General features: G+C 70.8%; 50 protein-coding genes (2 of these 50 only partly in view). 27 read left to right on the top strand and 23 right to left on the bottom strand.

Going from position 1 to position 57,069, the window contains the following annotated elements:
- Together DEI96_RS13255 and DEI96_RS13260 are read right to left on the bottom strand one after the other, a co-directional pair.
- On the bottom strand, positions 1-632 hold the beginning of the coding sequence (locus DEI96_RS13255; protein WP_111022146.1) for an alpha-galactosidase. The gene continues 1,480 nt to the left of window position 1, outside the view; only the first 632 of its 2,112 coding nucleotides appear in the window; its start codon is at positions 630-632; the stop codon falls past the left edge of the window.
- 91 nt (positions 633-723) lie between these two features.
- Positions 724-1,707, bottom strand: coding sequence for a magnesium and cobalt transport protein CorA (locus DEI96_RS13260; RefSeq protein WP_111022145.1), 984 nt, complete (start codon positions 1,705-1,707; stop codon positions 724-726).
- Between the two features lie 153 nt (positions 1,708-1,860).
- On the opposite strand from DEI96_RS13260, the gene DEI96_RS13265 reads away from it, so the two are divergent.
- Positions 1,861-2,670, top strand: a complete 810-nt coding sequence (locus tag DEI96_RS13265) for a TspO-related membrane protein (RefSeq protein WP_027466234.1) — start codon at positions 1,861-1,863, stop codon at positions 2,668-2,670.
- Positions 2,671-2,753: 83 nt separating this feature from the next.
- Here the strand turns inward: DEI96_RS13265 and ald are convergent, their stop codons facing one another.
- The 3 genes from ald to DEI96_RS13280 form a co-directional block, all read right to left on the bottom strand.
- The gene (ald, locus tag DEI96_RS13270; RefSeq protein ID WP_111022144.1) at positions 2,754-3,854 is read right to left on the bottom strand and encodes an alanine dehydrogenase; all 1,101 of its coding nucleotides are present in this window, start codon (positions 3,852-3,854) and stop codon (positions 2,754-2,756) included.
- A 141-nt stretch (positions 3,855-3,995) separates the two neighbouring features.
- A complete protein-coding gene (locus tag DEI96_RS13275; protein ID WP_111022143.1) occupies positions 3,996-4,955 on the bottom strand; it encodes an AraC family transcriptional regulator in 960 nt (319 codons plus the stop codon).
- Between the two features lie 48 nt (positions 4,956-5,003).
- Positions 5,004-5,966, bottom strand: a complete 963-nt coding sequence (locus DEI96_RS13280) for a sugar-binding transcriptional regulator (RefSeq protein WP_027466231.1) — start codon at positions 5,964-5,966, stop codon at positions 5,004-5,006.
- Between the two features lie 192 nt (positions 5,967-6,158).
- On the opposite strand from DEI96_RS13280, the gene DEI96_RS13285 reads away from it, so the two are divergent.
- On the top strand, positions 6,159-7,892 hold the full coding sequence (locus tag DEI96_RS13285) for a glycerol-3-phosphate dehydrogenase/oxidase (protein WP_111022142.1): 1,734 nt from the start codon (positions 6,159-6,161) through the stop codon (positions 7,890-7,892).
- 112 nt (positions 7,893-8,004) lie between these two features.
- Here DEI96_RS13285 and DEI96_RS13290 read toward each other — a convergent pair whose 3' ends face one another.
- Together DEI96_RS13290 and ykgO are read right to left on the bottom strand one after the other, a co-directional pair.
- Positions 8,005-8,661: a histidine phosphatase family protein gene (locus DEI96_RS13290; protein WP_111022141.1), complete on the bottom strand. Its 657-nt coding sequence runs from the start codon at positions 8,659-8,661 to the stop codon at positions 8,005-8,007.
- A 28-nt stretch (positions 8,662-8,689) separates the two neighbouring features.
- Complete coding sequence (gene ykgO, locus DEI96_RS13295; RefSeq protein ID WP_017888460.1) at positions 8,690-8,812, bottom strand: type B 50S ribosomal protein L36; 123 nt, start codon at positions 8,810-8,812, stop codon at positions 8,690-8,692.
- Between the two features lie 45 nt (positions 8,813-8,857).
- Here ykgO and DEI96_RS13300 point away from each other — a divergent pair, with 45 nt between their 5' ends.
- Complete coding sequence (locus DEI96_RS13300; RefSeq protein ID WP_111022140.1) at positions 8,858-9,886, top strand: GTP-binding protein; 1,029 nt, start codon at positions 8,858-8,860, stop codon at positions 9,884-9,886.
- Positions 9,887-10,122: 236 nt separating this feature from the next.
- On the opposite strand, the gene DEI96_RS13305 is transcribed toward DEI96_RS13300, so the two are convergent.
- A complete protein-coding gene (locus tag DEI96_RS13305; protein WP_111022139.1) occupies positions 10,123-11,655 on the bottom strand; it encodes an MFS transporter in 1,533 nt (510 codons plus the stop codon).
- A gap of 191 nt (positions 11,656-11,846) precedes the next feature.
- Between DEI96_RS13305 and DEI96_RS13310 the strand changes: the two genes are divergently transcribed.
- Positions 11,847-12,371 carry a DinB family protein gene (locus DEI96_RS13310; RefSeq protein WP_111022138.1) on the top strand — a complete coding sequence of 175 codons (525 nt, stop codon included), beginning with the start codon at positions 11,847-11,849 and terminating at the stop codon, positions 12,369-12,371.
- Positions 12,372-12,636: 265 nt separating this feature from the next.
- On the opposite strand, the gene DEI96_RS13315 is transcribed toward DEI96_RS13310, so the two are convergent.
- Both DEI96_RS13315 and DEI96_RS13320 read right to left on the bottom strand, forming a co-directional pair.
- Positions 12,637-13,614, bottom strand: a complete 978-nt coding sequence (locus DEI96_RS13315; RefSeq protein WP_111022137.1) for a sugar-binding transcriptional regulator — start codon at positions 13,612-13,614, stop codon at positions 12,637-12,639.
- 53 nt (positions 13,615-13,667) lie between these two features.
- The gene (locus tag DEI96_RS13320) at positions 13,668-14,525 is read right to left on the bottom strand and encodes a GolD/DthD family dehydrogenase (RefSeq protein WP_111022136.1); all 858 of its coding nucleotides are present in this window, start codon (positions 14,523-14,525) and stop codon (positions 13,668-13,670) included.
- Positions 14,526-14,632: 107 nt separating this feature from the next.
- On the opposite strand from DEI96_RS13320, the gene DEI96_RS13325 reads away from it, so the two are divergent.
- The 4 genes from DEI96_RS13325 (at position 14,633) to DEI96_RS13340 (ending at position 19,448) form a co-directional block, all read left to right on the top strand.
- The gene (locus tag DEI96_RS13325; RefSeq protein ID WP_111022135.1) at positions 14,633-15,811 is read left to right on the top strand and encodes a zinc-binding dehydrogenase; all 1,179 of its coding nucleotides are present in this window, start codon (positions 14,633-14,635) and stop codon (positions 15,809-15,811) included.
- Between the two features lie 29 nt (positions 15,812-15,840).
- Positions 15,841-17,157, top strand: coding sequence for an MFS transporter (locus DEI96_RS13330; RefSeq protein WP_209049827.1), 1,317 nt, complete (start codon positions 15,841-15,843; stop codon positions 17,155-17,157).
- A 72-nt stretch (positions 17,158-17,229) separates the two neighbouring features.
- Positions 17,230-18,969, top strand: a complete 1,740-nt coding sequence (locus DEI96_RS13335; RefSeq protein ID WP_111022133.1) for a dihydroxyacetone kinase family protein — start codon at positions 17,230-17,232, stop codon at positions 18,967-18,969.
- A complete protein-coding gene (locus DEI96_RS13340; protein ID WP_111022132.1) occupies positions 18,966-19,448 on the top strand; it encodes a ribose-5-phosphate isomerase in 483 nt (160 codons plus the stop codon). The genes DEI96_RS13335 and DEI96_RS13340 overlap by 4 nt, the downstream gene beginning before the upstream one ends.
- A 96-nt stretch (positions 19,449-19,544) precedes the next feature.
- Here the strand turns inward: DEI96_RS13340 and DEI96_RS13345 are convergent, their stop codons facing one another.
- Positions 19,545-21,026: an FGGY-family carbohydrate kinase gene (locus DEI96_RS13345; RefSeq protein WP_111022131.1), complete on the bottom strand. Its 1,482-nt coding sequence runs from the start codon at positions 21,024-21,026 to the stop codon at positions 19,545-19,547.
- A gap of 125 nt (positions 21,027-21,151) precedes the next feature.
- On the opposite strand from DEI96_RS13345, the gene DEI96_RS13350 reads away from it, so the two are divergent.
- Genes DEI96_RS13350 through DEI96_RS13360 form a run of 3 tightly spaced genes read left to right on the top strand, consistent with a single transcriptional unit; the run spans position 21,152 to position 24,091 of the window.
- On the top strand, positions 21,152-22,228 hold the full coding sequence (locus tag DEI96_RS13350; RefSeq protein ID WP_181440422.1) for a LolA family protein: 1,077 nt from the start codon (positions 21,152-21,154) through the stop codon (positions 22,226-22,228).
- A gap of 17 nt (positions 22,229-22,245) precedes the next feature.
- Complete coding sequence (locus DEI96_RS13355) at positions 22,246-23,244, top strand: ABC transporter ATP-binding protein (protein WP_502866283.1); 999 nt, start codon at positions 22,246-22,248, stop codon at positions 23,242-23,244.
- Positions 23,231-24,091, top strand: coding sequence for an ABC transporter permease (locus tag DEI96_RS13360; RefSeq protein WP_111022129.1), 861 nt, complete (start codon positions 23,231-23,233; stop codon positions 24,089-24,091). The genes DEI96_RS13355 and DEI96_RS13360 overlap by 14 nt, the downstream gene beginning before the upstream one ends.
- A 61-nt stretch (positions 24,092-24,152) precedes the next feature.
- Here DEI96_RS13360 and DEI96_RS13365 read toward each other — a convergent pair whose 3' ends face one another.
- The 4 genes from DEI96_RS13365 to DEI96_RS13380 form a co-directional block, all read right to left on the bottom strand.
- Positions 24,153-25,214, bottom strand: coding sequence for an NADP-dependent oxidoreductase (locus tag DEI96_RS13365; RefSeq protein WP_051596869.1), 1,062 nt, complete (start codon positions 25,212-25,214; stop codon positions 24,153-24,155).
- Positions 25,215-25,391: 177 nt separating this feature from the next.
- Positions 25,392-26,312 (bottom strand): metallophosphoesterase, encoded by a 921-nt coding sequence (locus tag DEI96_RS13370; protein WP_111022351.1) that lies wholly within the window; start codon positions 26,310-26,312, stop codon positions 25,392-25,394.
- Positions 26,313-26,445: 133 nt separating this feature from the next.
- A complete protein-coding gene (locus DEI96_RS13375; protein WP_111022127.1) occupies positions 26,446-26,787 on the bottom strand; it encodes an L-rhamnose mutarotase in 342 nt (113 codons plus the stop codon).
- A complete protein-coding gene (locus DEI96_RS13380) occupies positions 26,784-28,139 on the bottom strand; it encodes an MFS transporter (protein WP_220039094.1) in 1,356 nt (451 codons plus the stop codon). The genes DEI96_RS13375 and DEI96_RS13380 overlap by 4 nt, the downstream gene beginning before the upstream one ends.
- A gap of 408 nt (positions 28,140-28,547) precedes the next feature.
- Between DEI96_RS13380 and DEI96_RS13385 the strand changes: the two genes are divergently transcribed.
- The 11 genes from DEI96_RS13385 (at position 28,548) to DEI96_RS13435 (ending at position 44,382) form a co-directional block, all read left to right on the top strand.
- Positions 28,548-29,558, top strand: a complete 1,011-nt coding sequence (locus tag DEI96_RS13385; protein WP_111022126.1) for a LacI family DNA-binding transcriptional regulator — start codon at positions 28,548-28,550, stop codon at positions 29,556-29,558.
- Between the two features lie 43 nt (positions 29,559-29,601).
- The gene (locus tag DEI96_RS13390; RefSeq protein ID WP_111022125.1) at positions 29,602-30,705 is read left to right on the top strand and encodes a LacI family DNA-binding transcriptional regulator; all 1,104 of its coding nucleotides are present in this window, start codon (positions 29,602-29,604) and stop codon (positions 30,703-30,705) included.
- Positions 30,706-31,271: 566 nt separating this feature from the next.
- Positions 31,272-32,591 carry an ABC transporter substrate-binding protein gene (locus DEI96_RS13395; RefSeq protein WP_071405038.1) on the top strand — a complete coding sequence of 440 codons (1,320 nt, stop codon included), beginning with the start codon at positions 31,272-31,274 and terminating at the stop codon, positions 32,589-32,591.
- 5 nt (positions 32,592-32,596) lie between these two features.
- On the top strand, positions 32,597-33,529 hold the full coding sequence (locus DEI96_RS13400; protein WP_241660435.1) for a carbohydrate ABC transporter permease: 933 nt from the start codon (positions 32,597-32,599) through the stop codon (positions 33,527-33,529).
- Entirely contained in the window at positions 33,526-34,404 is an 879-nt protein-coding gene (locus DEI96_RS13405; protein WP_111022124.1) for a carbohydrate ABC transporter permease, read from the top strand. Before DEI96_RS13400 ends, DEI96_RS13405 begins: the two co-directional genes overlap by 4 nt.
- A gap of 118 nt (positions 34,405-34,522) precedes the next feature.
- Positions 34,523-36,841, top strand: a complete 2,319-nt coding sequence (locus DEI96_RS13410; protein WP_111022123.1) for a family 78 glycoside hydrolase catalytic domain — start codon at positions 34,523-34,525, stop codon at positions 36,839-36,841.
- Between the two features lie 167 nt (positions 36,842-37,008).
- A complete protein-coding gene (gene rhaI / locus DEI96_RS13415) occupies positions 37,009-38,181 on the top strand; it encodes an L-rhamnose isomerase (RefSeq protein WP_111022122.1) in 1,173 nt (390 codons plus the stop codon).
- Between the two features lie 4 nt (positions 38,182-38,185).
- Positions 38,186-40,285, top strand: a complete 2,100-nt coding sequence (locus DEI96_RS13420; RefSeq protein ID WP_111022121.1) for a bifunctional aldolase/short-chain dehydrogenase — start codon at positions 38,186-38,188, stop codon at positions 40,283-40,285.
- 45 nt (positions 40,286-40,330) lie between these two features.
- Complete coding sequence (locus DEI96_RS13425) at positions 40,331-41,818, top strand: rhamnulokinase (protein WP_111022120.1); 1,488 nt, start codon at positions 40,331-40,333, stop codon at positions 41,816-41,818.
- Positions 41,815-43,140 (top strand): alpha-hydroxy acid oxidase, encoded by a 1,326-nt coding sequence (locus DEI96_RS13430; RefSeq protein ID WP_181436732.1) that lies wholly within the window; start codon positions 41,815-41,817, stop codon positions 43,138-43,140. Before DEI96_RS13425 ends, DEI96_RS13430 begins: the two co-directional genes overlap by 4 nt.
- A 291-nt stretch (positions 43,141-43,431) precedes the next feature.
- Positions 43,432-44,382, top strand: a complete 951-nt coding sequence (locus DEI96_RS13435; RefSeq protein ID WP_258372668.1) for a family 16 glycosylhydrolase — start codon at positions 43,432-43,434, stop codon at positions 44,380-44,382.
- A 101-nt stretch (positions 44,383-44,483) separates the two neighbouring features.
- Here DEI96_RS13435 and DEI96_RS13440 read toward each other — a convergent pair whose 3' ends face one another.
- The 3 genes from DEI96_RS13440 to DEI96_RS13450 all read right to left on the bottom strand — a co-directional run bounded on the left by DEI96_RS13440 (position 44,484) and on the right by DEI96_RS13450 (position 46,541).
- Positions 44,484-45,290, bottom strand: coding sequence for an isocitrate lyase/PEP mutase family protein (locus DEI96_RS13440; RefSeq protein ID WP_111022119.1), 807 nt, complete (start codon positions 45,288-45,290; stop codon positions 44,484-44,486).
- Positions 45,291-45,357: 67 nt separating this feature from the next.
- Positions 45,358-46,167 (bottom strand): hypothetical protein, encoded by an 810-nt coding sequence (locus DEI96_RS13445; RefSeq protein WP_111022118.1) that lies wholly within the window; start codon positions 46,165-46,167, stop codon positions 45,358-45,360.
- Between the two features lie 11 nt (positions 46,168-46,178).
- On the bottom strand, positions 46,179-46,541 hold the full coding sequence (locus DEI96_RS13450) for a hypothetical protein (protein ID WP_111022117.1): 363 nt from the start codon (positions 46,539-46,541) through the stop codon (positions 46,179-46,181).
- A 195-nt stretch (positions 46,542-46,736) separates the two neighbouring features.
- On the opposite strand from DEI96_RS13450, the gene DEI96_RS13455 reads away from it, so the two are divergent.
- Together DEI96_RS13455 and DEI96_RS13460 are read left to right on the top strand one after the other, a co-directional pair.
- Positions 46,737-48,278: an MFS transporter gene (locus DEI96_RS13455; RefSeq protein ID WP_349814983.1), complete on the top strand. Its 1,542-nt coding sequence runs from the start codon at positions 46,737-46,739 to the stop codon at positions 48,276-48,278.
- Positions 48,271-49,251, top strand: a complete 981-nt coding sequence (locus DEI96_RS13460) for an alpha/beta hydrolase (protein ID WP_111022115.1) — start codon at positions 48,271-48,273, stop codon at positions 49,249-49,251. Before DEI96_RS13455 ends, DEI96_RS13460 begins: the two co-directional genes overlap by 8 nt.
- 65 nt (positions 49,252-49,316) lie before the next feature.
- On the opposite strand, the gene DEI96_RS13465 is transcribed toward DEI96_RS13460, so the two are convergent.
- Both DEI96_RS13465 and DEI96_RS13470 read right to left on the bottom strand, forming a co-directional pair.
- Positions 49,317-49,619, bottom strand: a complete 303-nt coding sequence (locus DEI96_RS13465; protein ID WP_146246834.1) for a hypothetical protein — start codon at positions 49,617-49,619, stop codon at positions 49,317-49,319.
- 495 nt (positions 49,620-50,114) lie between these two features.
- On the bottom strand, positions 50,115-50,633 hold the full coding sequence (locus DEI96_RS13470; RefSeq protein ID WP_111022113.1) for a hypothetical protein: 519 nt from the start codon (positions 50,631-50,633) through the stop codon (positions 50,115-50,117).
- A 170-nt stretch (positions 50,634-50,803) separates the two neighbouring features.
- Here DEI96_RS13470 and DEI96_RS13475 point away from each other — a divergent pair, with 170 nt between their 5' ends.
- From DEI96_RS13475 to DEI96_RS13485, 3 genes are all read left to right on the top strand, one after another.
- Entirely contained in the window at positions 50,804-51,409 is a 606-nt protein-coding gene (locus DEI96_RS13475) for a TetR/AcrR family transcriptional regulator (RefSeq protein ID WP_111022112.1), read from the top strand.
- 38 nt (positions 51,410-51,447) lie between these two features.
- Positions 51,448-53,013 (top strand): FAD-dependent monooxygenase, encoded by a 1,566-nt coding sequence (locus DEI96_RS13480; RefSeq protein WP_111022111.1) that lies wholly within the window; start codon positions 51,448-51,450, stop codon positions 53,011-53,013.
- 108 nt (positions 53,014-53,121) lie between these two features.
- A complete protein-coding gene (locus tag DEI96_RS13485; RefSeq protein ID WP_146246833.1) occupies positions 53,122-53,373 on the top strand; it encodes a hypothetical protein in 252 nt (83 codons plus the stop codon).
- 93 nt (positions 53,374-53,466) lie between these two features.
- On the opposite strand, the gene DEI96_RS13490 is transcribed toward DEI96_RS13485, so the two are convergent.
- From DEI96_RS13490 to DEI96_RS13500, 3 genes are all read right to left on the bottom strand, one after another.
- A complete protein-coding gene (locus DEI96_RS13490; RefSeq protein WP_111022109.1) occupies positions 53,467-54,276 on the bottom strand; it encodes a hypothetical protein in 810 nt (269 codons plus the stop codon).
- A 401-nt stretch (positions 54,277-54,677) separates the two neighbouring features.
- Positions 54,678-55,265, bottom strand: coding sequence for a hypothetical protein (locus DEI96_RS13495; protein WP_111022108.1), 588 nt, complete (start codon positions 55,263-55,265; stop codon positions 54,678-54,680).
- A gap of 990 nt (positions 55,266-56,255) precedes the next feature.
- Positions 56,256-57,069, bottom strand: the 3' portion of a protein-coding gene (locus DEI96_RS13500; protein ID WP_111022107.1) for an SMODS domain-containing nucleotidyltransferase. The gene runs 17 nt beyond the window's last position; the window shows 814 of its 831 coding nt (coding positions 18-831); its start codon lies beyond the right edge, outside the window; its stop codon occupies positions 56,256-56,258.

Below are 57,069 nucleotides of genomic sequence, written 5' to 3' on the forward strand. Positions count from 1 at the left end.
AAGCCGAAGCCCGGCTCCCCCACCGTCAGCACGGTCGCGGCGTCGGTGCCGGTACGACCCTTCCGTCCCTCGCGCTGGTGGGTTCCCACGACGAGTTCGCGGCGCTGCGGGGTCCGCTCCTTGCCCCAGCGGCCGGCGAAGTCCAGGATCTCGCGGGCCCCGGACGGGATCGGCATCGCGAGCGTCAGGTCGTCAACGGTGTAGACGCCGTCGGCGGTGTTCGTCACGCTCGCGCGGGCCCGCACGAGCCCGGAGCCGAGCATCTCGATGGTCACCCGGACGGTGAGTCCGGCGGTGGTGTCCTCGGCGTCGGCGGTGACCGTGGTGTCGGTGACCGCGAGCGACGTCACCGTGAACGCGGGCGACCAGTCGGCGCCGTCACGGTGCCCGGCGAGCCCCGGACGACCGCTCCAGCCCCGGTGCGGCTCGGGCAGCACCGACAGGCGGACCGGGTCGTCCATCTCGTTCGGGGACACCGGGGTGACGTCGGCGTCGGCGAGGGCCGTCAGCGCGTCGGTGTCGAGCGGTCCGAGTGCCGCTCCCCAGTGCACGACGGCGGGGAGCGCGTCGTCGCGGCAGTCCAGGACGAGCGAGACGCCACCGGCGGTCAGGTGGACGAGTTCGTGCGGCATGCGGGCTCCAGTCGGCGTCGTTGCACGTCAGAGCTTTCCGGTCCGGGGCCGTCCGCTGCAAATCCTGCTGCGGCGCGGCTCCGGTTGCGGCTCAGAACCAGCGCTTGACCTTGAACACCACGTACAGGATCGCGGCGAACAGGACCATCGCGACGATCGACAGCGGGTACCCCCACGTCCAGCCGAGTTCGGGCATGTGCGAGAAGTTCATCCCGTAGATCGCGGCGATGAGCGTCGGCGCGAACAGGATCGCCGCCCAGCCGGAGATCTTCTTCGTGTCGTCGTTCTGCTTCTGCGCCGCCAGGGTCGAGTCGACGGTCAGGGCGTTCTGCAACAGCTGCCGGAACGTGTCGAGGCGTTCCACCACCCGGATCGCGTGGTCGAGGACGTCACGGAACCGCCGCTGCATCTCGATCGGCAGGTGGTACTTCTCGGCGCCGCGGTGCAGGTTCTCGATCATGTAGACCAGGGGACGCGCCGCTCGCTGGAAGTCGACGACCTCGCCGAACAGCTCGTACACGCGCCGGGACACCCCGGCCTCGCCCGAGAACAGCTGGTCCTCGATCTGGTTGATGTCCTCCTCGAGTCCGTCGATCACCGGCACGTAGCCGTCGACAATGGAGTCCATGAGCGCCCAGAGCTGCGCCTGCGGGCCGACGGTCACCAGCCCCGGCTTGCCGCTCAACCGCTGCAGCGCCTTGGGAACGGTCTGCTTGCCACGGGGGTCGGCCTTCACGACGGCGAGGAAGAAGGTCTCACCGACGAAGGCGTGCACCTCGCCGAACGCCACCTCTTCCTGCTGGTCGTTGTACAGCGCGGGCTTGAGCACCACGAACAGCGTCGAGCCGTAGCGCTCGAGCTTCGGTCGCTGGTGCCCCTCGGCGGAGTCCTCGACGGCGAGTTCGTGCAGACCGAGGGCGACCGCGACGTCGCCGAGTTCCTCGGCGTCGGGCTGGTGCAGGACGATGCACGCGCTGGCACCCTGCTCGTCGAGCATCCGGAAGGTGTCGTCGAGGGACGGACTCGCGATCGGTGCGATCCGGTCGATGTAGACGGTGTTCAGTTCGACGCTCACGCGCCCACCGTACGCAGGGTGGCCGGTCTCCGGCCTGGAGGCCCGTGGCGGCCCCGCCACACGCCCCGCGTCCTGCCTGAACGTGCGCTGCACGACCGCCGCCACCGGCCGCCTAGCGTGCAGGTCATCAGCATGCTGACGAAAGGGACTGTCATGAAGAGGATCTGGAAGCGCATCGCGGTGGCCGTGAGCGCGGTCGTCGCAGTCATCGGCGCGTACGTGGGGTCGGGCGCTGCCGGCGGCACGCCCATCCAGGACGCCGCCGGTGGCGCCCTGTCGGCGTCCTCGACCGCGATCGCCCCGGACGGCCCGGCCTTCTCGATCTGGAGTGTCGTCTACGCCGGGCTCATCGGCTACGCCGTGCTGCAGCTCTTCCGCACCGCGAACGACGAGCGGCACGAGCGGCTGGTGGTGCCGGCGGTGCTCTCCCTGCTGCTCAACGCCGCGTGGATCCTGTCGGTGCAGTTCGGGTTCCTGTGGGCGAGCGAGCCGATCATCGTCGCCCTGCTCGTGGTGCTGATCTGGACGTTCACGATCCTGCGCCGGACCCCGTCCCGCGGCGTCGTCGAGGCGATCCTGACCGACGGCACGTTCGGGCTGTACCTCGGGTGGGTCTGCGTCGCGACGGCTGCGAACACCGCTGCGGTGCTGACGGCGGCGGGCTTCCGGGGCTTCGGACTCGGGCAGGACCCGTGGGGTGTGGTCGTCGCCGCGGTGGCCGGGCTCGTCGGGGTCCTCATCGCCCTGTGGGGCCGGGGACGCCTGGCGCCGATGGCTTCGGTCGCGTGGGGTCTGGCGTGGGTCGCCGTGGCCCGGTTCGAGGGGCCGCTCGTCTCCGTGCCGACGGCGGTCGCGGCCGTGGTGGCTGCGGCGGCCGTGGTCGTCGTGACCGTGGTGGTGCGTGCCCGCGCCGGCTGGGTCGGCGGCCGTGCCGGTCGGGCGGCGGCCCCGGTCGCGGCCTGACGCGCGGCTACCTGCGCGTCGTTTCGTGCTGAGCGACACCTCACGCGGCCGCTGGCCCGTGAGGGGTCGCTCAGCGCGAAGAATCAGCGCGCGGACGCGACCAGGCCGTGCGCGGCGGCGACCGCGGCGTTCGTGACCCGGCCGTCGTGCACGTTCAGGCCGGCGGCGAGTGCGGCGTCGGCCTCGAGCGCGGCTTCCCAGCCACGGTCGGCGATCGCGACGGCGTACGGCAGCGTGGCGTTCGTCAGCGAGATCGTGCTCGTGCGCGGGACGGCACCGGGCATGTTCGCCACGCAGTAGTACACGGTGTCGTGCACGGCGAAGGTGGGGTCGTCGTGGGTGGTCGGGTGGGAGCCCTCGAAGCAGCCGCCCTGGTCGATCGCGATGTCGACCAGCACCGAGCCCGGCCGCATGTCGGCGACCATCGCGTCGGTGACGAGCTTCGGCGCGGACGCCCCGGGGATGAGCACGGAGCCGATCACCAGGTCAGCGTCGCGCAGGGCCTCGGCGATGGCGTGCGCCGACGAGCGCAGGGTCGTGACGCGGCCGTCGAACCGGGCGTCGAGTGCCCGGAGGCGCGGCAGGCTGATGTCGAACACGGTGACGTCGGCACCCATGCCGAGCGCCATCGTCGCGGCGTGCTCCCCCGCGACGCCGCCGCCGATGACGACCACGCGGCCCTTCGGCGTGCCGGGGACCCCGCCGAGCAGCAGCCCGCGCCCGCCGTTCGTGCGCATCAGGTGGAAGGCGCCGACCTGGGCGGACAGTCGCCCGGCGACCTCGGACATCGGCGACAGCAGGGGCAGCGAGCGGTCCGGCAGCTGCACGGTCTCGTAGGCGATCGCCGTCGCGCCCGAGTCGATGAGGGCATCGGTCAGCGGCCGGTCGGCGGCGAGGTGCAGGTACGTGAAGAGCACCTGGCCCGGCCGGATCATCGGGTACTCCGACGCGACCGGTTCCTTCACCTTGAGGATCAGCTCGGCGCGCTCCCACACCTCGGCCGCGGTGTCGACGATCGTGGCGCCGGCGGTGCGGTACTCGTCGTCGGTGAAGGCCGAACCGGACCCGGCACCGGCCTGCACCAGCACCTGGTGGCCGTGCGACCCGAGCTCGGCGACACCGGCGGGCGTGGCCGCGACGCGGTACTCGTTGTTCTTGATCTCGGTGGGGACGCCGATGCGCATGCTGACTCCTTCGTGGGCGGTGCGTTCGTCCCGTCCATTGAGCACCGGATTCGCCCACAGCAGCGCTGAGCCGAACATCCGGACAGCCGCAGCGCGATCCGTGTCACGAGATTCGGCGGAGCGGTTCGCAGCAGCAGTGAGTCAGTGCCCGCGCAGCGACTCGCTCGGCAGCTCCCCGAAACGGCTGCGGTAGGTCGCCGAGAAGCGTCCGAGGTGCCCGAAGCCCCAGGTCCGCGCGATCTCGGCCACCGTCGTCTCGTCCAGCGCACCGCCGACCAGGTCGGTCCGGGCACCGTCGAGTCGGACGCCGCGCAGGAGCTCCCCCGGCGTCTGGTCGAGGTGCCGACGGAGGGACTGCTGCAGCCCGCGCGGGCTGAGCCCCGCCGCCGCCGCGATGTCCGGCGTGCCGATCGCTTCGCGCGCGTGCTCGTGCACGAACTCGAGCGCTCGGCGCAGGCGGTCGTGCTCCGGGCCGCTGCCGGACACCGTCGCCCGCCACTTGTTGCGCTGCGGGAACGCCCGGATCGCCGCGGTCGCGAACGCCTCGGCGATGTCGTACTGCACCATCGGACTCATCGACCGGTCGACGTCGAGCCAGACGGCCGAGTACTTCCGCACCACCGACCGCCACAGCGCGATGCCGTCGGCGGTCGGGCGGCGCATCGGTTCGAAGGCGAAGTCGTCGTCACCGGCGACGGCACGGACGAAGTCGCGGTCGAGCTGCACCAGGTTCAGGGCGATGTCGTGGTGGTGCAGCGCGTACGGCTCGGCGAAGGGCAGCACGACCGGCACCCCGGCCTCGAGCTCGAACGTCTCGCCGCCCGTGGTGATCCGGCTCGAACCGCTGCGCAGCCACGCGACCAGGAACTCGTCGTCGACCTGGCTCTCGCTCCGCAGGTCGACCATGAACCGTGACGAGCGCAGGGACATCCGCTCGTCACCGACGCCGGCGAAGTCCCAGTGGGCGTTCTCGTGGGTGCGACGGACCAGTGGCGCACGGAAGTCGTAGTCGCCCGTGAAGAACGCGAGCGCCTGGTCGACGTCGCTGCCGACCATCCGCCGGAAGTACCGCTGACCGGGCTGTTCGAGAGAAAGCACCATGCACCAGAACCTAGGACGGACCACCGACAAACTGCGTCAGATCCCGACTCAGGGCTGCAGGATCGCCTGCCCCACGCTCTCGTCCAGGATCAGGTCCGTGATGAGCCCGGCGGCCAGTGCACCGCGCAACGAAGCCGCCTTCGACCGCCCGGCGACGACGCAGACCCGCCGCGGCGCGCGCTTGATCGTGTCGAGGTCCGGAGCGCCGGCCCGGGCGTTCACCCCGATGTCCTTCCACGAGCCGTCGGCCCGGTAGAACACCGTCGAGACGTCACCGACGACCCCGGCCTGCGTGAGCTCGTCACGGTCCTCGGGGTCGAGGTACCCGCCGGAGTACACGTGCGAGGGCACCGGGGCCTGCGGGGCACCGACACCGAACACGACGAGGTCCATCCGCTCGTGCAGGTCGAGCACACGTCGGATCGAACGCTCCCGGAACAGCGCCTCCTTCGTCGCGGGGTCGTCGAAGAACGCCGGCACCGGGAACTGCTGCACGAACGCCCCGTAGGCCTCGCCGAACCGGCGGAGGATCTCGGACGCGTAGACGATGCCGGTGGTGCGGGTGTTCGCGGCGCCGTTGATCTGCACGATCGTCGAGCCGTGGGTGGTCTTCGGCACCAGGTAGCGGCTGACCGCGCTCACGGTCGAGCCCCACGAGATCCCGATCACCATGTTCGACTCGACGTACTGCGTCAGGATCCGGGCGGCGGACAGGGCCACCCGCTCGAGCCGGTCGACGTCGCTCGTGTGGTCCGGCACCGGGACGACGTGCGCGTGCACCCCGAAGCGGGAGCGGATGCTCCGGCTCAGCGCAGCGGCCTGGTCGAGGGGCGAACGGATCTGGATGTCGACGAGCCCGGTGTCCCTGGCGTACTTCAGCAGCCGCGACACCGACGAGCGCGACGTGCCGAGTTCGTCGGCGATCGCGTCCATCGTCAGGTCCTGCAGGTAGTACAGGTGGGCGGCGCGCAGCGCCTGCTGCGTGCGCATGGGCTGAGCCGCATCGCTCATGGTGCTCCGATCTGTCGAACGCAACCATGCACGGACGTGCAGGGCCTCTGCAACCCCTGCCGCGCCTCCTGACCGCCGTATCGGGCCTGGACGACACGTGTGCTGCACGTTCGTGCACGCGAGTTGCCCGCCCTGTCGAACGAGCGCACGATCGATCCTGACCCCACGAACAGACGAAGGAAGCGACGAACCATGTCGAAGAAGACACAGCCCCGGAACACGGTGACCGCCCTCACCGAGCGCCCGAACGCGCAGGTCCTCGTCGTCGGCGGCGGCATCAACGGCATCGCGACGTTCCGCGACCTGGCGCTCCAGGGCGTCGACGTCGCCCTGGTCGAGCGTGGCGACTACGCCTCCGGCGCCTCCGCGGCCTCGAGCCACATGATCCACGGCGGCATCCGCTACCTGGAGAACGGCGAGTTCCGCCTGGTGCGCGAGAGCGTGCAGGAGCGCAACGGCCTGATCCGCATCGCCCCGCACTACGTCAAGCCGCTGCAGACGACCATGCCGATCTTCTCGACGTTCTCCGGCATCATGAACGCCCCGCTGCGCATGCTGACCCACAAGCAGCGCTCCACCAAGGAGCGCGGCGCGATGCTCATCAAGATCGGCATGACGATCTACGACTCCTTCTCGCGTGACGGCGGCTCCGTCCCGAAGCACGTCTTCCGCACCAAGAAGGCCGCGCTCGAGGACATGCCCGCCCTCAACAAGGACCTGAAGTACACGGGCACGTACTACGACGCGAGCGTGCACGAGCCCGAGCGCCTGGCCCTCGACGTCCTGAAGGACGGCCTGGCTGCCGGAGCCGACAAGGCACGCGCCGTCAACTACGTCGAGGCAGCCGGCACCCGCGACGGCGGCGTCCTGCTGCGTGACCGCGAGACCGGCGACGAGTTCGTCTTCACGGCCGACGTCGTGATCAACGCCTCCGGCCCCTGGACCGACCTGACGAACGAGGCGTTCGGCGGCGAGACGAAGTTCATGGGCGGCACGAAGGGCTCGCACATCGTCGTCCACAACGACGAGCTGCTCGAGGCCACCAAGGGCCGCGAGCTGTTCTTCGAGAACGACGACGGCCGCATCGTCCTCATCTACCCGCTCAAGGGCCGGGTGCTCATCGGCACGACCGACATCGACGCCGACCCCTCGAAGCCGGTCACGACGACCGACGAGGAGATCGACTACTTCTTCGGGCTCGTCAAGCACGTGTTCCCGCAGATCGACGTCACCCGCGACCACATCGTCTACAGCTACTCCGGCATCCGCCCGCTCCCCCGCCACGAGGACACCGCCCCCGGCTTCGTGTCCCGCGACTACCGGATCGTGGACACCCAGATCGCCGGGCTGCCGAAGTCGACCGTGCTGTCGCTCGTCGGCGGCAAGTGGACGACCTTCCGCGCCCTCGCTGCACACCTGTCCACCGAGGCGACGACCAATCTCGGCATGAGCCGCAAGGTCGACACCACGGGCATGCCGATCGGCGGTGGCAAGGAGTTCCCGACCACCGACGCCCAGCGCGCCCTGTGGATCAAGTCGCACCGCGACGGCCTGGACGAGTCCTTGGTCGAGGGGCTGCTCGAGCGCTACGGCACCCGTGCCGCCGAGGTCGTGGACGTCCTGACCGACGGCCCGGTCGAGCCGCTCGAGTCCGACCCGTCGCTCACCCGCGCCGAGGTCGCGTACTTCGCCCGCCACGAGCAGGCCGTCCACCTGGTGGACGTCGTCCTGCGCCGCACGAACCTGGCGTTCGTCGGCGGGGTCACGATCGACCTGCTCGACGAGCTGGCCGACGTGCTCGCCGAGGCGCTCGGCTGGACGACCGAGGAGCGCGCGGACGAGGTCCAGCGCACGCTCGACGTGCTGCGTGAGTCGCACGGCGTGATCGTGCCGCTGACGTCCGCATCGGCGTCGCAGCTCGCGTAGTCGACGCGACTGACAACGGACGGGAGGCCCGGTACCAGCTGGTACCGGGCCTCCCGTCTGTTCGTGGTCGCGTTCGCGACCCGCTGGTCGCGTCGGCGACCCGCTGGTCGCGTCAGAAACGCTCGCCGGTGGGGTCGAGCGCCGTGCGGTCGATGAGCTGGTCGCCGCCGACCGGCTCGCCTTCCCAGTCGACCAGGCGCCAGCCGTCGGCGAACGAGCCCTCGAGCTCGACGATGCCGGTGTTCTCCAGGTGGCGCTTCGTGCCGAAGTGGTCCGGGGTGTTCTGCGCAGCCGCGCTCGCCCACGTGCGGATCGCGGCACCGTGGCTGACGGCGGCGGCGACCGCGACCCCGGTGGCCTCGATCTGCCGGACGGCGTCGTCGTAGCGCTCGAAGAACTCGGTGCCGCTCTCGGCACCGGGCATCCGGGTCGTCCGGTCGCCGCCGGACCAGCCGTGCACGGTGGAGATGTAGGTCTGCACGGACACCTTGTCGCTCTTGCCCTGGGTGTCGCCCGCCTCGATCTCACGCAGTCCCGGCAGCACGACGGGCTCGAGGCCGAGCGAGGTCGCGAGGGGCGCCGCGGTGATCTGCGTGCGAACCATCGACGACACGAACAGTCGCTCGATGCCCCGGTCGGCGAGCGCTGCGGGCAGGGCGTCGGCCTGCTGCTGCCCGAGCTCGGTCAGCCCGGGTCCGGGCACCACGGCATCGAGGATGCCGTGCACGTTCGCGGGGGTCTGGCCGTGGCGGATGAGCAGCAGTCGCATGCCGCCACCCTACGGACCGCCGCTGACGTCAGCCCTGCCGGGTATTCCAGCGGGGGTTCTTCTTGTTGATGACGTAGACGCGGCCCCGGCGTCGGACCACCTGCGAGCCGGGGATCTTCTTGAGTGCCTTGAGGGAGTTGCGGACCTTCACGACGAGCCTCCTTGTTGATAACGGTTTTCAGTTACAGTAGCGGACATGCGTGCTGCTGCCATCACCCTCGTCACCGCCCTGCACCAGGTCGACGCCGACCGCGTCGCCGCCCGGATCTCGGACGGACACCGGATGCACGTCGCCGGGAGTGCCTTCGCCACCGCCCGTGCCGTGGCCGACCGCGCCGACCAGCTCGACCGGGTCTGCGGGCCCGATGCGGGCCACGGGCTCGTCGTCACCCTGCACCCGGGGGCCGATGCCCGAGCGGTCGGCATGCTGCTCGCCAACGCGGCACGGTCCGAGACCGGCGACGACCGGGTGCTGCGGCACGTCGTCGGGGTGCTGCGGGCCGACGACGTCGCGCACCTGCTGTGGTCGGACGTCGACGACGCGTTCGTGGCCGCTGACCGGATGGCCGCACTCGTCGAGTACGCGACGGTGATCGCCCTCGACCGCATCGAACCGCTGTCCGGGCGTCGACGTCGTGCACTCGTGTCACTGCTGCACCGGATGGCACCCCAGGCCGTGATCGTCGCCCTCCCCGCGATCCGGAGCGCCGCCGACCTTCCGGCCTCGAACGGTGGAGCAGCGCGGGTGCTCGCCACCGGCGCCGGCTGGATGCGGGCCCTGTCGAGCGGCGCGGACACCGGGCGCGAGGCCCGCGACGCCCTGGTCTCGATGCGCTACCGGGAGCCGCTGCCGTTCCACCCCGGGCGACTCTCGACCGTCATCGCCGACGACCTGTCCGCCGGCGTGAACGGCCGCGTGCTGCGGTCGCGGGGGTTCTTCCGCCTGGCGTCCCGGCCGGACCACGTCGGTTCGTGGTCGAGCTTCGGGTCGATGCTCGCGCTCGACCCCACCGCGAACCCGTCGTGGGACGCCGACGCCCCGATCGGGCAGGCGCTGTGGTTCGTCGGCGAGCAGCTCGACGTCCGGGCGATCGAGCGGGCGCTCGACGGGGCGCTGCTCACGCCGTCGGAGCTGCTCGCCGGGCCGGACGTGTGGCGCGGCTGGCCGGACCCGTTCCCGGTGTGGCCCGCGGTGGACCCGGCGTCGGAGCACCGGCACGAGTGAGGGGGTGGGCGGCGCGGCGCGGGAGGCTGCGCACTCGTCTTGCGACAGAACGCGCGTCGATCGACGCGTGCATCGTCGTCTCATGCGCACGCATCCGCTCCGTGCGCATGTTGCGACAGAACGCGCGTCGATCGTCGCGTGGATCGTCGCAGTGTGCGCACGCACGGACGGGAGGCGCGGTGCGGGTCGGACCCGCACCGCGCCTCCCGTCCGTGGTCACGTCGAGAACCGCAGCGTCACCGCACCGGCGACGCCTCGCGCGCAGCAGCCTCCCGCGCAGCGGCAGCCGCCGCGTCCTGCGCCGCGAACGGCAGGTCACCGAGGTCCAGGTGCGGGTTCGTGTCCTGCGTGAGCACGAGCTCCTTCGCCTCGTCCTCGGTCTCCACGGCCGGCATCGACCCGGGCAGCGGGCGCTGCGAGGACTCCTTCATGCAGAAGACACCGATCGCTCCGACGACGCTCATCGCCATCAGGAAGTACGCCGGCGCGAGCTCGTCACCCGTCGCGGTGAGCAGCGCCTGGACGATCAGGGGCGTGGTCCCACCGAACACCGCGATCGCGATGTTGTAGGCGAAACCCATGCCGCCGTACCGCGTCGAGGTCGGGAACAGCGCCGGCAGCGACGCGGCCTGGTTCGACACCCACAGCGCGGTCATCAGCGCGAGCAGCCCGAGGCCGGCGAGCGTCGACCACTGCGCCCCGTGCCCGATCAGCATGAACGCCGGCACGACGAGCACGACGGTGGTGGCCGCACCGATCCACATCACGACGCGACGGCCGAGGCGGTCGGAGAGCTTGCCGGTCAACGGGAGCATCACCGCGAGCAGCAGGAGCACGGGGATCGTCAGCAGCGTGCCGTCGATGGCGGAGTACCCGAGCGAGTCGGTCAGGTACGTCGGCATGTACGAGGTCAGGGCGTAGCCGACGGTGTTCGACGCGGCGACGAGCATGATCGCGATGACGATCGGGCGCCAGTGCTGGCGGACCATCGCGACGACGTTGGCCGGACGCTCACCGTCGAAGGACGCACGGGACTCGCTCGCGGCCTCCTGCGCGGCCTGGGTCGCCTGGAACACCGGCGACTCCTCGATCCGCAGCCGGAAGTAGATGGCCACGACACCGATCACACCGGCCGCCAGGAACGGGAAGCGCCAGCCGTAGGCGGTCATCGCCTCGTCGCCCAGGGCGATCTGCAGCACCGACACGACGGTTGCACCGAGCGCGAAGCCCAGGTAGCTGCCGAAGTCCAGGATGCTCGCGAAGAAGCCGCGACGGCGGTCCGGGGCGTACTCGGTGACGAAGGTCGTCGCCCCGGCGTACTCGCCACCGGTCGAGAAGCCCTGCGCGAGCTTCAGCACGACGAGCAGGATCGGGCCGAACACGCCGATCGTCGCGTACGCGGGGAGCGCCCCGATCAGGAACGTCGACGCCGCCATCATGATCAGCGTCGTCGCGAGCACCTTCTGCCGGCCGATCTTGTCGCCGAGGCGTCCGAACACGATGCCACCGAGCGGCCGCGCGATGTAGGTCGCCGCGAACACCCCGAGGCTGAACAGGATCTGCACCGAGGGTTCGGCCGTCGGCAGGAAGACCTTTCCCATCGTCACGGCCAGGTAGCCGTACACACCGACGTCGTACCACTCCATGGTGTTGCCGACGACCATGCCGCTGACGGCTCGTCGCATCATGCTCTTGTCGACCACGGTGACGTCGCTCTCGCGCAGCCGTCGGCGTGGTCGGGTGTTGGTACTGCTGGGGTCGGAACCCATGCCTTGCTCCTCGAGAAGATCGGTGGGCCGTCGGGAACCGGCCCAGAACAGCGAGCGACGTTACCGAGCAACCGAAATGTCATTGGCCGGTGATTCTCAGGGAACGGCGTGTCACCCGAACGGGGGTCGCCGCCGATCCGCACCAGTCCGGCGAACCCGGAAGCTGAGTAACGAGGCCGTAACATCGGCCCATGGCGATCGAACCCGAGACGAAGAACTGGACGTGGGTCATCGAGTCCGCGTGTCCCGAGTGCGGCTACGACGGCAGCGCCGTGACGATCCGCGACGTGCCGGGCATCATCGACGACAACACCGCGGGCTGGCCCGAGGTCCTCACGCGCGACGACGTCCGTGACCGCCCGGACGACCACACCTGGTCACCGCTCGAGTACGGCGCGCACGTGCGGGACGTGCACCGGAAGATGGCGGAGCGCCTCGAGCTGATGCTCACCGAGGACGCCCCGACGTTCCCGAACTGGGACCAGGACGCCACCGCTGTCGAGGACCGCTACGGCGAGCAGGACCCCGCGGTCGTCGCTCGGGAACTGCGGGAGTCGGCGGACCGCGCGGCCCGGGCCTTCGCGGCGGTGCCCGACGAGGTGCTCGAGCGCACCGGGCTCCGGTCCGACGGCAGCGCCTTCACCGTCGCGACGCTCGCCACCTACTACGCGCACGACCCGGTGCACCACCTGTGGGACGTGCGGCGCACGCTCTAGACGGGGGACCACCGGCCGGGAGGCGCGGTGCGGCCCCGCCCCGCGCCTCCAGGCCGCCTGCGGTCACCCCCGAAACCGGGCGTACCTACCGGACTCGGGCGTACCTACCGAAACCGGGCGTACCTACCGAAACCGGGCGTACCTGCCGGAATCGGGCGTACCTGCCGGATCCGGGCGTACCTACCGGGAAGAAACGACCAGGTATGCCCGAAAGCACCATCCATCGCGCGCGTGATGGGAAGGATCGGGCACCGAGCCGGAGCGCTCAGGCGAGTGCGTCGAGCACGGCGCGCGCCGTCGCGGCGTCCGTCACCAGCTCGTTGACCAGCCCGCCCCGCACCGCGGCCACGATGCTCGTGACCTTGGCGCTGCCCACGGCGACCCCGACGGCGTGCGGCACGGTCGACAGGATCTCGCGCGAGGTCCGCACCATCCGGTCGCTGCCGGGGAACTCGATCGGCGAGCCGTCCGCGGCGTAGAAGTTCAGGCAGACGTCGCCGGCCGCCCGGTCGAACGCGGCGTCCTCGACCGGGATGCCCCGGGCCAAGGCGTCGCGCGTGTGGGTCGGTGCACCGATGCCGAGGATCGCGCCCTTCGCCCGGCTCCAGAGCCCGACGACGTGCTGGAACGCCGGGTCCTCGTCGAGGGTGGACCGCATCGCCGGGGACGGCAGCGCCTGGGCGAACAGGAACGCCGGGATCGCACCGGAGTGCTCCGCGGCCGTCCGGGTGATCTCGTTCGTCTGGAACCACGGCATCGGGTCGGCCTGCCCGCCCACGGTCGGCACGAGCTGCACGCCGGGCATGGTCGGCATGCCCGATCGTGCGACGTCGTACACAGTGCGACCGGACGACATCAGGACGGCGTCACCGGGGACGAGCCCCATGCCCTCGACCGCGGCGGCCAGCGGCGCGGCGAGGTCGGCGCCGAGCGTGGCGGCGTGCGTGACCGCGGCGAGGTGCACCGCGCGGAGCCCGAGCACGACCTGCAGCCGTTCGGCGAGCGCCACGGTCTCGTCCTGGAACGGGTCCACGACCTCGATGCGGACGAGTCCGGCCTTGCGGGCCTCGGCCACGAGCCGCGAGACGGTCGGCCGCGAGACACCGAGGCGCGAGGCGATCTCGACCTGGGTGGCGTCCTCGAGGTAGTACATCCGCGCCGCCTGGTAGACGGTGTCCAGCGGGAACCGGGTGCGCGACGCGTCGGGGGCGGGGCCGGGGCCAGCGGTGCTCTCGGACGACATGGAGCAGGACCCTTCGACTCGATCGGACACCGCGATCGTAGTCCGAGCGGGGCTCAGCGGATCGTGAACCCGCCGTCCACACGGAGGTCCGCACCGTTCACCATGGCGCTCGACTCCCCCGCCAGGAACAGCACGGCCGCGGCGATCTCGCCGGGGGTCGCGAAGCGGCCGGTGGGGATCTCGTCCTGGTGCCGGATGCCGTTCTCGTTCGCCCAGGCAGCACGGCCGAGGTCGGTGAGGACGACGGTCGGCGACACGGTGTTCACGGTGACGCCGCGGCCACCCCACTCGAGCGCGAGCACCGTCGTCAGGCCGATGACGCCGGCCTTCGACGCGCAGTAGGCGGCGTGCCCGTCGATGCCGACGTGGGCCGCCTGCGACGCGATGTTCACGATCCGCCCGTACCCGGCGTCGAGCATGTGTCGGCCGACGGCCTGCGCCACGCGGAACGTGCCGGTCAGGTTGACGTCGATGGTCGCCGCCCAGGTGTCGGCTGCCAGGTCCTCGGCCGGGGCGAGCGCGGCGATGCCGGCGCAGTTCACCAGCACGTCGACGCCGCCGAAGTGCCGGACGACGTCCGCCACGGTGCGGGTCACGGAGTCGGCATCGGTCACGTCGCAGGCGAACCCGGCGTGGAGGCCCGTGGCCGCGCCCGCCCCGTCGGTGGCGGCGTCCGCCCCGGCCGTCACGGGCGCCGCGGACGTGGGCAGCCCCGCCGCCGCCGTCATGGCGCCGTCCGCACGGACGTCGACGACGGCGACACGGGCACCCCGTGCAGCCAGGGCCCGGGCGATGGCGTTGCCGATGCCCGACGCCCCGCCGGTCACCACCGCCGTACGGCCGCTGAAGTCGTTGGTCAGGTCGATCGTGTCGGGGCCCGGTCGGAGGGCCGCGGCGAAGTCCGTCGTCATGTTCGCTCCCTTGCGTTCGGTGCCGAACCTACCAGAAATTGTGTTCTGGACAAACGTTCTGGAAGGTGTACAGTCATCGCCGAAGCCACCCAACGGAGGAACAGCTCATGTCGACGACGACCGAGAACGCGGCCACGACCGCCCCCACCACGATCCCCACGACGATGCGCGCCGTCGTCGTCCACGGCCCCGGTGACTACCGGCTCGAGGAGCGTCCCGTCCCGACGCCCGGCTCCGGGGAACTCCTGCTCCGCACCGACGCCGTCGGCATCTGCGCGAGCGACCTGAAGTGCTACCACGGCGCCGCGAAGTTCTGGGGCGACGAGAACCGTGCGGCCTGGGCCGAGCGGGACCGCATCCCCGGACACGAGTTCGTCGGCACGATCGTCGCCGGTGACGACACCGCCCTGGCCAAGCGCGGTGTCGCCCTCGGTGACCGGATCGCCTGCGAGCAGATCGTGCCGTGCTGGGAGTGCCGCTACTGCCTCGAGGGCGCGTACTGGATGTGCAACGTGCACGACATGTTCGGCTTCAAGGGCTACGACGGCGCGATGGCCGAGTACGTGCTCGTGCCGGCGAAGGCGCTGACCCATCCGGTGTCGAAGGCGCTGCCCGGCCAGGTCGCCGCGTTCTCCGAGCCGCTGTCCTGCGCGTTCCACGCCGTCGAGCGCGGGGACATCAAGTTCGGCGACACCGTGGTGATCGCCGGTGCCGGCCCGATCGGCCTCTCCGCCATCGCCGGTGCGCGGCAGAAGAACCCGCTGCGGATCATCGCGCTCGACGTGGTCGAGGCGAAGCTCGAGCTGGCCCGCAAGGTCGGCGCCGACCTCACGATCAACATCGCCCAGGAGGACGCGGTCGCCCGGGTCAAGGAGCTCACCGACGGCTACGGCGCCGACGTCTACATCGAGGCGACCGGGCACCCGTCCGCGGTGCCGCAGGGACTGAACCTGCTCCGCAAGCTCGGGACCTTCGTCGAGTACTCGGTGTTCAAGGACGACGTGTCCGTGGACTGGTCGATCATCTCGGACGACAAGGAACTCGACGTGCGCGGCGCCCACCTCGGCCCGCACACCTGGCCGGCGGCGATCAAGCTGCTCGAGGCCGAGACCCTGCCGATGTCGGAGATCTGCACGCACCAGTTCCCGCTCGAGCAGTTCCAGGAGGCCCTCGACCTGGTCGGCGACTCCGCCGGTGCCAGCGTCAAGGTGTCGATCATCCCGTCCCTGACCGCCCCCACCACGGCCGCACAGGCCGCGCAGGCCACGCAGGCCGCGCAGGCCTGACCGACTCCGCCAGCAGGGAGAGAACGAGCATGTCAACGACGACAGCCCGCGCCACAGGCGCCCGCACGACCGCGCCCCGCACCGAGGGCCGCCTGGACCGGATGGGCATCCCCCGTCCGCTCGCCCTCGGGTTCGTCGCCGTCCTGGTCTTCATGACCGGGAACGGCGTCGAGTCGAACTTCATCACGCCGCACATGGTGGCGGTCCTCGGCAGCCCCGAGGCCACCGTGGCGACGATCGTCACGTTCTACAGCTTGGCCGCACTGATCGGCAGCTACATCTCGGGTGCCCTGTCGGACCTGGTCGGGCCTCGCCGGGTGATGATCCTCGGCTTCGCCGTCTGGGTCGTGTTCGAGGTCCTGTTCCTGCTGGCACTCGGCGCCGGCAGTGTCCCGTTCGCCGCCGTCACCTACGCGTTGCGTGGGTTCGGCTACCCGCTGTTCGCCTTCGCGTTCCTGGTCTGGGTGAACATCACCACCCCCGTCGAACGGAACGGCTCCGCGGTCGGCTGGTTCTACGTCGCCTTCACGGGTGGCCTGCCGACCCTTGGCTCGCTGTTCGCGATCGGCGCCATCCCGGTGTTCGGCGGCGGCACGGTCGGTGAGACCGGCGCGATGGTCGCCTCGATCGGCCTGGTCGTGATCGGGTTCCTCATCATGCTGTTCGGCGTCCGGCTGCCGAACGGGTTCACGCGCATCGCCCCCGCCGGCGAGAGCGCCTGGCAGGTGCTGACGAGCGGCATCCGCCTGACGGTCACGCGACCGAAGATCCTGATGGGCTTCCTCGTCCGCCTGATCAACACCGCGCCGGAGTTCGGCATGTTCGTCGTGCTCCCCGCGGTCATCGCGAACGAGCGCGGCTGGGGCCAGAGCCGCTGGCTGCTCATGACCGTCTGCGTCTACGCGACGAACATCCTGGTCAACGCCCTGTTCGGCTGGGTGGGTGACAAGATCGGCTGGCAGCGCACCGTCAAGTGGTTCGGCATCGTCGGCTCCGCCCTCGGGCTCATCGCCTGGTGGTACGTGCCGCAGCTCGTCCCCGCCGGGTCGGACTGGGGCTACGTGCTCTCCGTCGTCGCCGGCTGCGTGTTCGGCTGCCTGCTCGCCGGGTTCGTGCCGATGGGCGCGATCATGCCGGCGCTCGCACCCGAGCACAAGGGCGCCGCGATGGCGATGTACACCACGGCCGCCGGCGGTGCCGCGTTCCTCGGCACCGGCGTCGTCGCCGCGGTCTTCGCCCTCGGCGGCGGCGGCCAGGCCGCCACGTGGACGTTCGTCGGCCTGTACGCCTGCGCGTTCGTGATGATCCACTTCCTCAAGGTCCCGCAGGGCGACCGAGGACACTGAGTTCCGGGCGACGCCGGTCGTCCCGTCGTCGCCCGGTGCACCACCCACCACCATCCCCGGAGGACCCGCACCATGACCACGATCCACGACGACCCGGACGAGTTCGCCGAAGACCAGCTGAGCGGCTGGCTCGCGCTCTACGCCGACCGGGTCCGCGGCGTCCACGGCGGCGTCGTCACCCTGCCCACCGAGGGGGCCGCCCCGCAGGTCGCCGTCGTCGTCGGGGGCGGCTCCGGCCACTACCCCGCGTTCTGCGGCGTCGTCGGCCCGGGCTTCGCCACCGGCGCCGTCGTCGGCAACGTCTTCACCTCGCCGTCGACCGCGCAGGTCTACTCGGTCGCCAAGGCCGCCGACCAGGGCCGCGGTGTCGTGCTGTCGTTCGGCAACTACGCCGGCGACACCATGAACTTCGGGCTCGCGGCCGAGCGGCTGCGTGCCGAGGGCATCGACACCCGCATCGTCGTGGTCACCGACGACGTCGCCAGTGCCGACGACGAGACGAAGCGGCGCGGCATCGCCGGCGACTTCTCCGTCTTCAAGGCGATGGGCGCCGCCGCTGCCGAGGGAGCCGACCTCGACGAGGTCGAACGGATCGGCCGGGCGTCGAACGCCGCGACCCGCACCATCGGCGTCGCGTTCTCGGGCTGCACCATGCCCGGCGCGACCGAGCCACTGTTCACCGTCCCCGACGGCCACCTCGGCCTGGGGCTCGGCATCCACGGCGAGCCGGGCATCCAGGACGTCCCGCTGCTCCGTGCGACGGACCTGGCGTCCCTGCTCGCCGAACGACTGCTCACCGACCGCCCCGCGACGGCCGGCACCCGGGTCGCCCCGATCCTCAACGGGCTGGGTGACACCAAGTACGAGGAACTCTTCCTGCTCTGGGGCCGGGTGCTGCCCCTGCTGCAGGACGCGGGGCTCGAGGTCGTCGAACCGGAGGTCGGCGAACTCGTCACGAGCCTCGACATGGGCGGCTGCTCGCTGACGCTGCAGTGGCTCGACGACGAACTCGAACGGCTCTGGCGCGCCGACGCGTACACGCCCGCGTACCGCAAGGTGGCGGCGCCGGTCGCGGCGCTCGTGCCGGCCGACGCGGTGGACGCCGCCGAGGACGAGGCGACGGTCGTGCCGGAGGCGACCGATGCCTCCCGGCAGGCCGCGCAGACGGCGCGAGCCGCCGTCGAGACGATGGACGCGCTCCTGCGCGAGCACGAGGAGACGCTCGGCCGCATCGACGCGGTCGCCGGGGACGGCGACCACGGCCGCGGCATGGTCAAGGGGATCGGTGCGGCGCGCAGGGCGGTCGACGGGCTCGGCCCGGAGGCCGGGGTCGCCTTCGTCCTCGGACGCGCGGGTGACGCATGGGCCGCGTTCGCGGGCGGCACCTCCGGTGTCCTGTGGGGCGCCGCACTCGAGGCGTTCGGCCGTTCCCTCGGCGACGACCGCGAGTCGTACCAGGCGTCCGACGTCGTCGACGCGGCGCAGGCCTTCGCCGACTCGATCGTCCACCTGGGCGGGGCGTCCCGCGGGGACAAGACGCTGCTCGACGCCCTGCTGCCGTTCGTGGACGAACTGCGCGGGGCCGTCGACACCGGCGTACCGCTCGTGGCAGCGTGGGAGACCGCGGCGGGGGTCGCGGTCGAGCAGGCCGAGGCCACCGCGGACCTCACGCCGAAGGTCGGACGGGCCAGGCCGCTGGCCGAGAAGAGCCTGGGGACACCCGACGCGGGTGCCACCTCGATGGGGATGATCCTCACGCGGATCGGCGAGGTCCTCGCCGCCCGTGCTGACAAGGAAGGAACACACGCATGACGTACCGTCTCGTGATCGGGTCCGACGACGCCGGGTTCGACTACAAGGAGATCATCAAGGCCGACTTGCTCGCCGACGACCGGGTGTCGGACGTCACCGACGTCGGCGTCGACGCGGACGGCCACACCGCCTACCCCCACGTCGCCGTGGACGCTGCGCGCCTGGTGGCGAACGGCGAAGCCGACCGGGCGATCCTGATCTGCGGCACCGGCCTCGGTGTGGCGATCAGCGCCAACAAGGTGCCGGGGATCCGTGCCGTCACCGCGCACGACTCCTACAGCGTGGAACGGTCGATCCTGTCGAACGACGCCCAGGTGCTCTGCATGGGGCAGCGCGTCGTCGGCATCGAGCTCGCCCGTCGGCTGGCGAAGGAGTGGCTCGGCTACGAGTTCGACCGATCCAGCGCCAGCGCCGAGAAGGTGCAGGCGATCTGCGAGTACGACGGCAGCGCACCGGCCGGGGTCGACGCCCAGGCGTAGGCAGGGTTCCGCACGACACCGGTGTTCGCGCGCTGAACACGCCCGTTCGGGTGTTCGGCACGCGAACACCGGTGTCCTGCGAGCCATCCGCGCCGCTCAGCCGCGCGCGGCCAAGCGGTGCACGACGGCCTTCGTCGCCTCGTACAGCTCGCGGTAGTCCCGGTAGCCGGCCTCGTACGCCGCGGTCGCCGCAGGGTCAGGCTCGATCACCGTCGCCGGCGGGTTCCACGCACCGATGTCCACGGTGTCGCCCGACCCCGCGACCAGCTCGGCAGCCAGGTACGCCGAGCCGAAGCACGCACCGATCGTCACGCTCGGCACCGTCTGCCGCAGCCCGGTGACGTCCGACACGATCGTGGGCCACAGCCGTCCGAGCAGCCCGCCGCCGGCCCCGACGAGTTCGCGGACCTCGACCCCGGCGTCGCGCAGCGCCTCGAGGTGGTGCCGCACCGCGTACGCCGTCGCCTCGAGCGTCGCCCGGTAGATGTCTCCGCGCGTGTGCCGGACCGTCAGCCCCGCGAGCACTCCGCGGGCGTCGGGGTCGGCGATCGGCGTCCGCTCCCCCGCGAAGTACGGCAGCATCAGCAGCCCGTTCGCCCCGATGCCGGAGCACCGCGCTTCCTCGAGCATGGTCGACCACTCGCCGTCGACCAGCCGTCGCAACCAGTCCGTGATCGCCCCGGAGGTCGCCATCCCCCCGGACACGCTCGGCTGGCCCGGGTGCGTGCCGACGGTCGTCCACATGCCCGGCACCGCCGTCGGCTCGGCCGTCGGCACGATCATGAACATCGTGGTGCCGTACTGCAGGAACATCCGACCCGGCACGGACTCACCGACGCTCACGCCCTCGGCCCAGGCATCGATGGTCCCGGCCGTCACGGGGATGCCGGCCGGGAGGCCCGTGGCCGCGGCCGCCTCGGGCGTCACGACGCCCGCCTGGTCGCCCGACCACAGCAGGCGCGGCATGGCGAGACCGGGCGCCAGTCGGTCGCACCACTCCGGGATCCACCGGTTCGCGTGCACGTCGTAGAGGGGTGTCGTCTGGCTGGCCGAGTGGTGGTCGAGGACGTACTCGCCCGTCAGCCGCTCGACCACGCGGGACGACGGCATCGTGAACCGGGCAGCCCGCGCCCAGACGTCGGGTTCGTGCCGGGCGAGCCAGGCGAGCTTCACGCCGGCGGCCTGCGTGCTCAGCGCAGAGCCGCAGCGGGCACGGATCGCGCCCTCGCCGCCGAGCTCCGCCGTGACGTCGTCGAGCAGCGTCGCCGTGCGGGTGTCGATGCCGTACAGGATCGCCGGACCGAGCGGCGCACCGTCGACGTCGGTCAGCAGCGCGCACGGTCCGATGCCGCTCACGCCGACCGCCTGCACCTCGACGTCGGGCACGCGGTCGAGCAGGGAGCGGGTGAGGGCGGTGAACTCCTCCCACCACACGCCGGAGTCCATCTCGACCAGACCCTGCTCGGGCCGGTCGACCTCGTGGCGACGGCTCACCTCGGCGAGCACGGTGCCGTCGAACCGGGCCAGCAACGCCTTCGTGCTCGACGTCCCGATGTCCAGACCGAGCACCGCTCGCATGCCGCCTCCTTCGCCGCCACACGACCGCCGCCGGTCGCGCCACGAGTCTACGAGCGACGCCCAGCTGCCTGTCGGGGGCCGGACGTACGGTACCGACGACTCCAATGCTCCACGAGGGGAACCCGATGAAGAAGTCAGCCTGGCTGCCAGCCGTCATCGCACCGGTCGTCGTCGCCGGCGCCGTTGCCGCCCCGATGATCGCGAACGCCGCGAACGACCCGATCGCGGGGACGAACCCCAGCGCGGCGGCCGTCATCGCCAGCATCGCGAAGTCGTCGGACGCCCAGTACTCGGGCAAGCTCTCGCAGACGAGCGCACTCGGGCTCCCCGAACTGCCCACCGGGTCCGGCGGCTCCTCGCTCGAGGGCGACGCCTCCGACGTGCTCGGGCTGCTCACCGCGTCGCACACCGCCCGTGTCTACGTCGACGGCCCCGACAAGCAGCGCGTCCAGCTGACGCAGCAGCTCGCCGAGCAGGACGTCGTCCGCAACGGCTCCGACGTCTGGACCTGGGACTCGAAGGAGCGCACGGCCACGCACGTGACCCTGCCGAGCGACACCGCGAAGGACCCGCAGGACGGCACGACGACCCCGGCCGACATCGCGAAGCAGGCCATCGACGCGATCACCCCGACCACCACCGTGTCGAAGCCGACCGAGGTCAGCGTCGCCGGACACGACGCCTGGCAGATCACCCTGACGCCGAAGTCGTCCGACACCCTCGTCGGAACCGTCCGGCTGGCGGTCGACCAGCAGACCGGTCTCCCGCTCCGTGCGAGCGTCGAGGCAGCAGGCGCGGACGACCCCGCGGTGCAGGTCGGGTTCACGAGCCTCGACTACGGCGCCCCGGCGGCCCGGCTCTTCGACTTCACCCCGCCGTCGAACGCCAAGGTCACCGAGAAGGACCTGTCGGACGCCGGATCCCACGCGAAGGGCGAGCACGGCGACCACCGTGGCACCCCGAGCGGTGACGAGCCGACCTTCACCGGCACGGGCTGGAGCACCATCGCCGAGCTCCCCGCGGGTACGGTCGACCGGTCCGGGCTCGAGGGCGAGGCCTCGGGCCTGCTCGACCAGCTGACGAAGCCCGTCGACGGCGGCCGTGCCGTGCAGACGTCGCTCGTCTCGGTCTACCTGACCGACGACGGCCGCGTGCTCGCGGGTGCCGTGCCGGTCGCCTCCCTGGTCGACGCCGCGAAGTGAGCGCGGACGACCACGAGGTGAGCTCAGCCGACCACCAGGCGAGCACAGCCGACCGCGGGGCGAGCACGTCAGGACCGGCGCCCGACCTGGCGATCCGCACCACGGGCCTCCAGAAGGTGTTTCGCAAACAGCGTGCGGTCGATGGGATCGACCTGGCGGTGCCGCGCGGCGCGGTGTTCGGGTTCCTCGGGCCGAACGGTTCCGGCAAGACCACCACGATCCGGATGCTGCTCGGGCTCTCGAGCGCGAGCGGCGGCACCATCGAGCTGCTCGGCGAACCGATGCCGAAGGCGCTGCACGACGTCCTGCCCCGCGTCGGGGCACTCGTCGAGGGGCCGGCCTTCTACCCGTACCTGTCCGGCCGGGCGAACCTGCAGCGCTTCGACGCCGCCGACCCCACCTCGGACCCGCGCACCCGCAAGGCCCGCGTGGCCCGTGCCCTCGACCGCGTCGGGCTGACCCACGCGGCCGACAAGAAGGCGCACGCGTACTCCCTCGGCATGAAGCAGCGGCTCGGTCTCGCGAACGCCCTGCTGTCCCCGCGCGACCTGCTGGTGCTCGACGAGCCGACGAACGGCCTCGACCCGCAGGGCACGCGCGAGGTCCGCAACCTCATCCGCTCCCTGGCCGACGACGGCACCACGGTGTTCGTGTCGAGCCACCTGCTGGCCGAGATCGAACAGGTCTGCACGCACGCAGCCGTCATGCGGACGGGCAAGATCGTCGCGCAGGGCCCCCTCGACGAGCTGCGCGCAGCCGGGGCCCGGACCGTGACCGTGCGGACGCCCGACGTCGGGCAGGCCGGTGCCGTCCTCACCCGGCTCGGGCTCACCCCGCGGCACGACGGTGGGGCCGACGTGCTGGTGGCCGACCTGCCGAACGCGCTGCTGCCCGAGACGATCACCGCGGAACTCGTGCGCGCCGACGTCCGGGTGCGCGGCCTGGCGGTGGGCGGCGGCACCCTCGAGGACCTGTTCGTCGCACTCACCGGAGAGGGATTCGATGTCGCAGCCTGACGCGGCCGTGCGCGACCTGGCCGTCCGCCGCCGGCAGCGCCCGTTCGCACTGCTCGGTTCCGAACTCGCGCTGGTGTTCCGGCGTCGCCGCACCTGGGCGATGCTCGGGGCGCTCGCGCTCGTGCCGATCCTGATCGCGGTCGCCGTGAAGCTCACCACCGACGGCGACGACGGCGGTCCGGCGTTCCTCGGCGACATCACCAACAACGGCCTGTTCGTCGCGTTCACCGCACTGACGGTCTCGATCCCGCTCTTCCTGCCGCTGACCGTCGGCGTGGTCGCCGGGGACACCGTCGCGGGCGAGGCCAGCCACGGCACGATCCGCTACCTGCTCGTCGCACCGACGGGCCGCGTGCGGTTCATCCTGGTGAAGTTCGCCGGTGCCGTCGCGTTCTGCCTGGCCGCCACCCTGCTGGTGGTGCTGGTCGGCGCGGCGATCGGCGCCGTGCTCTTCCCGATCGGCCCCGTCACGCTGCTCTCCGGCACCCAGGTGGGCGGCTGGTCGTACGCCGGCCGTGCCCTGCTGCTCGCGCTGTACGTCGCGATGTCGATGCTCGGGCTCGTGGCGATCGGCATGTTCACGTCGACGCTGACGAACGTGCCGGTCGGGGCGATGGCCGCGACGGTCGTGCTCGCCGGGGCGTCGCAGGTGCTCGACCAGCTCCCCCAGCTCGACTGGCTGCACCCGTTCCTGTTCTCGCACCAGTGGCTCGGGTTCGGCGACCTGCTGCGCGACCCGATCTCGTTCGACTCGTTCGGGTCGAACGCGGTGCTGCAGCTCGGGTACGTCGTGGTGTTCGGGGCGCTGGCGTACAGCCGGTTCGCCTCCAAGGACATCTTGAGCTGACGCGGCAGGGGCCCGACACGAAGGTGTCGGGCCCCTGCAACGCTCAGCGCGTTCCGCTCGCTCAGCTCGCGGGCGACGCCGATCCGCCGGCCATCGTCTCCGTGTCGGTCCCCCGCGCATCCGCGTACCGGTCGCGCAGGTCACGGGCCTTCTCGGAGCGGTACCAGTCGAGCCGCGCCCCGGTCTCCACCGTCTGCATCCCGATCACGACCTTGCCGCGGGACTTCATTTCGGCCAGGTCCTCGTAGGCCTCGACGATGTACTCGAACGGGTAGAAGCCCGAGATCAGCACCTGCACGCGGCGGTCCTGCACGGCCTTCGCCAGCAGGGTCAGCAGCTCGCGGGTCTCCTCGTCCTCGGCGGGTGCGCGGAGGAACCGGACCTCGATGTCCCGGCGCTCCTCGGACGACACGAACCGCTCCTGGCCGACGCCGAGCCGTTCGGCCAGCAGCTCGGCGTTGCTCTCGCCGTGGTTGTCGATGAACGCGGTGATCGGCCGGCCGTCGGCGATGTCGCGGATGCGGTCTTCCTCACCTTCGCCGTAGGCGACGGGCAGCGTGCCGATCTGTCGCAGGTAGTCGTGGTTGCGCGGGCTCCCGAGGGCGATCACGGTCGCGCCGGCGTCGTGCGCCAGCTGGCACTCGATGTGTCCGACGCCACCGGCTGCGGCCGAGATCACGACGGTGTCCTGCGGTCCGAGCCGGAGCGACCGGACGACCGACACCGCGGTGCAGCCCGCCAGGTACAGGCCGCCGGCGACCTCCCACCCGACGTGCTCCGGCTTCTTGATGACGGCGCCGCGCGGCACCGCGATCCAGGTGGCGTGGGCGCCGCCGGTCGGCGCGTGCCCCATCACCTCGTCGCCGATGCGGAGGTCCTTCACGCCGTCGCCCCGCGCGCGCACGATGCCGGCGAAGTCGACGCCCTGGTGTGCGGGGAACTCGAGGTCGACGTGGTCGCGGAGCTTCCCCTCGCGCAGGAACCGCTCGATGTGGTTCAGGCCCGCGGCCACGATCTCGACGACGATCTCGCCCGGTCCGGCCTCGGGCTTCTGCTGGGGGACGAGCTCGACGACGTCGAAGTCGCCGTACCGGTCGTACTGCACTGCACTGCCGACTCGCATGGGTGCTCCTTCGCTCCAGGTGTCCATCCGTGCTACTCGGTGTTCCCGCACGCAACCCGAAGACGTGGGGTACCGCGGCTGTGGACGTGCCCAGACGGCGGACTGGAGGCCCGTGGCGGCGCCGCCACGGGCCTCCAGTCCGTCGTCACGCGCGTCCACAGCGCGTGGGGACCGGGCTCAGTGCTTGCCGGCGGCCGCGATGACGGCGCGGACCGTCTCGGGGTCGAGGCGGAACGCCCGCGGGTCGGCGTCGCCCCGGGGCACGCGGACCGGTGTCGACCAGACGGATCCGTCCGCGGCGACGTCGACGACGAGCGCGCCGCTGTCGACGACGGCCGATTCCTCGTCGTACGGGCCGACGACGTCGGTGTCGTTCGCGACACCGGGGGCGACGAGGACCGGGACGCCGGCGAGCGAACCGGCGAAGTGGTGGTGGTAGTGGCCGGCGAGGACGACCCGCACGTCGGAACCACGGATGACGTCGGCGAGCGCCCCGGGGTTCTGCAGGCGGAGGGCCTCGTGCAGCTCGGTCGGGGCGGGCAGCGGCGGGTGGTGCAGGACGACGACGGTGCCGTGCGGGGCACCGTCTGCGCCTTCGGCGAGGGCCGTGCGCAGGTGCTCGAGCGCAGTGTCGCTGAGCTCGCCGTACCCGGCACCCGGGACGCTCGTGTCGACGGTCACGATCCGTCGACCCGCGACGACCGACTGCCCGGAGACCGGGACGGTCGGCGGCAGGTACTCCAGCGTGTGCAGCAGCGCCGTGCCGCCGTCGCCCAGGACGTGCCCGTTCGCCAGGACCTGGCGGAAGCCCTCGCGCAGGTCGTGGTTGCCGGGCACCGCGACGAGGGCCGCTCCGTGCCGTGCCGCCCAGCCGCCGACGCGGTCCCGCACGGTCGCGTAGGACTCGGGGCTGCCGTCCTCGGAGACGTCGCCCGCGACCACCACCAGCCCGATGCCGGGCACCTCGTCGACGTGGGCGAGCAGCCGTTCGAGCGCGGCCGTGGTGTCGACCGCGCCCTGGTGCAGGGCGCCGTCGCCGGTCAGGTGGGTGTCGGAGAGGTGGAGGATGCGGAGGGTCCCGGCTGCTGGCGGCTGCATGCGTCCACGGTAGCCACGGCCCCCGTCAGTCCGGTGCTGCGGGCGCTTGGTGAGCAGGAATGGTCGGGTCGCGCCGGCGGACCCGACCATTCCTGCTCACGAAGTCCACGGCCCCCGAGTTGTCGTGCGACCGTCAGTCCGGCGCGGCCGCCAGCTGGTCCTCGAGGTTGAAGACCTCGGGCAGCACCCGCGCCGTCTGGTCGGCGCGCCCGGTGGCGCCGGCGAAGAGGTCCTGCATGTGCGCCTCCCACGCCGCGGCCACCTGGGACGCGGCGAGTGCCACGTCCGCATCGGCCACCGAATCGGTCTCGTAGTACCCGATGAGCAGCCCGTCGTCGTCGAGGAACAGCGAGTAGTTCCGCCGCCCCGCCGCCGCGATCGCCCGGAGCATCGCCGGCCACACGGCGGCGTGCCGCTCGCGGTAGGCGTCGAGCAGCTCGACCTGCACCTGCAGCCGGAAGCAGACGCGGGTCACCGGCCGGCCTGTTCGCGGCGGCGCTGCTCGGCGTCGTGGACGGTGCGCTCGTCGGCGGTGCGGACCGTCCCGGTGACCGTGGTGACGGTGCCGTAGCGCTCGGCCTCGATCGCCTCGAGGGTCTTGCCCTGCGTGCGCGGTGCCCAGATCGTGCCCACCAGGAACGACAGCGCGAGGAGCCCGAGGATCAGGCCACCGAGGGCCCGCAGCCCGATGTCCGACAGCAGCAGCGGGAACCAGATGCTCAGCAGGCCGACCATGACGCGGGCGGCCAAGAACAGCACGCCCTGGGCGCTGGCGCGGTACCGGGTGGCGAAGAGCTCGCTCGTCCACAGGCCGTAGAACGCCTGTGCGCCGATGCCCGACGAGATGCCCCACGCCACGGCGAAGAACAGCAGGGTGCCGAGGTTGGCGGGCGCGTAGATGAGGACGGCCCACCCGATGATCGCCAGCACGGCTCCGGCGGCGTAGAGCGCGCGGCGGCTGACCCGGTCGGCGTACCGCATGAAGCCGAAGTACGTCGCGGCCACGGTGCAGCCCCAGACCAGGATCTGCAGTCCGTACTGCTCGGTGACGCTCGTGACCCCGGTCGCCGCGTACACCCGGGGCTGGAAGATGCCGGCCTGCCCGGCGACGGTGTTCCAGAGCGCGTAGACGCCGAACAGGAACAGCATCGCGGTCAGGTTCTTCCGGCGGCTGAACAGCTGCGTGATCCCGTGGAAGAAGTTCGCCGTGCCGGTGGCCGCGCGCTCGTCCTTCCAGATCGCCGACTCGGGCAGCCCGCGGCGGAGCCACCACACGATCGCGGCGACGACGAACAGGTGCGCGAAGATCAACCGGCTGCCGAGCAGGCCGAGCGGGGCGGCGGCGATCGCCAGGGCGAACCCGACCATCGGCCCGATCGACCACGCGAGCTGTGCCGTGCCGACGTGGGCCGCGCGCTTGTCCGCGGGGGCCTGCTCGGCGATGTAGGTCCAGCTCGCCGGCACACCCGCACCGACGGCGATGCCGGTCAGGATGAAGCCGACCAGGAGCATGCCGTAGCTGCCGGCGAACACCGCGAGCAGGATGCCGAGCATGTAGAGCAGCAGGTCGTACGTGTAGATGAACTTCCGGCCGTACCGGTCGCACAGCGGTCCGCCGACGATCGCGCCGAGGGCGGCACCGAAGGCGTTCGCGGACAGGCTCGCCAGCAGGCCGACCTCGAGGTCGCCGATCCGGAACTCCGCCTGCCAGAGGCTGAGGCTCGTGGCGATCGCGATGATCGACCCCGACTCGATGTAGTTCGACATGGCCACCGAGACGGTGGCCTTCCAGCCCGTGGTGTTCCGGGCTCCGATGCGGACCGCCATTGGTCCTCCGTTCGCGTGTTCGTCGGTGAATCGTTTCAACGGGACGACGAGGACCATAGCGCTCCGGTGCGCGCGCTGGCAAGGGCGGGTTCGCCCGACTGCTCCTCGCACGGTGCGAGCGGGCACTCGCCCCACGCGAGGTTGCGCCCGCACCGTGCGAGGGGGCGTGCGCCCCGTGCGAGGTCGCGCACTCCGTGCGAGCCTTTCCACCCCGCACCGAGTGCGGAACCTCGCACCAGCCGCGCGCCTCGCACCAGCCTCACGCCTCGCACGGTGCGCGGGCAGTCGACGCGGCCACCCCACGGACGGGAGGCCCGGCACCGGCCCGCCCCGCGCCTCCCGTCCGCGTTTTCCACAGATCACGGCGCGGGCCGACCGCGCGGACCGCGCCGATGCCAGGATGGCCACATGGCGGTCAGTGTGCGAGAGGTGGCAGCGCTCGCGGGCGTGTCCCTCGGCACGGTGTCGAACGTGCTGAACCGCCCCGACAAGGTCGCTCCCGGCACCGTGGAACGCGTGCAGTCGGCGATCGCGACGCTCGGGTTCGTCCGCAACGACTCCGCACGCCAGCTCCGGGCCGGGCGCAGCTCCACCGTCGGCCTCATCGTGCTCGACGGCGGCAACCCGTTCTTCACCGACGTCGCCCGGGGCGCCGAGGACGCCGCGATGGACAACGGCCTCGCGGTGCTGATCGGCAACTCCGACGAGTCGACCGACCGCGAACGCACCTACGTCGACCTGTTCGAGGAACGCCGTGTCGCCGGGCTCCTGATCTCCCCCGCCGGCGACGACCTGTCCCGGCTCGCACGGCTGCGCGACCAGGGCACCGCCGTGGTGCTGGTGGACCGCCGCGCCGACGACGAGCACTTCGCCTCGGTCTCCGTCGACGACATCGCCGGTGGGCGCATCGCGGTCGAACACCTCGCGGCGATCGGCCGCACGCACATCGCCTTCGTCGGCGGGCCGTTCGGCATCCGCCAGGTCGCCGACCGGCACGCCGGGGCACTCGCCGCCGCACAGGCCGCGGGCATCCGGCTCGAAGCCCTGCCGACCACCTCGCTGTCCGTGCTCGAAGGGCGCCGCATCGGCGAAGCGATCCAGGCCCGCCCGGCCGCCGACCGCCCGGACGCCGTCTTCGCCGCCAACGACCTGCTCGCCGTCGGGCTCGAACAGGCCTTCATCATGCGCGGCACCATCGCGGTGCCCGAGCAGATCGCCATCGTCGGCTACGACGACATCGCGTTCGCCGAGTCCGCCGTGGTCCCGCTGACCTCGGTGCGACAGCCGGCGCAGGACCTCGGCCGCCGCGCGATCGAACTCCTGACGAAGCAGGTCGAGCAGGGGCAGGACATCGACCTCGAGCACGTCGAGTTCACACCGGAGCTCGTGGTGCGGCAGTCCTCCGTCGCCGACGCCTAGGGCTCGGTCCGGACACGCCTCCCCCGCCGCCTACGATCGGAGCATGGTGCATGTCCCCCGGCGCGACGGTCCGCCGAGCGTGCACCACGTCGCAGCCCGGGCCGGGGTGTCGCTCGCCACGGTCTCGAACGTCCTGAACCACCCCGAGCGGGTCGCCGACGCCACCGCCGCACGGGTGCGGGACGCGATCGACGCGCTCGGGTACACCCCGAACCGCAACGCCCGGGCACTGGTGTCCGGCAGCACGCGCGCGATCGGCCTGGTGGTGATGTCGCTGCGGAACTCCCTGTTCAGCGACATGGTCAACGGCGCGCAGCTGGCCGCGCGGGAACGCGGCTTCACCCTGCTGATCGCCAGCAGCGAGGACGACCTGCAGGCGCAGGGCGAACACCTCGCCTACCTCGAGAGCGCCCGGGTGTCGGGGATCCTGCTCGCCTCGATGACGGAGTCCCGCGACCAGGTCGAGGTCGCGCGGCGCCACGGCCGACCCGTCGTGTACGTCAACTACGAACCGACCGATCTCGACGCGTGCGCGGTGGTCGTGGACAACGAGCAGGCCGGGTTCCTGGCGACCGAGCACCTGATCGACCGAGGCTGCCGACGCATCGGGTTCGTGAGCGCCCGTCCGGACCTGCAGCCCGTCGACCGACGACGAGCGGGGGTACTGCGGGCCGTCGCGGCGCACCCGGGGGTCGTACTCGTCGACGTCGACGCCGGGGACATCGACCCGCCCGGAGGCACCGACGCCGGGCTCCGCATCGCGCGAATGCCCGAGGACGAACGCCCCGACGGGGTGCTGGGGGTGACCGACCTGCTCGCGATGGCCGTCGTCTCCGAGCTCCGGGCCGCCGGGATCCGCGTCCCCGAGGACATCCCCGTGTCCGGCTGCGACCACAACTCCGTGGCGTGGGGTGGTGCGGTGCCGCTGACCTCGGTGACGATGCACGGCTCGGAGATGGGTGCGGCGGCGGTGGAACTGCTGCTCGAGGAACTCACCGACCCGATGCACGTGCACCGGACCGTCGTGCTCGGCAGCGAGCTGGTGCCGCGCGAGAGCACGCTCGGTCGCGAGGGCGCGGCCGCAGCAGCCGCCGCCGCAGCCGTCGCGGGCACGACACCGAGCGACCCGAGGCGCACCGAGGCCTGACCGGCGGCGGACCCACCTGCGAAAGCGACACATCTGCGGGTTGTCGCCGCGGCCGGTCCGCCAGAGCGACAGATCGGCGCGAACGTTCGGCGGCCCACTGTCGCTTTCGCGGGTAGCGGCCGGGGCCGCGGGCCGCGGCAGCGGGCTGCGGGCTGCGGGCTGCGGGCCGGGCCGGGCCGGCGCGCACGAAGCGACGCCGGCCCGCGGACGCGACCGCGCACCGGACGGGAGGCGCGGGGCGGGGCCGACACGGGCCTCCCGGCCGGCGGGCGGCGCCACCACCGCACGGTGCAGCACCGCGCGTCGGCTCGGTGCGAGGTTCCGCACTCCGTGCGAGCCCGCGCGCCCGTCACCGAGCGTGGAACCTCGCACCGAACGCCAAACGACGAGCGAGCGAACGAGCCGCGCGTAACGAAATCGGCACAGCGATTGACACGCTTCAATCCTCGTGGTTCCATCCTGATTGAAACGTTCTAAAACGCAGTAACCGGACCTCGCGACGGCGCGGGATCCGGGTCCGTTTCACCCGGGGTACCCCAGCCCCGGGCCTTACGAGGAGGTAAGGAATGTCAGTTCGTTCCATGACCAAGCGCGCGATCGCCATCGGCGGCGCGACGGTCCTGATCGGCGGGCTCGCAGCGTGCTCGTCCGGCGGCTCCGCCGACGAAGGCGGCGGCAAGGTCGAGATCACCTACCAGGCCGACAACGCCCCGGCCACCGCGGCCACCGCGAAGCCGCTCATCGAGGCCTTCGAGAAGGCCAACCCCGACATCACCGTCAAGTTCGACACCCGGCCCCAGGGCACCGACGGCGACAACCTGATCAAGACCCGGCTGTCGACCGGCGAGGCCGCCGACGTCTTCAACTACAACTCCGGCTCGCTCATGCAGGCCCTCAACCCGGACAACACCCTGGTGGACCTGTCCGACGAGAAGTGGGCGAGTGACGTCGACCCGCAGTTCACCAAGGTCGTCAGCACCGACAAGGGCATGTACGGCGCCCCGTTCGGCACGAGCTTCGGCGGCGCGGTGCTCTACAACACGAAGGTCTACGACGACCTCGGCCTGAAGGTCCCGACCACCTGGGACGAGTTCATCAGCAACAGCGAGAAGATCAAGGACGCCGGCGACGTCGCCCCGATCATCCAGACCTACGGCGACACCTGGACCAGCCAGCTGTTCGTCCTCGGTGACTTCGCGAACATCACCGCGCAGGACGACAAGTGGGCGGACGACTACACCGCCAACAAGGAGTCCTACGCCGACGAGCCCGCACTCGCCGGGTTCGAGCACCTCGCCGAGGGCAAGGACAAGGACCTCTACAACGAGGACTACGCCTCGGCCACGCAGGCGAACGGCCTGAAGATGCTGGCCGACGGCACCGGCGCGCAGTACCCGATGCTCACGAACGCGATCTCGGCGATCCAGCAGGACTCCCCCGACGCCGTCGACGACATCGGAGCGTTCGCCCTGCCGGCCGAGGACGCAGCGGACACGAACCTGACGATCTGGGAGCCGAACGGCCTGTACATCCCGAAGACGACCACGGGCGACAAGCTGGCCGCGGCGAAGAAGTTCGTCGCCTTCGCGAACTCCACCGAGGGCTGCCAGGTGCAGAACGACACCGGCACCCCCGCCGGCCCGTACGTCATCTCGACCTGCTCACTGCCGGACGACGTGCCCCCGATGATCGACGACCTGCAGCAGTACCTGGACGACGGCAAGGCGAGCCCCGCGCTCGAGTTCCTGTCCCCGATCAAGGGCCCGAACCTCGAGAAGATCTGCGTGCAGGTCGGCTCGGGCATCACCACCGCGAGCAAGGGCGCCGACCAGTACGACGACGACGTCGTCCAGCAGGCACAGCAGCTCGGCATCAAGGGCTGGTGATCGGCGTGACCGCGACCCTCACGACGGCGGTGGCCCCGCCGCAGACACGCAAGGCCGGCCGCCCCGGACCAGCGCGCAAGCGGATGCGCTCGTTCTACCCCGCGTGGTTCTTCATCCCCGCGATCGCGCTGTACGTCGTGTTCTTCGCGGTCCCGACCTTCGCCGGGTTCTACTTCTCGCTCACCCGCTGGACGCTGTTCGACCAGACCTTCATCGGCTTCGACAACTTCGTCCGGTTCTTCCAGGACCCGCAGCTCGTCTCCGGGTTCGTGCACACCTTCCAGTACGGCTTCGTGACGAGCGCGGCGAAAGTGGTCCTCGGACTCGCCCTCGCCCTGCTCCTCACGTCGCCCGTACTGGGGCGCGGCTACCTGCGGGCGGTCGTGTTCTTCCCGGTGCTCGTGTCGACCATCGGCATCGGCATCACCTTCAAGGCGTTGATGGACCCGTTCCACGGGATCATCAACGGCGTGCTGGGTTCGGTCGGCCTGCCCACCCCCGGGTGGCTGACCGACCCGGCGCTCGCCCTGTGGAGCGTCGCCGCGGTGGACGTCTGGAAGGGCGTCGGCATCGCGACGCTCATCTTCATCGCCGGCATCGTGGCGATCCCGCAGGAGTACTTCGAGGCGGCACGGGTCGACGGCGCGAGCGCGTGGTCGATCTTCCGGAACATCACGTTGCCGCTGTCCCGCCCCGCGATGGGCACCGTCATCATCCTGTCGCTCATCGGCGGCCTGCGGTCGTTCGACCTGATCTGGGCGATGACCGGCGGCGGGCCGGGGTTCACGAGCGACGTGATCGCGAGCGTGATCTACAAGCAGTACCAGGCCGGGTTCTACGGCCTGTCCACCGCCGGCAACGTGGTCCTGTTCGTCGTCGTCACGGCGATCATGGTGCCGATCTCGTGGCTCCTCAACCGCAAGGAGGCAGAGCTGTGACCACGCTCGCCAGCCCCCGCGTCAGCACCCCGACGCGGTCCCGCCACCCGGGCCGTGCCCGCCGGTGGATCATCGGCTCGATCGCCATCGTCGTCAGCTTCGTCGTCTTCCTGGTGCCGTTCGTGTTCGTCCTGCTCCAGGCGGCGAAGAACCCGGCCGAGGCGAACCAGCTCGGCTTCAGCCTGCCGACCGACTGGCAGCTGTGGCAGAACCTGCAGGCGGTGTTCCAGAGCGGCGACGGCGGGATCCTCCGCGCGTTCTGGAACAGCGCCCTGCTCACCGTCGGCAGCGTCACCGTCATGGTCGTGTTCTCCGCGATGGTCGGGTACGTCCTGCAGCGGCGACCGAGCAAGTGGAACGGCCTGATCAACTTCTTCGTGCTCGCGGGACTCATCGTGCCGCCGGCGATCGTGCCGACCATCTGGGTGCTGCAGGGGCTCAACCTGTTCAAGACCATGGGCGGGATGATCCTCATCGAGGCGACCTTCGGCCTGTCGTTCTGCATCCTGCTGTTCCGGGCGTTCGTCGCGACGATCCCCAAGGAACTCGACGAGGCGGCCGTGCTCGACGGCGCCGGCCCGATCCGCCTGTTCTTCGGGGTGGTGCTGCCGCTGCTCAAGCCGGTGATCATCACGGTCGTGCTCGTGCAGTCGGTGACGGTGTTCAACGACTTCACCAACCCGCTGTACTTCCTGCCGGGGTCCGAGAACGCGACGGTGCAGCAGACGCTCTACGCGTTCCAGAGCCAGTCGGTCAGCCAGCTGAACCTGCTGTTCACCGACGTGCTGCTCATCACGATCCCGCCGCTGATCCTCTACGTCTTCTTCAACCGTCAGATCGTCGCCGGCATGACCAGCGGCGCCGTCAAGGGCTGACCGCCCACCCCGGCCTGGAGGCGCGACCCGCCTCCGCCACACCGCCCACCCGGGCGGACGGCCGGGCCCACGACCCCGCACCGGTCGACGACGACCGGTCGCGTGAAAGGACCACCACATGACCACCTGGACCGCACCGTTCATCGCGGCCGACTCCGACCTCGGCAGCGCCCCGATCCTGCGTCGGGAGTTCCCCCTCGACGACGGCCACGGCGCCGTCACCGCCGCCACCCTCGACGTCAGCGCCCTCGGCGTCGTCGAGGCCTGGCTCGGCGGGCAGCGCGTCTCCGACCACCTGCTCGAACCGGGGTGGACGAGCTACGAGTGGCGCATCCGCGTCGTCTCGCACGACGTCACCGAGCACCTGTCCGACACGGTCCCCGGGCAGCCGGCCGTGCTCGCGCTCGTCGTCGGCAACGGCTGGGCCGCCGGACGGCTGGCCTGGGGCGGGGGCGGTGGCTGGTACACCGACGAGCGCGCCGGGTTCGCCGAGCTCCGGATCACCTTCGCCGACGGGCACGAGCAGCACGTCACGACCGACACCGACTGGCAGGCTCTGTCGAGCGCGATCACCGCGGACCAGCTCTACGACGGGCAGGACATCGACGCCCGACTCCGCGACGGCTCGTTCCTGACGCCCGGCGAGGTCACCGTGCCCAGCGTTGACGGGCACCAGGGCCGGACGAGCACGGTGCACACGGTCGACATCGGCGAGCGCGAACTCGTCGCCGACACCGTGCCGCCGGTGCGCCCGCTGGCCGAGATCGCCCCGGTGGCGATCTGGACGAGCCCGTCGGGAGCGACCCTGCTCGACTTCGGCGTGAACCTGGTCGGGTGGCTCCGGGTCACCGCGACCGGCCCGGCCGGCACCGTGCTGACCCTGCAGCACGCCGAGGTGCTCGAGCACGACGAGCTCGGCACCCGCCCCCTGCGCACCGCGAAGGCGACGGACCACTTCACCCTGCGCGGTGACGACGAGCCCGAGACGTTCGAGCCCCGGTTCACGTTCCACGGGTTCCGGTACGCGCAGGTCGACGGCTGGCCGGGCACGCAGGACGAACTCCGCGCCGCGGTCACCGCCGTGCAGGTCGGGTCGGACCTCACCCGCACCGGCACGTTCGCGTCGAGCCACGAGCTGCTGAACACCTTCCACGACAACGTCGTCCGGGGCATGCAGGGCAACTTCCTGAGCGTGCCGACGGACTGCCCGCAGCGCGACGAGCGACTCGGCTGGACGGGCGACATCGCCGCGTTCGCCCCGACGGCCTCGTACCTGTTCGACACCCGGACGTTCCTGGCCGACTGGCTGCGCGACGTCTGGCTCGAGCAGCAGCACGCCGACGGGGTCATCCCGTTCGTGGTGCCGGACGTGCTGAAGTACTCCCCCGCCGAGGACTTCGGCACGCCCGACGCGACCGCCGTCTGGTCGGACGCCGGCGTCTGGGTGCCGTGGACCCTGTACCAGGCGTACGGCGACACCGCGGTGCTCGAGGAGCAGTTCGACTCGATGGCCGCACACCTGCGCCGGGTCCGTGACCACCTGTCCCCGGAGGACCTGTGGGACACCGTGTTCCAGTTCGGCGACTGGCTCGACCCGGACGCCCCGCCCGAGGCCCCGGCCGACGCGAAGGCCGACAAGGGCGTCGTCGCGACGATCTGCGCCTACCGGTCCGCCACGATCGTGGCGGACGCGGCGGAGCTCTTGGGCGGCCACGAGGCGGAAGCGACCGAGTTCCGGGAACTGGCGTCGCGCCTCCAGGCCGGGTTCCGCACCCACTACCTGCAGGACGACGGGCGGATCCTGTCGGACGCGACCACGGTGTACACGCTGGCGATCGTGTTCGGGATCCTGTCCGAGCAGGAGCAGGCCGTGGCCGGCGAGCGTCTCGCCGAGCTGGTCGAGGCGTCCGGGTACCGGATCTCGACGGGCTTCGCGGGAACGCCCTTCATCACCGACGCGCTGACGCAGACGGGGCACCTGGAGGACGCCTACCGGCTGCTGCTGCAGACGGAGTGCCCGTCGTGGCTGTACCCGGTGACGATGGGCGCGACGACGGTGTGGGAGCGGTGGGACTCGATGCTGCCGGACGGCACGATCAACCCGGGTGAGATGACCTCGTTCAACCACTACGCACTCGGTGCCGTGGCGGACTGGATGCACCGGGTGGTGGGTGGTCTGTCGCCGCTGTCGCCGGGGTACGAGTCCGTGCTCATCGCGCCGCAGCCGGGCGGTGGGCTGACGTGGGCGGAGACCTCGCTCGACACCGTGCACGGGCACGTCGCCGTGCGGTGGGAGCTCGTCGACGGGGAGTTGCGCGTCCGGGCGACCGTGCCCGAGGGCGTGACCGCGGTGGTGCGCCTGCCGGGCGCTGCGGAGCAGCGGCTCGGCGGCGGCACGCACGACCTGCGCGCGCCCGCCGCCGTCCCCGCCGGGTAGGGGGCTGCCGGAACCAGGTTCCGGACACAACACCGCGGAAGTGCGTGGTGCTGTGTCCGGAACCTGGTTCCCCGCCCCGCCCCGCCCACGGCGCCACCACGGTTGCGGCAGACCGCCGCGCGCCGTACTGTATGAAACGATTCAATCGCACACGAGGAAGTGACACGATGACATCGACCCCGAGCTTCGCCGGCATCGCCGACCAGCTGGCACGACAGCAGATCGAGCTGCCCAGCTGGGCCTTCGGCAACTCCGGCACCCGGTTCAAGGTGTTCAGCACGCCGGGCACCCCGCGCGACCCCTACGAGAAGATCGCCGACGCCGCCCAGGTGCAGCAGTACACCGGCCTGGCGCCCACCGTCGCACTGCACATCCCGTGGGACCTGGTGGACGACTTCGCCGACCTCAAGCGCCACGCCGAGGAGCACGGGGTGTCGCTCGGCACCGTCAACTCGAACACGTTCCAGGACGACGACTACAAGTTCGGCGCCCTGACCCACGTCGACGAGACGATCCGGCAGAAGGCGATCGACCACCACCTGCGCTGCATCGACGTGATGGACGCCACCGGCAGCCGCGACCTGAAGATCTGGCTCGCCGAGGGGTCGAACTACCCGGGGCAGGAGGACATGCGCTCCCGCCAGGACCGCCTGCACGAGTCGCTCAGCACGATCTACGACCGCCTCGGTGCCGACCAGCGGCTCGTGCTCGAGTACAAGTTCTTCGAGCCGTCGTTCTACCACACGGACGTTCCCGACTGGGGCACCAGCTACGTGCAGACGGCGGCGCTCGGGCCGAAGGCGATGGTCTGCCTCGACACCGGACACCACGCCCCCGGCACGAACATCGAGTTCATCGTGATGCAGCTCCTGCGCCTCGGCAAGCTCGGTTCCTTCGACTTCAACTCGCGCTTCTACGCCGACGACGACCTGATCGTGGGGGCAGCGGACCCGTTCCAGCTGTTCCGGATCCTGGTCGAGGTCATCCGCGGCGGTGGCTACGACAACCCCGACGTCGCGTTCATGCTCGACCAGTGCCACAACATCGAGGACAAGATCCCCGGCCAGATCCGCTCGGTGCTCAACGTGCAGGAGATGACGGCCCGCGCGCTGCTCCTCGACCGCGTCGCACTGACCGCCGCGCAGGAGGCACACGACGTCCTCGGCGCCAACGAGGTCTTCATGGACGCGTACCAGACCGACGTCCGGAAGGACCTTGCCGAGTGGCGCGAGTCCCGCGGACTGCCGGCGGACCCGATGCGCGCGTACCTGGACTCCGGGTACCAGCAGTCGATCGCCGAGGACCGCGTCGGCGGCGTCCAGGCCGGCTGGGGCGCGTAGGAACATGACGAACGCAGTGGAGGCACGGGTGGACCCCGCAACGCAGCTCACGGATGCAGACGAGACGATCAGTGCACTCATCGCGCGCTCGAACGCGCTCGGCTCGGACCCGCGGATCACGAACTACGCGGGCGGGAACACCTCCGCCAAGGGCACCGACACCGACCCGGTGACCGGCGAACCGGTCGAGCTGCTCTGGGTGAAGGGCTCCGGGGGCGACCTCGGCACCCTCACCCCGGCAGGCCTCGCCGTACTGCGCGTCGACCGCGTCCGCGCCCTGCAGGACATGTTCTTGTCAGAAACAGGCCCGGGGGTCGAGCGCGAGGACGAGATGGTCGCCGCGTTCGACTACACGCTGCACGGCAAGGGTGGTGCCGCGCCGTCGATCGACACCGCCATGCACGCCCTCGTCGACGCCGCCCACGTCGACCACCTGCACCCCGACGCCGGCATCGCGATCGCCACGGCGGCGGACGGACCGGCCCTGACCGAGCGGATCTTCGGCGACCGGGTCGTCTGGGTGCCGTGGCGCCGGCCCGGGTTCCAGCTCGGGCTCGACATCGCAGCGGTCAAGCGTGACCACCCGCAGGCGATCGGCACGATCCTCGGCGGCCACGGCATCACGGCCTGGGGCGACACCTCCGACGAGGCCGAGGCGAACTCGCGCTGGATCATCGACACCGCCGAGCGGTACCTCGCGGAGCAGGGCACGGCGGACCCGTTCGGCGGCGTCCGAGCGGGGTTCGAAGCACTCCCGACCGACGAACGTCACGCACGCGCCGCGGCCCTCGCCCCGACGATCCGCGGCATCGCCGGGCACGACAAGCCGGTCGTCGGGCACGTCACCGACTCGGACGTCGTGCTCGAGTTCCTGGCGAGCGAGCGCGCCGAAGCACTCGCGGCCCTCGGCACCAGCTGCCCGGACCACTTCCTGCGCACCAAGGTCACGCCGCTCATCCTCGACCTGCCCGCAACGGCTTCCGTCGAGGAGCAGACCGCGCGCCTGCACGAACTGCACGAGCAGTACCGCGCGGACTACCAGGCGTACTACGACCGGCACGCGACGCCGGGCTCCCCCGCGATCCGCGGCGCCGACCCGCTCATCGTGCTGGTGCCCGGCGTCGGGATGTTCTCGTACGGCAAGGACGCCCAGACCGCCCGCGTCGCCGGTGAGTTCTACGTCAACGCGATCAACGTGATGCGCGGCGCCGAGTCGGTCAGCACCTACGCCCCCATCGACGAGGCCGAGAAGTTCCGGATCGAGTACTGGGCCCTCGAAGAGGCGAAGCTGCAGCGGATGCCCGCGCCCAAGAAGCTCGCGACGCGCATCGCCCTGGTCACCGGGGCGGCGTCGGGCATCGGCAAGGCGATCGCGAAGCGCCTGGCGGCCGAGGGTGCGGCCGTCGTCATCGCCGACCTCGACCTGGCGAAGGCACAGGAGACCGCCGCCGAGATCGGCGGCCTCGACCACGCCATCGGCGTCGCCGCGAACGTGACGGACGCCGCCGCGATCGACCAGGCGATCCAACAGACGCTGCTGCACTTCGGCGGCCTCGACCTCGTCGTGAACAACGCGGGTCTTTCGCTGTCCAAGAGCCTGCTCGAGACCACCGAGCAGGACTGGGACCTGCAGCACGACGTGATGGCGAAGGGGTCGTTCCTGGTGTCGAAGGCCGCGGCGAAGGTGCTCATCGAGCAGGGCCTGGGCGGCGACATCGTCTACATCTCGTCGAAGAACTCGGTGTTCGCCGGGCCGAACAACATCGCGTACTCCGCGACGAAGGCCGACCAGGCCCACCAGGTGCGGTTGCTCGCGGCCGAGCTCGGTGAGCACGGCGTCCGCGTCAACGGCATCAACCCCGACGGGGTCGTGCGCGGCTCCGGCATCTTCGCGAGCGGCTGGGGCGCCAACCGCGCCAAGACGTACGGCATCGAGGAGCAGGACCTCGGCAAGTTCTACGCGCAGCGCACGATCCTGAAGCGCGAGGTCGTGCCCGAGAACGTCGCGAACGCCGTCTACGCCATCTGCACCGACGACTTCTCGCACACCACCGGCCTGCACGTGCCCGTCGACGCCGGTGTCGCCGCGGCCTTCCTGCGGTAGCGACGACCAACGAGCGACGACCAACGAACCGAGCAGGAGCACGGCATGCACACCAGCGGCAGCGTCGCCGCGGTCGACCTCGGGGCGACCAGCGGCCGGGTGATCGTCGGCCACGTCGACCAGGACGGGGTCCGGATGGACCACGTCGCCCGGTTCCCGAACGGCCCCGTCACCCTGCACGAGGGCGACGCCGACACCGGCCGCGACGCCCTGCACTGGGACGTCGTCGAGCTGTACCGACAGGTGACCGAGGGGCTGCGGCGCGCGTTCGCCGAGCACCCCGCGATCGCCAGCATCGGCATCGACTCGTGGGCGGTCGACTACGGCCTGCTCCGCGACGGCCGACTGCTCGGGCTGCCGTCGCACTACCGCGACGACCGGCACCAGGGCGGTGTCGTCCCCGTGCACGACCGGATGTCCGCCACCGAGCTGTACGCCCGGAACGGTCTGCAGCACCTGCCGTTCAACACCGTGTTCCAGTGGGCTGCCGACCCGTCGCTGCAGCTCGCGCAGCGTGCGCTGCTCGTGCCGGACCTGCTCGGGTACTGGCTGACGGGGATCGAGGCGGCCGAGCGCACGAACGCCTCGACGACCGGGGCCCTGAACGCGACCACCCGTGGGTGGGACCCGGCGGTGCGGGCTGCTGCGGGCCTCCCGGCCGGGCTGCTGCCCACGCTGCGCGACCCGGGCGACCGACTCGGCCCCCTGCTGCCGTCCGTCGCCGCGCTCGTCGGCGGCCAGGCCGACGTGACGCTGGTCGGGTCGCACGACACGGCGAGCGCCGTCGTCGCGGTCCCCGCGACGGAGCCGGACTTCGCCTACATCTCGTCGGGCACGTGGTCGCTCGTCGGCGTCGAGCTCGACGCGCCCGTCCTGTCGGACGCGGCACGACGCGCGAACTGCACGAACGAGGGCGGTGTCGACGGCCGCGTCCGGTTCCTGAAGAACGTGTCCGGACTGTGGTTGCTGTCGGAGAGCGTCCGCACCTGGGAGCGTGGTGGCGACCGCGTCGACCTGGAGGCCCTGCTCGCCTCCGCCGCGGCCGTCACCGCCCCGGTCCCCGTCTTCGACCCCGCGGACGAGTCGTTCACGGCACCCGGCGACATGCCGGCGCGGATCGCCGCGTGGTGTGCGGCACACGGGCTGAGCGCCCCCGCGTCGCGGGCGGAGTTCGTCCGGAGCATCCTCGAGTCGCTCGCGACGGCGTACGCCGAGACCCTGCGCACCATCGCCGACGTGATCGGCAAGACCATCCGGGTCGTGCACATCGTGGGCGGCGGCTCGCAGAACCGGCTGCTCTGCCAGCTGACCGCGGACCGCACCGGCCTGCCGGTCGTGGCCGGACCGGTCGAGGCCACCGCACTCGGCAACGTGCTGGTGCAGGCGCGCGCCGCTGGACTCGCAGGCCTCGGAGGGGCTTCACTGGAGGCACTCCGCAGCATCGTCGCACGGAGCGTCGAGCCCGTGCGGTACACCCCGTCGGCGTCGTCGCGCGCCGATCCCGATCGATCCCCCGTCAGGAGCCACGCATGACCACGACCGACGACCAGCACCGGATCGACCCCGCGACCGGGGCACCGGCACCCGCGACGGGGTCCGCGTCCGCCGCTCGCACGCGGGTCAAGCGGCAGCTGCCGACGGTGCGGGACCTCGCGCCGCTCATGCAGTTCAAGAAGCCCTCGCTGCCGGGTCGACGGCAGCGCCTCGAACAGGCCTTGACGATCTGGGACCTCCGCGACATCGCCGCCCGCCGCACCCCGAAGGCCGCGTTCGACTACACCGAGGGCGCGGCCGAGGCGGAGATCTCCCTCGCCCGCGCACGGCAGGCGTTCGAGGACATCGAGTTCACCCCGGCGATCCTGCGGGACGTGTCACGGGTGGACACCTCGCGTCAGGTGCTCGGGGCACCGGTGTCGTACCCGTTCGGCATCGCGCCGACGGGCTTCACGCGGATGATGCAGACCGAGGGCGAGCGGGCCGGCGCCCGGGCAGCCGGACGTGCCGGCATCCCGTTCTCGCTCTCCACGATGGGCACCACCGCGATCGAGGACGTCCGCGACGCCAACCCGCACGGGCGCAACTGGTTCCAGCTGTACATGTGGAAGGACCGCGAGAAGTCGATGGCGCTGGTCTCCCGCGCCCAGCAGGCCGGCTTCGACACCCTGCTCGTCACCGTGGACGTGCCCGTCGCGGGTGCGCGGCTGCGGGACAAGCGGAACGGGTTCTCGATCCCGCCGCAGCTGAGTGCCCGAACCGTGGTGAACGCGATCCCGCGGCCGTGGTGGTGGTTCGACTTCCTGACCACCGAACCGCTGGCGTTCGCGTCGCTCGACCGCTGGTCCGGCACCGTCGGCGAGCTGCTCGACCACATGTTCGACCCGACCGTCACCTACGAGGACCTCGCCTGGATCCGCGACCAGTGGCAGGGCAAGATCGTCGTGAAGGGCGTGCAGTCCCTGGCCGACGCCAAGCGCCTGGCCGACCTCGGCGTCGACGGCATCACGCTGTCGAACCACGGCGGCCGACAGCTCGACCGCGCCCCGGTGCCCTTCCACCTGCTGCCCTCCGTGGTCAAGGAGGTCGGGAAGGACACCGAGGTGCACCTCGACACGGGCATCATGTCCGGCGCCGACATCGTCGCCGCGGTCGCCCTCGGCGCGACGTTCACGATGGTCGGCCGCGCCTACCTGTACGGGCTGATGGCCGGCGGCGAGGCCGGGGTGGACCGGATGATCCAGATCCTGTCCGAGCAGATCGAGCGGACCATGCGGCTGCTCGGGGTGGCCTCGCTCGACGAGCTCGAGCCGGGGCACGTGACGCAGCTGCAGCGGTTGCAGCCGATCCCCCGGGCCTGAGCGGTCGGCTCGCCGCGCGTTGCACCGTGCACGTTCGGGCGGCGGACACCGGGCGTTCGTCGGTCGATTTCCGTGACGCCCCCCGAACGGGTCACAAATGATGCAAGATGTCCGTGGACGTGTCAACGAAACCCTCGGCATCCGGCCGGCTGGTGCGTCCGTCCCTCCCCGCATCCTGCGCCCGAGCATCCACGAGGAGCCCGACATCTCGACCCGAAGCACGTGCACGCCCTCGCGCGGCACGACCTCACGCACCACGCCCACGCCCCCGGTCACCCGAGGGGGCACCCGATGATCCGGCACCGCGCGATCCTGGCGGTCGCGACCGCCGGCGCCCTGGTCCTCGGCGTCCCCACCGCCGCCTCCGCCCGCACCTGGTGGGGCTGGGACGGCGAGCGCCGCTGGCACAACGCCCCGGTGAACCCCACCCCGACGCCGGCCCCGGACGAGACGGAGGCCCCGGCCCCCACCGACGAGTGGACCCCGGACACGGAGCCCGAGCAGGACTCCGCGCCGATCGAGGACTCCGCCCCCGTGGCCGAGCCCGCGCCCGACGCAGAGGCCGAGCCCGAGTCCGAGGCCGCACCCGAGGCGGATGCCTCCCCGGCGGACCTGTCCGCGATCGCACCGGACGCCCCGTTCGTCGAGGACTTCACCACGAACGCCGTCACCGGCCTCGTCCAGTCGCTGTACCCGCAGTCGTGGCAGCCCTACCCCGACGGCACCTCGGGCATCTACGCGCCGAGCAAGACCGTGTCGGTGCACGACGGCGTGATGGACGTCGCCCTCGGCACCGGTGCCGGAGCAGCCGGCACCTTCGGCTCCTCCGCCGGCGCCTGGGACCACGTCGGTGGCTCCTTCTCGGTCCGCGCGAAGGCGACCGGCGGCGACGGCAACGGTGCGGCCTTCATGCTGTGGCCGACGTCGAACGTGTGGGCCGACGGCGAGATCGACTTCCCCGAGGGCAACTTCGAGGACAGCCCCTCGGTGTTCCACCACTCGATGACCCCGGGCAAGGAAGCCGAGCGCGTCCAGCTCGGCACCGGCGTCTCGTGGCGCGACTGGCACACCTACAAGGTCGACTGGGTCCCCGGTGAGTCCGTGACCTACAGCGTCGACGGCAAGGTCCTCGGCACGATCACGCACGACGTGCCGACGACCCCGCACCGCTTCATGTTCCAGGTCGGCAACTGGGGCGAGCAGGGCAACCTGCTCATCGACTGGGTCTCGACGACCGAGTAGCGTCCGCAGGTCCGCACCACGGACGGACGGGAGGCCCGGTGCCAGCTGGCACCGGGCCTCCCGTCCGTCTGCGTGGTCACGTTCCGGGCGTCGCGCGCCTTTCAGAAGAGCGCGTTCAGGTCCGCGTAGTCCACCCCGGCCGCCAGCGAGTCGTAGGTGCCGGTGGTCCGCAGCTCGGCGGCGGCCTGCCGAACGACGCCGTACGCGGCCTGCGCGACGGCGGAACCGAGACTGATCCGGGCCACCCCGATCCGGGCGAGTTCCGCCACGGTCGGCGACCCCGGACCGGCCATCACGTTCACCGGGCCGTCGATCGACTCCACCAGCGCGCGGATGGTCTCGACGTCTCGGACTCCGGGGACGAACACGCCGTCCGCGCCGGCTCCGCGGTAGCGACGAGCTCGCTCGAGCGTCTCGGTCAGCAGTCGACCGGGATCGACGAGACCGGCGAGGTGGACGTCGGTCCGAGCGTTGACGAACAGGGGCACCCCGGCTCGTTCCGCTGCGCGCCGGGCTGCCCCGATCCGGTCGGCGAGCGCCTCCGGATGCAACCTGCCGTCCTCGATGTTGATCCCGACGGCGCCTGCTTCGAGCACCGCGTCCACCGTGCGCGCCACGCCGTCCGCGTCGTCGGCGTAGCCGGACTCGATGTCGACGGTGACCGGCACCGACACCGAGGCGACGATCCGCGCGACCGCGTCCATCGCTTCCGCCCGGGTCAGGGTGTTGCCGTCCGGCCGTCCGAGGGACCAAGCGACGCCCGCACTGGTCGTGGCGATCGCGGTCGCGCCGGCGTCCTCGACGAGTCGGGCGCTCGCGGCGTCCCAGACGTTGACGAGGACGAGTGGCCGGGATGGGTGGTCGTGGAGTCCGTGGAAGGTCGCGGCTCTGGTCGAAGTCGTGTTCACCCCTCGATCCCATCGGTCCGAGCGCGGACGAGCTGGCGGGTTCCGGACGACGCGGTGGCGGCCCCGCTCAGCCCTCGGGGAGAGGAGACCTGCGTGGGTTCAGCAGGTCTCCGTCCCACGACAGGTCGTCGTGCTCGCGGACCTCGAACGCCTCGAACCGGTCGTCGTCGAGCACGCCGTCGACGAGCGCGCGCGATCCGGCGACGATCGTCGAGTCCCAGTCCTCCTCGGCGGCGACGACCCACGCGTGGTCCTCCGGCCAGATGAACGTCGTGTGCGGCGCCACCTGGTCGTGCCACCCGAAGCTCTCCCACCCCGGGACCGCCTGCTGTGCCCACGACGGATCGGCGAGCTCGTCCAGGGTCGCACTGAAGAGCCAGGTGTCCCGCGCGGGCCAGGCCATCAGCCCCCGCGCACGTCGGATCCGGTGCCGGCGTTCCGCCGACGGCGGACCACCCGTCCCCTCCCACGCTCCGACGACCAGGTCTCCGGGGGTCGACGTCACGCTCCGCAGGTGCGTGGTGAGGACTGCGAGGTCCTGCGGGTCGAACCATCCGTCGTCCGACTGGTCCACGCGCCAGCCGTCGGCCCAGGACCTCGTCTGCTCGTCGTCGGTCAGGCGTTGCCACTGCACCAGGGGGTGCATCACGCGGTCGTTGCGGCGCGCGACCTCCGCCCACCGCCAGCGGGTGTGTTCGACGTCCGGGTGGTCGCCCCACTCGTCCGCGGTGTCGAGGTCCGCCCGGTGCGCGCCGACCGGGTGCAACAGGCGTGCGTACGCCTCGAACCCGGTGCCCGCGACGCCACCGACACTCGCCCAGCGTCCGGCACGCGCGACGAGCCAGTCGCCCCGCGATGCCTCGCTCAGCAGGCGCATCGTGCTGCTGCTCAGAGCTTCTCGTCGACGAGCGCGATGAAGCGGCTGCCGATGCCCTCGACCTCGCGTCGCGTCAGGCCGGCCGTGGGCTCGGGCGCCTGGTACGGGGCGTGGTAGTCGCACATCAGGTAGTCCCACTCGGGCCACCACTTCTTCGGGCGCGCCTCTTCGTCGAAGCCGCAGACCACGCACTCCAGGCGCGTCCAGACCTTCTTCGTGCCGGTGCGGTTGGCGCGGGACTGCACGAGCCAGGCGGGCGGGTCCTGCTCGATCGCGTCGAGCTCCGCTTCGCTCAGGCGCGACGGGATGCCGTGGCGGGTCGCCATCTCGAGGGGGATGTCGAGCCGGACGGCGGCTTCGCGGCGGGAGAGCATCCGTCCAGGGTAGGTCCTGCCACTTCACAGCTCGAACTGCGACGGCAGCAACCGGGACGCCCGCCGCGGACTTTCCTCGAGCGGACAGTCCGTGTATGGTCTCGATCACTGAGGTAAAAGGCGCCGCGATCTGCGGCGCACCAGCACGCGGCATCGAACGAGTCGCCACTTCTTCCCTCGAAGGAGTGCGCCATCGTGTCCCCCAGTCCCGCTCTCACCACCGGGCACGTGCCCGGCGGTGGTTCTTCTCCTCGTCTGCGCGACGCCTGGATCGCCCTGGCCGGGCTGTCCGCGGTGTTCCTGTTCGAGATGCTCGACAACTCCGTGCTCAACGTCGCCCTGCCGACGATCGGTCGCGACCTGGGCTCGTCGACGACGGGCCTGCAGTGGGTCTCGGGTGCCTACTCGGTCGCCTTCGGAGGGCTGATGCTGCTGTTCGGCGCCGTCGCCGACCGCGTCGGACGCCGCCGGGTCATGCTCGCCGGGCTCGTCCTGCTGGCCCTGGCGAGCCTCGCCACGGCGGTGGTCACGTCGACCGAGCAGCTGATCGCCGTGCGGGTCGCGATGGGCGTCGCCGCGGCGATGACGACGCCCGGGTCGATGGCGCTGGCGTTCCGCCTCTTCGACGACGAAGGTCTCCGGGTGCGGGCGCTCACCGTCATCTCGACGGCCGGGCTCGTGGGACTGGCCATCGGGCCGACCGTCGGCGGGTTCGTGCTCGCCGTCGCCCCGTGGCAGGTGCTGCTGCTGGCCGACGTGCCCATCGCGGTCCTCGCACTCGTCGGCATCCGGCTCGGTGTCGCCCGCGACGAGGGTTCAGGGCTCCATCGTGATCCGGTCGACGTGGTCGGAGCACTGCTCGGCACCGTGACCACGGCTGGAGCGCTCGTGGCGCCGACGATCCTGGTCGAGTCCGGAGTCAACAGCTGGTGGGGGTGGGCCGTCCTCGCCCTCGCCGCCATCTGCGCTGTGGGGTTCGTCGCCCGCGAGCGGACCGCGCGGCACCCGCTGATCGACCTGCACCTGCTCGCCCGACCACTCGTCTCGAGCGGACTGGCGTTCAAGGCCGCGTCGGGTCTGGCCGTCGCCGGACTGTCGTACCTCGTGACCCTGCAGCTGCAGTTCGCCTGGGGCTGGCCGCCGGCGCTGGCCGCCGTCGGGACGTTGCCGCAGGTGGTCGTGCTGCTCGTCGGCGGCCGCTTCGTCGGGCCGTTCGTGCAGCGGGTCGGCCTGGGCCGCGCCGCCTGGATGAGCGCCGTCTCGGTCGTCTCCGGTCTCGCGGTCTTCGGCGCCCTGAGCCGGTACGGGTACCTGTGGGTGCTCGTCGCGCTCGTGCTCGTCGCCGCCGGCATGCGGGTCGTCGGCGTCGTCGCCGGCGCCTCGGTCCTCACGGGCCTGCCCGCCGACCGCACCTCCGTCGGGGCGGCGCTCGTCGACACGTCGAGCGAGCTCGCGGGCGGTGCCGCCGTGGCCGCGGCGGGGACCATCGTCGCCGCCTTCGTCGCCGGGAGCATCACCACGACCACCTGGACCGCCGCCCGGCTCGAGGGCTTCCAGGATGCCCTCACCGTCGCCGGGCTCGGCCTCGCCGCGGTCGCAGCACTGCTCGTCGTGGTCGGCATGCTCCGAGCCCGGCCCGCCGTCGAACCAGCGGACGAGGCACCGTCCGAACCTGCCGACACCACCCCTGCACACACCGACCCGACCACCATCACCGAGGAGACCTCCCGTGTCTGACACCATCGCCCTCCCCCGCCCGCCGTTCGACCCCGAGTTCGTGCCCTTCCTCACCGCTATGGACGCGCGAGGCCGCTTCCACCTCACGACGCAGATGCTGCCGCAGATGCGACAGCTGGACATGACCGAGGCGCAGCTCGACGACGGACTGCGTGCTCGCGGCCTCGAGCGGAGCAACATCACGGTCCCGGGGCACCGCGGTGACCCGATCGACCTCGCCGTGATCCAACGCACCGGCCGCACCGGCACGGCTGTCCTGGCCTACGCGATCCACGGCGGCGGGATGATGTTCGGCCACCACCTCGGCAACCTCGACTCCTACGACGAGTGGCTGCTGGTGCACGACGTCGTCCTGGTCAGCCCGGACTACCGCCTGGCGCCGGAGCACCCGGACCCGTACCCGGTCGAGGACTGCTACGCCGGTCTCGTCTGGGCAGCCGAGCACGCCGACGAACTCGGCATCGACCCGGAACGCATCGTCCTCGTCGGGCAGAGCGCCGGCGCCGGTCTCGCCGCCGGCACCGCCCTCCTCGCCCGCGACCGACAGGGTCCCTCCGTCATCGGCCAGGTGCTCGTGAGTCCCATGCTCGACGACCGCGACGCGACGCTGTCGGCTCGGCAGTTCGACGGTGTCGGGGTCGCCGACCGGGAGATGACACGGTTCGGCTGGGACGCCTACCTCGGTGACCGGCGGGGTGGCGAGGACGTCTCCGTCTACGCTGCACCCGGCCGCGCGACCGACCTGACCGGGCTCCCGCCCGCGTACATCGACTGCGGCAGCACCGAGGTGTTCCGCGACGAGACCGTCGCCTACGCCAACTCGCTGTGGGCCGCGGGCGTCCAGGCGGAACTGCACGTGTGGCCGGGAGCGTTCCACGGATCGACGAGCATGATGCCCGACGCGACGCTGTCGAAGCGGGCCGTACAGGCTCTGCGCGAGTTCACCGGGCGCCTCCTCAGTCCGGCCGCATGACGGCAGTCCCGGCACGAGCGCGTCGCGGCGCTCGTGCCGGGACCGGCACCTGGTCGCAGCATCAGCTAGATCCGGTCCAGGGACACCACCGCGACGACGATCGGCCACGCCTCACCGTCGAGCTGCACGGACCGCAGCCCGCGCGGCAGGGCGTGTCCGTCATCGGACGCGACGACGACTCCCTGCAGCCCGATGAGGTGCCCGGAACCCCGACTGTAGTGGACACGGTCACCGACGACGGGCATGACGATGGTGTCCGCCGCCAGCTCCTCTGCAGCGAGTTCGACGACGAGAGGCCGGGACTCCGTGAGCACCGCGGCGAGCTGTGCCTCGAACCCGTCGCGTTCGTCGAGCTCTGCGTCGCGCACCTCGAGATCCGCGTTCCTGGCGGCTGGCAGGGCTCGCGGGCCGATCGTGCGCGCGACTCCGCATCCGATCGCGACACCCATGCCGGCGAGGGACAGCCCCGTGCTCGCCATCTCGAACCGCAACGGGACTGGACCAGCAACGCCCTGACGGAGTCCGCCGTTCGGGCCGCCGCCGGAGTGCGCTTGTACGGCAGTCGCCTGCACCGAGCCGTGGAGTCGTGGCGCGACCGGAGCTGCTCTTGTCCGCCGGAGATCACCGCCGAACTGCTCGCCGAGATGCTTCGTGAACGGGAGGGCGCCAGGCCGTCGCTCGTCGCAGTTGTCCATCGGGTCGCCTTCGGGTCGGCTTCTCGCAGCCTCGGGTCAGGCTGTTCCCGGACCGTACTGCCGGACAACCGGCGCACACGATGCTTCCTCAGCGATATTGCGGTAACCAGCAACGCCGATTCGGAGTTCGCCCCAGCACAGCCCCCGTTTGCTCCGACCTCGGCCTCCTCAGCGGGCGGGCGCCGATTCGTCGCGGCGGGCTCTTCGCCGCAGGGCCTGACGGAACCCCGTGAGCACGGCGCCGCACACGACCGTGACGACGATGCCGATGGCCGTCCCGCCGGCCGATCCGCTTCCGTAGTTCGACCATGGCAGCCCGAGAGCCCACTGGAGCGCGGGGCCCAACACGAGGAACACTGCGGCCGGAATGACGACGATGAGCAGCGCACGGCGGCCGCTCCAGGCAGGATGGCGCAGGATGACAACGGCGGCCAGGGCGACGACCGCGAGAGCACCGTAGATCCACGATGCGCCGGACATCCGCCAGCCGTCGTGCGCGAACCAGTCGTGGACTTCACGGACGGTGCGCGCCCACGCGTGCTGACCTCGGCCGTGTGTCGACGAGATGACGGGCAGTGGCCATCCGATGACGGCAAGAACTCCGGCGACCGCGCTCGCGAGTCCGAGCACGACCACCCCGAACCGCGACCCGGCGCTGGGTGCAACGTCGAAGTCGGAGATGCCCACGCGCAGGAGGCTTTCGAGCGAGCGCAACGGTCGTTCCACTCGGGCACGCCGCTCTCCCCCGGGTCGATGAGTGTCTCGTGAACGACCGTCTGTGATCCGTTGATCCCGAGGTCAGTAGTTGCCCATTGAGTAAACTTGCCCAATGGGCAAACTTGTTCTAGTTTGGTGTCATGACAGACGAGATCTCGTTCCGTGAGCAGAAGAAGGCAGCGATCCGTGACGCGTTGAGTGTGACGACAGTGTTGCTCGCCCGGGAGCGGGGGCTCGACAACATCCGTGTCGAGGACATCGTCGGTCGGGTCGGAGTGTCGAGGCGGACGTTCGGGAACTACTTCTCGAGCAAGGAAGACGCGATCGCGGACCGCCACGTGCAACGCGTGCGCACGGCGGCCGACGATCTGCTCCAGCGGCCACGCGAGGAGCCGTTGTGGACTGCCGTCACGGAGGCGCTGCTCGCGCCGTACGAGGCAGAAGAGACGACGGCCCCGTCCCGGGAGGAGCAGAGCGGGCTGCTTGCAGTGCTGTCGACGCCAGGCATGCAGTCAGCCGTCGATCGAGGTGCCCGCGCAGCGAACGCAGTGTTTGCGGCCGCCGTCGCGGCGCGCTCTGATGCAGCACCGGAAGATCCCGTGCCTGGTCTCGTGTCCGCCGCTGCGCTGTCGACCTTGTTGACAACGCTGGAGTCCTGGGCGGCGCGCGCGGAGCCACAACCCCTCCAGCCGATCCTCCGAGCTGCGTTCCAACTCCTCGGCGACGGTTTCGACCACCTCCGCTGACCACTGATCCCACACTCTTCGCCAGAAGGAAGACCATCATGTACGACGTCGTCATCGTCGGAGGCGGACCCGTGGGCATCTTCGTCGCCTGCGAGCTGAAGCTCGCGGGTGTGAACCCCCTCGTCCTCGAACGCCTCCCCGAGATCAACCAATGGGACAAGGCGCACGGCTTGACCGGGCAGGTCGTCCGACTACTGGACCACCGCGGCTTGTTCGAGCGGTGTGCTGGGCGGGCCGTCCCGGAGCCGGCTCCGGGCTTCTTCTTCGGAGCGCTGCCGTTGCCGCTCCACTCGCTCGGCGACCGCAACCCGATGTACCTGCTCCACATCAACCAGCGCGACCTCGAGCGCGTACTCAACGACCGCGCAGCGGAACTCGGCGTTGCGATCCGTCGTGGCGTCGAGATGCGCTCCTTCACCCAACACGACGACTCCGTCACCGTCGACCTCGTCGACGTCGCGACCGGAGCTGAGAGCACCGCGTCGGCGCAGTACCTCGTGGGGAGTGACGGCGCGCGAAGCACTGTTCGGAAGCTCTCCGGTATCGGCTTCCCCGGCAACACCGACCACCACATCGTGGACCGCACAGCCCTGATCGCACCAACTGAGCAGCTGACGCCCGCCGGCCCCGGGAAAGTGCACGTTGCGGGTCTGGGAGAGATCGCGGAGAGCTTCCACCGCACTGAAACCGGCGTCGTCACCATCGCCCTCCGTGACCCGGAGCACCCGCTTGTCTACACCGCTGAATGGGAGGACCAGCCTGACCGCAGCTTCCCCGGTGAGGGAGCAGCCATGACATTGACCGAGATGGAGGACAGCCTTGAGCGCGTCCTCGGCGTGCGCCTCGACCTCAACGCGCCGGCCGACGGTGAGCCGACGTTGCTGCGCCGTCTGACCGGTCGGAACACACGCGTCGCTGACCGCTACCGCGACCGGCGGATCTTCCTCCTCGGCGACGCCGCACACGTGCACTCTGCCGCAGGCGGACCCGGCCTGAACCTCGCGCTTCAGGACGCGGCGAACCTCGCCTGGAAACTCGCCGCCAGCCTCCACGGCTGGGCCCCCGCGGGCTTGCTCGACACCTACGAGACAGAGCGGCGCCCGCTCGGACAACGCGTCTTCATGCAGACCCAAGCGCAGACCGCCCTCATGGCGCCCGGCTCGGATGTCACCGCCCTCCGCGACCTCTTCGCCGAGATGCTCGCCGACACGACCACCGTGCAGCGCATCGCAGATCTCCTCGCCGGCTCGGACGTCCGCTACGACACGAGCCCCGCGAACTCCGCGAACCCCGACGGCCCCACCGGATGGTTTGCACCGTCATCACAGGTCGAACTCGCCGACGGGACCATCCGCAGAATCCCGGAACTGCTCCGCACCGCCCACCCCATCCTGGTCGACGCGACCGGCACGTACCGCGACACCATCGCTCGATGGAACGACCGCGTCGACTACGTGCCGCTGGCCACAACGCATGAACAGACCTCGATGTTGATTCGGCCCGACGGATTCGTCGCCTGGTCCCACACCGACCCCGCCTCCCTCACAGAGGCACTCGCCGCCTGGTTCGGAACACCTGAACACGGCTCTACCGGAGCGGTGTAGCGCGTGAACCTCGACGTGATCGGAGCCGCGATCATCTCGATCAGCGGTGCGCTCTTCGCGACCGCTTCGATCTGGTGTCTGATCGGCCTTCTCCTCAGAACACGAGCAATGCCTGAGCTCCCAGCAGCTTCCAGAGCCCACCTGTTCACGTCGGCATTAACGGTCTTCGCCGGGCTCGTGGTCCACATCATCGGCTTCTTCCCCGAAGCCTTCGTGCTCATCTACGGAGGCGCGACGTCGATGCTCGTCGCCGCCTTCTTCGCACGTACGACGGAACGGCCCGCTCCCGGCCGGGTCGCGGGACCGGCCCTGCTCACGGCGGGCGGGATCGTCGTGCTCACCATCGGGCTGCTCACCTAACCGCTGAACAGTCACAAGCGCGCGAAAGTGAGCGAGCAAGCGAGCCCGTGACCGTCCGTCCCGTAGCCGATTCCTCACGGGGGTCTGGTCGCCTCAGAGCTCTGACGTCGGCTGTTGGCGGGGGTTGAGGAGATCGCCGTCCCAGCTCAGGTCGTCGTCTTCGTGCACCTCGAAGGCCTCGAAGTGATCGTCCGCGAGGATGCTGTCGACGAGTGCGCGTGAGCCGGCGACGATCGTCGAGTCCCAGTCTTCCTCGGAAGCGACGACCCAGGTGTGATCCGCGGGCCAGATCAGCGACGTGTACGGCCCCTCCTGCTGGGGGCGACTGCATCCCCATCCGGGGACGGAGCGCTGCGCCCACGATGGGTCAGCAAGCTCGCGCAGGCTCGAGCTGAACAACCACATGTCCCGACCGGGCCATGGCATCTGCATGCGAGCCCGCGCGCGTGTGTTCCGGCCTCCCTCGGCCCAGGGCGGGTTGCCGGTGCCTTCCCACGCACCGATGACCAGGTCGTCCGGGTTCCGCGTCGCGCCCCGCAGGTGCGTGGTCAGGACCGCGAGGTCCTCCGGGTTGAACCACCCATCGTCGGACTGACCGACACTCCACCCATCCGACCAGTCCCTCGTGTGCTCGTCATCGCTGATGCGGAACCACTGCACCAGGGGATGCATCACCCGGCCGTTACGGCGCGCAACCTCAGCCCACCGCCAACGCGTGTACTCAAGATCGACGGGATTGCCCCACTCGTCGACCGTGTTCGGGTCAGTACGGTGCGCATCCACCGGGTGCAGCAGCCGCGCGTACGCATCGAAGCCCGTGCCAGCGACACCGCCGACGGTCGCCCATCGACCGGCTCGCTTCACGAGCCAGTCACCTCGCAGGGCTTCGGTCAGCAGGAGCACCGCATCAGCATCCCACGGCGAACGCCTTCACTCAGGAGAAGCAGTCTCCGAAGACGATCCTCATCGAGACCGCAAGTGAGCACGAGGGGCTGCTCGCGGCGTGTAGTTACGACCGTGGCGCCGGCGACGTTTTCCACCCCGGCGACCCCTGGGGAAACACCCTCTGCGACACGTGGCGCCTCGACCCACTTCTCACAGCGTATTCCGCGGTCGCATTCACATCAGGGCTTCGGACTGAATGTGAGCGCCTTGGCATCGAACCGCCGAGCTGGGCAACGATTGCACACCACATCCCGTGGGCGATCAACGACGCTCGCTACCCGGACGTCCCCGTGAACGAACTCGTTGCCTACCTGCGCGACGAGGTACCAGCGCTGTTCGGCAGCGTGATCTGACTCCGGTCAGACTCGCGCCAAAGCACTCAAGCGACGCCACCGCGGAACACCGTCAGAGCGCCACTCCTCGAGCGAACGTACGTCCAAGCCGCGCACGTCAGCGACGATCTCCTTCTCGAACCCGTCCATGTATCGCGCGTACACGCGATCGCTCGGAATGCGGGCTACCCACACGGTTGCCGACCGGTCTCTCGGTGCCTGACGGTCACGGGCGAAGTAGCGAGCCTGCTCGACGTCAAGGGACCACGACAAACCCTCCCGGTTCGCATCCGTCGCGCCCCGGAACGCCACCCGTGTCCCGCGACGTCGTCGCTGGACGACCATGTCCTCGGTGTATTCGGCGAACTCGAACATTGCCCGCCACACCTCAATCGGAACGGGGGCATCACCGAGCCGATACCGCCACATCCTCGGCAGGAAGAACGTCAGCATCCCCGGAGTCAGCGATCCCGAATTGAACCGCTCGACGACCGCCGGCTCAGGTGCGAGATCGCCCGTCTCGTTCACCAACCGGACGATGCCGGCGAACTCATCGTCCGACAGCACCAGTTGCGCCCGCGCCGCCATCGCCCGCACATCGTTCTCCGCGACCATGTCACTCTCCCCTGCTCGTGTTCCTAGTTGTGCTTACCCAGGCCAGGAAGCCCGCCGCCCACAGCACGGACAGACTTCCCCTTGTGCGCCCGTCGCGGCTTCTTCTTCGGCTTCGCGACCGGCTGCGTTCCGTTCTCGCACCGGAGATGGCTCGACGGCACCTTGTGCCGCTCGAACCCACTGACGGCCCCGTCGGCAACGACAACTCGAACAAGTGCACCGCAAGATCCGCATCGCTCGTAGCCCTCGGGTCTCGGTGCAGGTCGCTTCATGGCGTGAGGGTAGCGGCAACAGCCGACGGTCGTCAGGAGGTGCAGCACGCCGCCGAACACGCCCCACCCCACTGGGAGTCAATTCGCGAAGGCTTCCCGAACAGCGTCTTGCACGTTCCCGGCGCATCGTGCCAAGTTGTTCCACTCGTGACTGTTCTTCGGGAGATCTAGGACGCGCTTGGCGAGCGAGAGTGCATCTTCGAGCACGATGTAGTCCGTGTCGTCGTAAACGCGGTCCCATAGCTCACTCGTCTCGTCTTCCAACCCGCTCTGACGAGCGCTCCTGAGTGCACCTAGGAGCTCGCCGAGCTTGGATCGCAGTCCAATATCTTCCGGAGTTTGCATTCGTCGACTCTGCCACAGTGCCGGCACGCGAAAACTCCGGCGGGCACTTCATGTTCCGTCTCGATAGCCGATCGCTCACCGTAGAGCCTGCATGAGTCCACCGGCATGGGGACGGACCGGAGGATCGTCAGCTCAACTCCGGCCCGTGCAGGAGGCTGGTTAGACCCCTCGCCCGACCGTAGTCCCCGCACCCGCGCGCCACTTCGGACGGTAGTAAGCGGTCGCTCCCCAGCGGGTCAGCGTTGCGGCGCTTGGACAGCCGGTGGCTCGGCGTCGGGCGGGCACACATGTTGGGCGAGCGCGGACGCGCGCACCAACCGGTAGTGGCGACGAGAAGTACACCTCGATCGTCGACCCCTGCCGACGGAGGCGATTACGGCGAAATGAGCTGCTGAAGATGCAACTGCGCGCCGAGATAGTCCGACGCGAGGTACGCGCTTCTGGCTTGATCGGCTCGCGAGGCGGCCCTCTCTGAATACAGCCGCGCGAGCGGGAGGAGCGAGTCGCCTGCCGCGGTGATCCGGCGGCCATCAAAGCGGCTTGGGTCGTTCAAGCCGGCGAGCTCGATCTCGTTGAGCCAGGAGAAAAAGCCCGTCAGGTCCAGCATCATCGCGAACGGTTGGTGCTCGCGCAGGTACTTCGCCGCACGCAACTCCAGGTACAGCGACGTGATCGGCGCCCCCGACCGGTACTTCCACAACTTTACGAGCCGCACGAAGTCCTTCGTCCGCGGGATCAAATCACGGGTGCCGTTGACGTACTCGTTGTGCTTCAACGGACTCGACTTCACCCACCCCGTGCCCTTTGGATCAGGGATCCAATAGTCATCATCGCCAGTGATGTGCGCTGGCATGACCTCCGTGGGTGGTCCGCTAGGCCACTCGATGCGCACCCCGGGACGGTCGATCGTGACGGACCGTGCGGACCACCGAAGCTTGTCCGCCAGGACGTTCTTCAGCTGCAGGATGTCGTCGTAGCTCTGGCTCGGACGGACATGCCGCATCGATGCGAAGTAGTCGACGTCGCTCCACACACGGAGGGCGGTCCCATGGGACCAGGACCCAGTCTCGAAGATCCGGAACGCATCCATGCCGGATACAACTGCATCCTGGATGGCGGTTCGATGGGCACTCGCGACCGTGCGGTCCTCCACTGAGGGCGTCATCGCAGCGACAGCATCATCCAGG

The organism is Curtobacterium sp. MCLR17_031 (genome assembly GCF_003234775.2).
In the GTDB taxonomy this organism is placed as follows: Bacteria; Actinomycetota; Actinomycetes; order Actinomycetales; family Microbacteriaceae; genus Curtobacterium; species Curtobacterium flaccumfaciens.

What these genes read in the sequence shown, in the direction of transcription:
- DEI96_RS13320 (WP_111022136.1), bottom strand. Translation starts at nt 14,525, where the DNA reads ATGACGACGGACTTCGCCGCGGCCCTCCGACCGGGCCCCGACACGATC.
- DEI96_RS13275 (WP_111022143.1), bottom strand. Translation starts at nt 4,955, where the DNA reads ATGGTGCTTTCTCTCGAACAGCCCGGTCAGCGGTACTTCCGGCGGATG.
- DEI96_RS13285 (WP_111022142.1), top strand. Translation starts at nt 6,159, where the DNA reads ATGTCGAAGAAGACACAGCCCCGGAACACGGTGACCGCCCTCACCGAG.
- DEI96_RS13435 (WP_258372668.1), top strand. Translation starts at nt 43,432, where the DNA reads ATGATCCGGCACCGCGCGATCCTGGCGGTCGCGACCGCCGGCGCCCTG.
- DEI96_RS13300 (WP_111022140.1), top strand. Translation starts at nt 8,858, where the DNA reads ATGCGTGCTGCTGCCATCACCCTCGTCACCGCCCTGCACCAGGTCGAC.
- DEI96_RS13365 (WP_051596869.1), bottom strand. Translation starts at nt 25,214, where the DNA reads ATGCGAGTCGGCAGTGCAGTGCAGTACGACCGGTACGGCGACTTCGAC.
- DEI96_RS13280 (WP_027466231.1), bottom strand. Translation starts at nt 5,966, where the DNA reads ATGAGCGATGCGGCTCAGCCCATGCGCACGCAGCAGGCGCTGCGCGCC.
- DEI96_RS13310 (WP_111022138.1), top strand. Translation starts at nt 11,847, where the DNA reads ATGGCGATCGAACCCGAGACGAAGAACTGGACGTGGGTCATCGAGTCC.
- DEI96_RS13380 (WP_220039094.1), bottom strand. Translation starts at nt 28,139, where the DNA reads ATGGCGGTCCGCATCGGAGCCCGGAACACCACGGGCTGGAAGGCCACC.
- DEI96_RS13315 (WP_111022137.1), bottom strand. Translation starts at nt 13,614, where the DNA reads ATGTCGTCCGAGAGCACCGCTGGCCCCGGCCCCGCCCCCGACGCGTCG.
- DEI96_RS13385 (WP_111022126.1), top strand. Translation starts at nt 28,548, where the DNA reads ATGGCGGTCAGTGTGCGAGAGGTGGCAGCGCTCGCGGGCGTGTCCCTC.
- DEI96_RS13335 (WP_111022133.1), top strand. Translation starts at nt 17,230, where the DNA reads ATGACCACGATCCACGACGACCCGGACGAGTTCGCCGAAGACCAGCTG.
- DEI96_RS13305 (WP_111022139.1), bottom strand. Translation starts at nt 11,655, where the DNA reads ATGGGTTCCGACCCCAGCAGTACCAACACCCGACCACGCCGACGGCTG.
- ald (WP_111022144.1), bottom strand. Translation starts at nt 3,854, where the DNA reads ATGCGCATCGGCGTCCCCACCGAGATCAAGAACAACGAGTACCGCGTC.
- DEI96_RS13325 (WP_111022135.1), top strand. Translation starts at nt 14,633, where the DNA reads ATGTCGACGACGACCGAGAACGCGGCCACGACCGCCCCCACCACGATC.
- rhaI (WP_111022122.1), top strand. Translation starts at nt 37,009, where the DNA reads ATGACATCGACCCCGAGCTTCGCCGGCATCGCCGACCAGCTGGCACGA.
- DEI96_RS13410 (WP_111022123.1), top strand. Translation starts at nt 34,523, where the DNA reads ATGACCACCTGGACCGCACCGTTCATCGCGGCCGACTCCGACCTCGGC.
- DEI96_RS13445 (WP_111022118.1), bottom strand. Translation starts at nt 46,167, where the DNA reads ATGCGCCTGCTGAGCGAGGCATCGCGGGGCGACTGGCTCGTCGCGCGT.
- DEI96_RS13350 (WP_181440422.1), top strand. Translation starts at nt 21,152, where the DNA reads ATGAAGAAGTCAGCCTGGCTGCCAGCCGTCATCGCACCGGTCGTCGTC.
- DEI96_RS13395 (WP_071405038.1), top strand. Translation starts at nt 31,272, where the DNA reads ATGTCAGTTCGTTCCATGACCAAGCGCGCGATCGCCATCGGCGGCGCG.
- DEI96_RS13345 (WP_111022131.1), bottom strand. Translation starts at nt 21,026, where the DNA reads ATGCGAGCGGTGCTCGGTCTGGACATCGGGACGTCGAGCACGAAGGCG.
- DEI96_RS13360 (WP_111022129.1), top strand. Translation starts at nt 23,231, where the DNA reads ATGTCGCAGCCTGACGCGGCCGTGCGCGACCTGGCCGTCCGCCGCCGG.
- DEI96_RS13425 (WP_111022120.1), top strand. Translation starts at nt 40,331, where the DNA reads ATGCACACCAGCGGCAGCGTCGCCGCGGTCGACCTCGGGGCGACCAGC.
- DEI96_RS13390 (WP_111022125.1), top strand. Translation starts at nt 29,602, where the DNA reads ATGGTGCATGTCCCCCGGCGCGACGGTCCGCCGAGCGTGCACCACGTC.
- DEI96_RS13450 (WP_111022117.1), bottom strand. Translation starts at nt 46,541, where the DNA reads ATGCTCTCCCGCCGCGAAGCCGCCGTCCGGCTCGACATCCCCCTCGAG.
- DEI96_RS13340 (WP_111022132.1), top strand. Translation starts at nt 18,966, where the DNA reads ATGACGTACCGTCTCGTGATCGGGTCCGACGACGCCGGGTTCGACTAC.
- DEI96_RS13265 (WP_027466234.1), top strand. Translation starts at nt 1,861, where the DNA reads ATGAAGAGGATCTGGAAGCGCATCGCGGTGGCCGTGAGCGCGGTCGTC.
- DEI96_RS13475 (WP_111022112.1), top strand. Translation starts at nt 50,804, where the DNA reads ATGACAGACGAGATCTCGTTCCGTGAGCAGAAGAAGGCAGCGATCCGT.
- DEI96_RS13430 (WP_181436732.1), top strand. Translation starts at nt 41,815, where the DNA reads ATGACCACGACCGACGACCAGCACCGGATCGACCCCGCGACCGGGGCA.
- DEI96_RS13420 (WP_111022121.1), top strand. Translation starts at nt 38,186, where the DNA reads ATGACGAACGCAGTGGAGGCACGGGTGGACCCCGCAACGCAGCTCACG.
- DEI96_RS13485 (WP_146246833.1), top strand. Translation starts at nt 53,122, where the DNA reads ATGCCTGAGCTCCCAGCAGCTTCCAGAGCCCACCTGTTCACGTCGGCA.
- DEI96_RS13480 (WP_111022111.1), top strand. Translation starts at nt 51,448, where the DNA reads ATGTACGACGTCGTCATCGTCGGAGGCGGACCCGTGGGCATCTTCGTC.
- DEI96_RS13330 (WP_209049827.1), top strand. Translation starts at nt 15,841, where the DNA reads ATGTCAACGACGACAGCCCGCGCCACAGGCGCCCGCACGACCGCGCCC.
- DEI96_RS13495 (WP_111022108.1), bottom strand. Translation starts at nt 55,265, where the DNA reads ATGGTCGCGGAGAACGATGTGCGGGCGATGGCGGCGCGGGCGCAACTG.
- DEI96_RS13370 (WP_111022351.1), bottom strand. Translation starts at nt 26,312, where the DNA reads ATGCAGCCGCCAGCAGCCGGGACCCTCCGCATCCTCCACCTCTCCGAC.
- DEI96_RS13290 (WP_111022141.1), bottom strand. Translation starts at nt 8,661, where the DNA reads ATGCGACTGCTGCTCATCCGCCACGGCCAGACCCCCGCGAACGTGCAC.